General features: G+C 53.0%; 50 protein-coding genes, 1 tRNA gene, 1 other RNA gene and 1 riboswitch (2 of these 53 running past the window's edge). Of the genes, 28 read left to right on the plus strand and 24 right to left on the minus strand.

Annotation, left to right across the window (positions count from 1 at the left end; genetic code table 11):
• The 4 genes from MT343_RS00470 to MT343_RS00485 all read right to left on the minus strand — a co-directional run.
• Positions 1–1,529 carry the 5' portion of a PAS domain-containing hybrid sensor histidine kinase/response regulator gene (locus MT343_RS00470; protein WP_186435806.1) on the minus strand. 916 nt of this gene lie to the left of the window's left edge, so 1,529 of the gene's 2,445 nt are visible here — the first part of the coding sequence; the start codon lies at positions 1,527–1,529; its stop codon lies beyond the left edge, outside the window.
• Positions 1,530–1,572: 43 nt separating this feature from the next.
• Positions 1,573–2,256 (minus strand): LrgB family protein, encoded by a 684-nt coding sequence (locus tag MT343_RS00475; protein WP_145467153.1) that lies wholly within the window; start codon positions 2,254–2,256, stop codon positions 1,573–1,575.
• Positions 2,253–2,591: a CidA/LrgA family protein gene (locus tag MT343_RS00480; RefSeq protein WP_145467151.1), complete on the minus strand. Its 339-nt coding sequence runs from the start codon at positions 2,589–2,591 to the stop codon at positions 2,253–2,255. Before MT343_RS00480 ends, MT343_RS00475 begins: the two co-directional genes overlap by 4 nt.
• Positions 2,592–2,610: 19 nt before the next feature.
• Positions 2,611–2,695: transfer RNA gene (locus MT343_RS00485), tRNA-Leu, on the minus strand.
• Between the two features lie 115 nt (positions 2,696–2,810).
• On the opposite strand from MT343_RS00485, the gene MT343_RS00490 reads away from it, so the two are divergent.
• The 4 genes from MT343_RS00490 (at position 2,811) to MT343_RS00505 (ending at position 7,387) form a co-directional block, all read left to right on the plus strand.
• Entirely contained in the window at positions 2,811–3,827 is a 1,017-nt protein-coding gene (locus MT343_RS00490; RefSeq protein ID WP_145467149.1) for an AI-2E family transporter, read from the plus strand.
• Positions 3,828–3,918: 91 nt separating this feature from the next.
• Positions 3,919–4,617 (plus strand): response regulator, encoded by a 699-nt coding sequence (locus tag MT343_RS00495; RefSeq protein ID WP_145467147.1) that lies wholly within the window; start codon positions 3,919–3,921, stop codon positions 4,615–4,617.
• Positions 4,618–4,644: 27 nt separating this feature from the next.
• Positions 4,645–5,976, plus strand: coding sequence for a HAMP domain-containing sensor histidine kinase (locus MT343_RS00500; protein WP_145467145.1), 1,332 nt, complete (start codon positions 4,645–4,647; stop codon positions 5,974–5,976).
• A 148-nt stretch (positions 5,977–6,124) separates the two neighbouring features.
• Entirely contained in the window at positions 6,125–7,387 is a 1,263-nt protein-coding gene (locus tag MT343_RS00505; protein ID WP_145467143.1) for a malic enzyme-like NAD(P)-binding protein, read from the plus strand.
• Positions 7,388–7,461: 74 nt separating this feature from the next.
• On the opposite strand, the gene MT343_RS00510 is transcribed toward MT343_RS00505, so the two are convergent.
• Both MT343_RS00510 and typA read right to left on the minus strand, forming a co-directional pair.
• Positions 7,462–8,292, minus strand: a complete 831-nt coding sequence (locus MT343_RS00510) for a substrate-binding periplasmic protein (protein ID WP_145467140.1) — start codon at positions 8,290–8,292, stop codon at positions 7,462–7,464.
• A gap of 90 nt (positions 8,293–8,382) precedes the next feature.
• The gene (typA, locus tag MT343_RS00515; RefSeq protein ID WP_145467138.1) at positions 8,383–10,194 is read right to left on the minus strand and encodes a translational GTPase TypA; all 1,812 of its coding nucleotides are present in this window, start codon (positions 10,192–10,194) and stop codon (positions 8,383–8,385) included.
• A 428-nt stretch (positions 10,195–10,622) separates the two neighbouring features.
• Here typA and glnA point away from each other — a divergent pair, with 428 nt between their 5' ends.
• The 3 genes from glnA to MT343_RS00530 all read left to right on the plus strand — a co-directional run bounded on the left by glnA (position 10,623) and on the right by MT343_RS00530 (position 13,741).
• A complete protein-coding gene (glnA, locus tag MT343_RS00520; protein WP_145467136.1) occupies positions 10,623–12,029 on the plus strand; it encodes a glutamate--ammonia ligase in 1,407 nt (468 codons plus the stop codon).
• 168 nt (positions 12,030–12,197) lie between these two features.
• The gene (locus MT343_RS00525) at positions 12,198–13,169 is read left to right on the plus strand and encodes an alpha/beta hydrolase (protein WP_186435805.1); all 972 of its coding nucleotides are present in this window, start codon (positions 12,198–12,200) and stop codon (positions 13,167–13,169) included.
• 101 nt (positions 13,170–13,270) lie between these two features.
• Complete coding sequence (locus MT343_RS00530; protein WP_186435804.1) at positions 13,271–13,741, plus strand: ester cyclase; 471 nt, start codon at positions 13,271–13,273, stop codon at positions 13,739–13,741.
• 1 nt (position 13,742) lies between these two features.
• Here MT343_RS00530 and MT343_RS00535 read toward each other — a convergent pair whose 3' ends face one another.
• A complete protein-coding gene (locus tag MT343_RS00535) occupies positions 13,743–14,021 on the minus strand; it encodes a CDGSH iron-sulfur domain-containing protein (protein ID WP_145467130.1) in 279 nt (92 codons plus the stop codon).
• On the minus strand, positions 14,014–14,493 hold the full coding sequence (locus MT343_RS00540) for an EVE domain-containing protein (RefSeq protein WP_145467128.1): 480 nt from the start codon (positions 14,491–14,493) through the stop codon (positions 14,014–14,016). The genes MT343_RS00535 and MT343_RS00540 overlap by 8 nt, the downstream gene beginning before the upstream one ends.
• Positions 14,494–14,637: 144 nt before the next feature.
• Between MT343_RS00540 and MT343_RS19510 the strand changes: the two genes are divergently transcribed.
• On the plus strand, positions 14,638–14,763 hold the full coding sequence (locus MT343_RS19510) for a hypothetical protein (RefSeq protein ID WP_255449004.1): 126 nt from the start codon (positions 14,638–14,640) through the stop codon (positions 14,761–14,763).
• A 16-nt stretch (positions 14,764–14,779) separates the two neighbouring features.
• On the opposite strand, the gene MT343_RS00545 is transcribed toward MT343_RS19510, so the two are convergent.
• The 4 genes from MT343_RS00545 to MT343_RS00560 all read right to left on the minus strand — a co-directional run bounded on the left by MT343_RS00545 (position 14,780) and on the right by MT343_RS00560 (position 16,162).
• Positions 14,780–15,373 carry a 5-formyltetrahydrofolate cyclo-ligase gene (locus MT343_RS00545; RefSeq protein ID WP_145467126.1) on the minus strand — a complete coding sequence of 198 codons (594 nt, stop codon included), beginning with the start codon at positions 15,371–15,373 and terminating at the stop codon, positions 14,780–14,782.
• Positions 15,374–15,397: 24 nt separating this feature from the next.
• Positions 15,398–15,577: non-coding RNA, 6S RNA (gene ssrS / locus MT343_RS00550), on the minus strand.
• A gap of 65 nt (positions 15,578–15,642) precedes the next feature.
• On the minus strand, positions 15,643–15,957 hold the full coding sequence (locus MT343_RS00555) for a cell division protein ZapA (RefSeq protein WP_145467124.1): 315 nt from the start codon (positions 15,955–15,957) through the stop codon (positions 15,643–15,645).
• On the minus strand, positions 15,950–16,162 hold the full coding sequence (locus MT343_RS00560) for a TIGR02449 family protein (protein WP_186435802.1): 213 nt from the start codon (positions 16,160–16,162) through the stop codon (positions 15,950–15,952). The genes MT343_RS00555 and MT343_RS00560 overlap by 8 nt, the downstream gene beginning before the upstream one ends.
• A gap of 169 nt (positions 16,163–16,331) precedes the next feature.
• Between MT343_RS00560 and MT343_RS00565 the strand changes: the two genes are divergently transcribed.
• Genes MT343_RS00565 through MT343_RS00580 form a run of 4 tightly spaced genes read left to right on the plus strand, consistent with a single transcriptional unit; the run spans position 16,332 to position 20,688 of the window.
• On the plus strand, positions 16,332–16,883 hold the full coding sequence (locus MT343_RS00565) for a UPF0149 family protein (RefSeq protein WP_186435801.1): 552 nt from the start codon (positions 16,332–16,334) through the stop codon (positions 16,881–16,883).
• A 24-nt stretch (positions 16,884–16,907) separates the two neighbouring features.
• Complete coding sequence (gene pepP / locus MT343_RS00570) at positions 16,908–18,221, plus strand: Xaa-Pro aminopeptidase (RefSeq protein WP_222428495.1); 1,314 nt, start codon at positions 16,908–16,910, stop codon at positions 18,219–18,221.
• An 8-nt stretch (positions 18,222–18,229) separates the two neighbouring features.
• On the plus strand, positions 18,230–19,483 hold the full coding sequence (gene ubiH / locus MT343_RS00575) for a 2-octaprenyl-6-methoxyphenyl hydroxylase (RefSeq protein ID WP_145467116.1): 1,254 nt from the start codon (positions 18,230–18,232) through the stop codon (positions 19,481–19,483).
• On the plus strand, positions 19,480–20,688 hold the full coding sequence (locus MT343_RS00580) for a UbiH/UbiF/VisC/COQ6 family ubiquinone biosynthesis hydroxylase (RefSeq protein ID WP_145467114.1): 1,209 nt from the start codon (positions 19,480–19,482) through the stop codon (positions 20,686–20,688). Before ubiH ends, MT343_RS00580 begins: the two co-directional genes overlap by 4 nt.
• Before the next feature lie 68 nt (positions 20,689–20,756).
• Here the strand turns inward: MT343_RS00580 and htpX are convergent, their stop codons facing one another.
• Positions 20,757–21,644 carry a protease HtpX gene (gene htpX / locus MT343_RS00585; RefSeq protein ID WP_145467112.1) on the minus strand — a complete coding sequence of 296 codons (888 nt, stop codon included), beginning with the start codon at positions 21,642–21,644 and terminating at the stop codon, positions 20,757–20,759.
• A 261-nt stretch (positions 21,645–21,905) separates the two neighbouring features.
• Between htpX and MT343_RS00590 the strand changes: the two genes are divergently transcribed.
• The 5 genes from MT343_RS00590 to MT343_RS00610 all read left to right on the plus strand — a co-directional run bounded on the left by MT343_RS00590 (position 21,906) and on the right by MT343_RS00610 (position 27,922).
• Positions 21,906–23,552, plus strand: coding sequence for a hypothetical protein (locus MT343_RS00590; RefSeq protein WP_145467110.1), 1,647 nt, complete (start codon positions 21,906–21,908; stop codon positions 23,550–23,552).
• Between the two features lie 77 nt (positions 23,553–23,629).
• Positions 23,630–23,757: riboswitch (TPP riboswitch) on the plus strand.
• Between the two features lie 101 nt (positions 23,758–23,858).
• A complete protein-coding gene (locus tag MT343_RS00595; protein WP_145467108.1) occupies positions 23,859–25,946 on the plus strand; it encodes a TonB-dependent receptor in 2,088 nt (695 codons plus the stop codon).
• 104 nt (positions 25,947–26,050) lie between these two features.
• Positions 26,051–26,317 (plus strand): YkoF family thiamine/hydroxymethylpyrimidine-binding protein, encoded by a 267-nt coding sequence (locus tag MT343_RS00600; RefSeq protein ID WP_145467106.1) that lies wholly within the window; start codon positions 26,051–26,053, stop codon positions 26,315–26,317.
• 26 nt (positions 26,318–26,343) lie between these two features.
• Positions 26,344–27,045 carry a nicotinamide riboside transporter PnuC gene (gene pnuC / locus MT343_RS00605; protein ID WP_145467104.1) on the plus strand — a complete coding sequence of 234 codons (702 nt, stop codon included), beginning with the start codon at positions 26,344–26,346 and terminating at the stop codon, positions 27,043–27,045.
• Positions 27,046–27,064: 19 nt separating this feature from the next.
• On the plus strand, positions 27,065–27,922 hold the full coding sequence (locus MT343_RS00610; RefSeq protein WP_145467102.1) for a choline/ethanolamine kinase family protein: 858 nt from the start codon (positions 27,065–27,067) through the stop codon (positions 27,920–27,922).
• Positions 27,923–27,966: 44 nt separating this feature from the next.
• Here MT343_RS00610 and MT343_RS00615 read toward each other — a convergent pair whose 3' ends face one another.
• Positions 27,967–29,625 (minus strand): acetolactate synthase large subunit, encoded by a 1,659-nt coding sequence (locus tag MT343_RS00615; protein ID WP_145467100.1) that lies wholly within the window; start codon positions 29,623–29,625, stop codon positions 27,967–27,969.
• Between the two features lie 28 nt (positions 29,626–29,653).
• A complete protein-coding gene (locus MT343_RS00620) occupies positions 29,654–31,270 on the minus strand; it encodes an FAD-dependent oxidoreductase (RefSeq protein ID WP_145467099.1) in 1,617 nt (538 codons plus the stop codon).
• Positions 31,271–31,847: 577 nt separating this feature from the next.
• On the opposite strand from MT343_RS00620, the gene MT343_RS00625 reads away from it, so the two are divergent.
• Positions 31,848–33,698 (plus strand): hypothetical protein, encoded by a 1,851-nt coding sequence (locus tag MT343_RS00625; protein WP_145467097.1) that lies wholly within the window; start codon positions 31,848–31,850, stop codon positions 33,696–33,698.
• A 5-nt stretch (positions 33,699–33,703) separates the two neighbouring features.
• Here MT343_RS00625 and MT343_RS00630 read toward each other — a convergent pair whose 3' ends face one another.
• The gene (locus MT343_RS00630) at positions 33,704–34,648 is read right to left on the minus strand and encodes a homoserine kinase (RefSeq protein ID WP_145467095.1); all 945 of its coding nucleotides are present in this window, start codon (positions 34,646–34,648) and stop codon (positions 33,704–33,706) included.
• Between the two features lie 139 nt (positions 34,649–34,787).
• Complete coding sequence (locus MT343_RS00635; protein WP_145467093.1) at positions 34,788–35,072, minus strand: DUF2782 domain-containing protein; 285 nt, start codon at positions 35,070–35,072, stop codon at positions 34,788–34,790.
• 86 nt (positions 35,073–35,158) lie between these two features.
• Here MT343_RS00635 and polA point away from each other — a divergent pair, with 86 nt between their 5' ends.
• A complete protein-coding gene (gene polA, locus MT343_RS00640) occupies positions 35,159–37,948 on the plus strand; it encodes a DNA polymerase I (RefSeq protein ID WP_222428494.1) in 2,790 nt (929 codons plus the stop codon).
• 76 nt (positions 37,949–38,024) lie between these two features.
• Here polA and MT343_RS00645 read toward each other — a convergent pair whose 3' ends face one another.
• Positions 38,025–39,086, minus strand: coding sequence for an SMP-30/gluconolactonase/LRE family protein (locus tag MT343_RS00645; protein ID WP_145467091.1), 1,062 nt, complete (start codon positions 39,084–39,086; stop codon positions 38,025–38,027).
• A 288-nt stretch (positions 39,087–39,374) separates the two neighbouring features.
• On the opposite strand from MT343_RS00645, the gene MT343_RS00650 reads away from it, so the two are divergent.
• The 4 genes from MT343_RS00650 to MT343_RS00665 all read left to right on the plus strand — a co-directional run bounded on the left by MT343_RS00650 (position 39,375) and on the right by MT343_RS00665 (position 44,298).
• Positions 39,375–40,301 (plus strand): DUF2608 domain-containing protein, encoded by a 927-nt coding sequence (locus MT343_RS00650; RefSeq protein WP_145467089.1) that lies wholly within the window; start codon positions 39,375–39,377, stop codon positions 40,299–40,301.
• A 167-nt stretch (positions 40,302–40,468) separates the two neighbouring features.
• The gene (locus MT343_RS00655) at positions 40,469–41,785 is read left to right on the plus strand and encodes a hypothetical protein (protein ID WP_222428492.1); all 1,317 of its coding nucleotides are present in this window, start codon (positions 40,469–40,471) and stop codon (positions 41,783–41,785) included.
• A gap of 11 nt (positions 41,786–41,796) precedes the next feature.
• On the plus strand, positions 41,797–42,291 hold the full coding sequence (locus tag MT343_RS00660; protein ID WP_145467087.1) for a hypothetical protein: 495 nt from the start codon (positions 41,797–41,799) through the stop codon (positions 42,289–42,291).
• A 12-nt stretch (positions 42,292–42,303) separates the two neighbouring features.
• The gene (locus tag MT343_RS00665) at positions 42,304–44,298 is read left to right on the plus strand and encodes a GMC family oxidoreductase (protein ID WP_145467085.1); all 1,995 of its coding nucleotides are present in this window, start codon (positions 42,304–42,306) and stop codon (positions 44,296–44,298) included.
• Positions 44,299–44,368: 70 nt separating this feature from the next.
• Here MT343_RS00665 and MT343_RS00670 read toward each other — a convergent pair whose 3' ends face one another.
• From MT343_RS00670 to MT343_RS00695, 6 genes are all read right to left on the minus strand, one after another.
• Positions 44,369–45,139, minus strand: a complete 771-nt coding sequence (locus MT343_RS00670) for an SDR family oxidoreductase (protein ID WP_145467083.1) — start codon at positions 45,137–45,139, stop codon at positions 44,369–44,371.
• A 23-nt stretch (positions 45,140–45,162) separates the two neighbouring features.
• Positions 45,163–45,855 (minus strand): histidine phosphatase family protein, encoded by a 693-nt coding sequence (locus MT343_RS00675; protein WP_145467081.1) that lies wholly within the window; start codon positions 45,853–45,855, stop codon positions 45,163–45,165.
• On the minus strand, positions 45,855–46,952 hold the full coding sequence (locus tag MT343_RS00680; RefSeq protein ID WP_145467079.1) for a phosphotransferase family protein: 1,098 nt from the start codon (positions 46,950–46,952) through the stop codon (positions 45,855–45,857). Before MT343_RS00680 ends, MT343_RS00675 begins: the two co-directional genes overlap by 1 nt.
• 1 nt (position 46,953) lies before the next feature.
• Positions 46,954–47,790 (minus strand): SDR family oxidoreductase, encoded by an 837-nt coding sequence (locus MT343_RS00685; RefSeq protein ID WP_145467077.1) that lies wholly within the window; start codon positions 47,788–47,790, stop codon positions 46,954–46,956.
• 139 nt (positions 47,791–47,929) lie between these two features.
• Entirely contained in the window at positions 47,930–49,153 is a 1,224-nt protein-coding gene (locus MT343_RS00690) for an acyl-CoA dehydrogenase family protein (RefSeq protein WP_145467075.1), read from the minus strand.
• A gap of 126 nt (positions 49,154–49,279) precedes the next feature.
• Entirely contained in the window at positions 49,280–50,977 is a 1,698-nt protein-coding gene (locus MT343_RS00695) for a GGDEF domain-containing protein (RefSeq protein WP_145467073.1), read from the minus strand.
• A 108-nt stretch (positions 50,978–51,085) separates the two neighbouring features.
• Here MT343_RS00695 and MT343_RS00700 point away from each other — a divergent pair, with 108 nt between their 5' ends.
• The 5 genes from MT343_RS00700 to urtA form a co-directional block, all read left to right on the plus strand.
• Positions 51,086–53,041 (plus strand): putative bifunctional diguanylate cyclase/phosphodiesterase, encoded by a 1,956-nt coding sequence (locus MT343_RS00700; protein WP_145467071.1) that lies wholly within the window; start codon positions 51,086–51,088, stop codon positions 53,039–53,041.
• 37 nt (positions 53,042–53,078) lie between these two features.
• Positions 53,079–53,606 (plus strand): DUF1569 domain-containing protein, encoded by a 528-nt coding sequence (locus MT343_RS00705; RefSeq protein ID WP_222428491.1) that lies wholly within the window; start codon positions 53,079–53,081, stop codon positions 53,604–53,606.
• Between the two features lie 236 nt (positions 53,607–53,842).
• Positions 53,843–55,705 carry an allophanate hydrolase gene (atzF, locus tag MT343_RS00710; protein WP_145467069.1) on the plus strand — a complete coding sequence of 621 codons (1,863 nt, stop codon included), beginning with the start codon at positions 53,843–53,845 and terminating at the stop codon, positions 55,703–55,705.
• Positions 55,706–55,707: 2 nt separating this feature from the next.
• Positions 55,708–56,424 carry a GntR family transcriptional regulator gene (locus MT343_RS00715; protein ID WP_145467067.1) on the plus strand — a complete coding sequence of 239 codons (717 nt, stop codon included), beginning with the start codon at positions 55,708–55,710 and terminating at the stop codon, positions 56,422–56,424.
• Between the two features lie 297 nt (positions 56,425–56,721).
• Positions 56,722–57,671, plus strand: the 5' portion of a protein-coding gene (urtA, locus tag MT343_RS00720) for an urea ABC transporter substrate-binding protein (protein ID WP_230331379.1). It continues 307 nt past the right edge of the window; 950 of the gene's 1,257 nt are visible here — the first part of the coding sequence; the start codon lies at positions 56,722–56,724; its stop codon lies off the right edge, out of view.

Here is a 57,671-nt window from a genome sequence, read left to right on the forward strand (position 1 = left end):
TCCAGATTGCCGGACTCAATTTTCGACAGGTCGAGAATATCGTTAATGATGTCGAGCAGGGCGTGGGATGAGTTATGAATAATATCCAGATAGTGGCGCTGGTCTTCTGACAGCGACGAGTCGAGCAGCAGCTCGCTGGCACCAAGAATACCGTTCATTGGGGTACGGATTTCATGGCTCATATTGGCCAGGAAAATCGATTTACTGCGGTTGGCACTTTCTGCCTGCTCCAGCGCCTCGCGGATGCGTACGTTGGCGGTTTCCAGTGCCCGCTGGTTGGCCACCGCCTCGGTAATATCGAGGCCGGCCAGCAGTACTTCCTGATGTTCACCACTGTTGATGCGGGTCAGGCGCCAGCTGATGGTTGATTCCTTGCCGCTGGCAGAAACCAGCGGAAATTCCGAGGCCCGGCTGCTGGCGTGACTGCCCAGCAACTGTTGCCAGTCATGACTCAGGCGTGCGGCATGGGTTTTGGGCAGCAGATAACTCAGCGGCTGTTTGTACAGCTGCTTTTTGTCCATCTGCAGCAGATCCTGTACCGGCTGGTTGATGCGCTGAATATTGCCCTGCTGGTCGCACACCAGCAGCAGCGTCTGCATTGAATCAAAATAAGCCCGTACCCGCTGTTGCTCGGCACGCAGCTTTTCTTCCATATGATGGCGTTTACTGATGTCGTCGCCGGTCAGCAATATGTAGTCGCGCCCGTTGAGGTGCCATGGCTGGGCATGCAGTGCCCAGCGTCCATGGTCGCCATGGCGGTCAATCAGGGTGCACTCAAAGTCGACCAGCGTCCGGCTTTCCAGCGCCTGCTGCAGGTAACGGGCAATCTGTGGCTGTTCTTCCTCGGGCTGAATTGCCGATAAGCGCTGATCGTGATCATCGGCAAACAACTCAATAAAACGCGGGTTGGCATCAAGAATCAGCTGTTGGGCACTGAGACGCACCGCAATGCCACTCATATGTTCCCAGCTGAGGCTGTGCTGCAGACTCTGGCGGTCGAGCTGGTCACGCAATGGCCGGACCAGATGATGGAAACCAGCAAACAGAATAATGATAACGGCCAGATCGGTCAGTGCCGCACCAACCCAGCCCTGCAGATAATGCTGGCGCAGCTGAGACAGTGACTTGCTGACAACCAGACCCTGACCGGGCTGTAGCGGCTGGAGGTACTGCAGATAGGTGTACTGCTCGTCATGCATCCGTTGCAGGCCACTGATGCCTTGCGCGGCTTTGGTTACGGCGTCGTTGCTGATTCCGGGTTGTGGTGGCAGGCGGATGCTGAGTTTATTGTCATGCAATACGCCGGTCTGCACCGCCAGCCCCTGGCTGCGCAGGTAACCCAGTTCGGCTGCGCCTGGCAGGCTGTCGGAGTTGAGTTTCCATTGTTGCAGGAACCTGCCGGCCAGACGCTCTAACTCATCCTGCTGGTGTTTTACTTCGTGCAGATACAGCAGGAGGCTGGTAACAACTGTGATCATCAGCGTTGACGCCAGCGCGAGCATCCAGAGGTATTTTATGTGGCGGCCCATAGTGCGTCCTTTGCCGAAGTCCCTTAACAATAGATGCTTGTGGTCAGACAATCCAAGGCAATACCAGTGCATGCAGGGTGGCGGTCAGGGTCATGGCCATTGCCGCATAGGCCGATTGCTGTGGTCCTAATTCCAATGCACGACTGGTGCCAATGGCATGGGCGCAGATGCCCAGTGTCAGTCCAACGGCCTGCGGGTCATCCATGCGCAGCAGTTTTAACAGGGACGGAATCATCAGAGCCCCGAGAATTCCGGTGATGATGACAAAGGCTGAGGCCAGAGCGTTGATGCCGCCGACCTGTTCGCTGATGGCCAGTGCCACCGGAGTGGTAATGGATTTTGTGTAGATCGTGCGGGTGATGGCGTCATCACCAATCCAGAAGTGCGCCAGCAACACTGCACAGGCTACGGTTGTGCCGCTGCCCAGAGTTACCGCCAGAACAATGCGCAGCCATTGTTTACGCATGGTATGAATAAACTGATACAGCGGCACCGCCAGCATGACCACCACAGGCCCCAGCATCTGGTTCAGGTAATCACCGCCCCGCATATAGGTCTGATAAGAAACACCGCTTAACTCCAGACAGGTCACGACCAGTACAACGCCGGTCAGAATCGGTGGAATAAAGGCGTTGTTACCCAGGCGGCGGTAGAGTTGCTGGCCGGCAAGAAAAGACGCAATGGTAAGCGCGGCCCAGAATAACGGCAGACTGAACAGATGTGTCATGAGCCTGATTTACCTCCCTTGCGCATAATCAGCGCACTGACCAGGGCGCCGGGAATCAGGCTGAGCGCAAGAATAACCAGCAGGGCGGGACCATGTTCGGCGAGCAGTTGCTTTTGGGTAATGATGCCAACACTGACCGGAATCAGGAATAAAGGCAGCAGGGGCGACAGCGTCTGGGTGATGCGCTGCAGATTATCCGGCGTTTTGCCGCGCAATATCAGCGCCAGCAGTAACAGCAGCATACCAACAATGGATGCCGGAACAGGAAGATGCAGCAGTGTTTGTAACAGAGAACCCAGCAGCAGAAAGATCAGCAGGGTAAGGAGGCCGGACATACGTCTGCTCCTGAAAAGTTGGTGCGGAAGGAGAGACTCGAACTCTCACGCCGTGAAGCGCTGGAACCTAAATCCAGTGTGTCTACCAATTTCACCACTTCCGCGATTCAGGGCGCGGATATTATACAACTCGGATGCACTTGCCAAGAGGCCGGAGCCGCTGGCCCTGAAGGGGGGCGCTCGTGTATGGTGCCTTTTTTTGCATAACAGGGAATGGCTATGCCTTCAGATAATCGTTTGGCCAGTAATATTCTGCTGAGTGCGGCCGCGGTCGTGATCGTGATTGCAGGTATTAAAAGTGCCGCTGCCATGCTGGTACCTTTTTTACTGGCGGTATTTATTGCCATCCTCAGTGCGCCACTGCTGCGCTGGCTGACTAATCACCGAGTCCCCGGGGTTGTGGCGGTGTTGTTGCTGGTTATAGGTTTCCTGTTGCTTGGCACCGTACTGGCTTCTTTTGTCGGCGGTACACTGACGGCATTTTATAAAGATATGCCGCTGTACGAGCAGAAACTGCAGGCGCTGACCAGTCATGGCGTGACCTGGTTGCGCAGCCTTGGCGTGGAAGTGGCTGATAATGTGATCCGCGAATATGTAAATCCCGGCGTAGTGATGAGAACCGTTGCCTCTGTGTTTAATGGCCTGGGCGGCGTGCTGACCAACACTTTCCTGATTCTGTTCACGGTGATCTTTATTCTGCTGGAGGCCTCCAGCTTTCCGGCCAAGGTCAAACGCGCCTTCGGGGAAGAAACCCAGGCCTTTGCCCACTTTGAGCGTTTCTCTGAATCGGTGCAGCAATACCTGATGATTAAAACCGTGGTCAGTTTTGGTACCGGCCTGACTGTTGGTCTGCTGCTGGCGCTGATCGGTGTTGATTACTGGGCACTGTGGGCGCTGGTTGCTTTCCTGCTCAACTACATACCTAACATCGGTTCTATTATTGCGGCCGTTCCGGCGGTGCTGATTGCCTTAATTCAGATTGGCCCAGGAGCCGCGTTGCTCACCGCCGGGGTTTATGTGCTGGTCAATACGTTGTTCGGTAATGTGGTTGAACCACGCCTGATGGGACGCTCGCTGGGGCTGTCGACGCTGGTGGTTTTTCTGTCGTTGGTGTTCTGGGGCTGGATTCTCGGGCCGGTGGGAATGCTGCTGTCGATCCCTCTGACCATGGTGGTTAAGATCGCGCTGGAAACCCGGCCGCAGTCGCGCTGGATCGCCACCTTGCTTGATCACTGATCTGTTCAGGGCGCGGTATGAGCAAAGAAGGGTAAAAACACTGCCGGCCACGGGGCTGGCAGCGCTAGACTGGGCGCAACGGAGGATGGTGATGAAATCGATTCTGCTGGTTGATGATGATTACGAACTGGGCGAACTGTTGCAGGAATACCTGTCGATGGAAGGTTTCGCCCTGACCGCTGTGCAGGACGGTGAAACCGGTCTGCAGCGGGCACTGAGCGGCGATTATGATCTGGTGCTGCTGGATGTGATGCTGCCGAAAATGAACGGCTTTGAAGTGCTGAAAAAACTGCGTACCGAGTCTTCCCTGCCGGTAATTATGCTGACCGCCCGTGGCGAAAGCGTGGACCGGGTACTGGGTCTTGAGCATGGCGCCGATGATTATATTCCCAAGCCTTATCACCACCATGAACTGGTGGCGCGGATTAAGGCTCTTTTCCGCCGTATTGATCTGTCGGCTGAGCAGCCTGGCAAAGGCGCGGTCACCACGCTGAATGTGGGTGAGCTGCAGCTCAATACCACGCGCCGGGTAGTGACTCTGGATGGTGTCGAACTGGCCCTGACCGGTGCCGAATTCGGCGTACTGCATTGCATGATGGAGCACGTTGGTGAGCTGGTGGATAAAGATACGCTGTCGCTGGCGGCGCTGGGTCGTCCGCTGATGGCCTACGATCGCTCTATCGATATGCACGTCAGCAACCTGCGCAAGAAACTGGGCCGCCGCAGCGATGATTCTGACTGGATCAAAACGGTGCGTTCGCGCGGCTATATGCTGGTCAGCCCGGAATAAACTCTCCCCTTTACCACAGGCCTGTGCATGCGCTGGTATCGCTCGCTGTTTTTCAAAATTTTCCTCTGGTTCTGGGGGGTGATCTTCCTTTCCATGTGGGCAGCGGTGCTGACCAACGAATGGATTGAAGACGATTATTTCCGCCCGGCTACTCAGCCTGAAGCCATGCACTTGGTGCATCTGATGGACCGTGAACGGCCGATTGTGGCTGAAGGCCGCAAGCTGTGGCGCAAAATGCGCCCGGGCTGGAATCTGGTGGCGGTGCCGGTGGATATGATCAGTCAGTTGCCCCACGATCTGGAAGAATTTGCCGATGAGGCGGATGAAACTGACCAGATTCTGTGGGGGCAGAATGACGGCTGGCTGATGATCGGGCCGTTGCAGCGTCAGGGTTATCTCTATATCGCCGTTGCCCGTAAAGAATGGCAGAGCGTGCTGAATAACGAAGACCGCTGGCTGGTACCGCTGGCGATTGTGGTGGTGGTTACGCTGCTGTGCTTTGTGCTGGTGTGGAGCCTGACGCGGCCAATCCGTCGGCTGCAGCGCACCGTACGCCAGCTGGCACAGGGTAATTTTGATGTCTCCGGTCTGCGCCGTGATCTGCACCGGCATGATGAAATCGGCATGCTGGCCAGCGAAGTGGTGGATATGGCCGATGCACTGCAGCGTTTATTGCACAGTCATCAGCAGTTACTGCGTGATGTGTCGCACGAGTTACGTTCGCCATTAACCCGCCTGCAGATTGCCCTTGGTATTGCCCGCAAAAAAGATCAGCACCAGATTCTGGCAGCGGAGCATGACCGGATAGAACGCGCCGTCGGACAGGTCGATGGACTGGTCGGACAGATTCTTGATCTGGCCCGGCTGCAGCAGACCGACAGCCAGCAGTTGCAGACCGGCCGCCTGGATCTGGGCAGTCAGCTGCAGATCTGGCTGCAGAATGCAGACGTTGAGATCGAAGAAAAACACCTGCAACTGATGGTCAAAGGGCCGGCCGCTTCCCTGACATGTGACTGGGACTGGATGCTGGTCGAGCGGGCTTTTGACAACCTGTTGCGTAATGCCATCCGTTTTGCGCCGCAGGGCTCAGAGCTGTCTGTCGGTGTAACAATCCGTGCTGAGTATGCGGAATTGTGGGTGCAGGATCAGGGGCCGGGCGTACCTGAAGAAGAACTTCTGCGGATTTTCGATCCTTTTACCCAGGTCGATTCGGCCCGCGATCATGCAGCCGGTGGTTATGGCATCGGGCTGGCGCTGGTGAAGCGCATTGTTGAACTGCATGATGGCAGCGTTCGCGCCGAAAATTGTTCCCCCGGTTTGCGTGTGATCATGCAGCTGCCTGTGCAGCCACAAACCTGATCTGGCTCAGTTAAAAAAGAGGGAAGCGCCGGATTAGCTGGAAAAAGCAATAGGTTTTTGGTAGAAAGTACGACCCTTATGCCCCCTGTGTTCTGGACGATGTGGCACAGCTGGCTTTTAAATACAGTGAAGAGACTGGACAAGTACTATGTCACAAGATTTCAAGCAAGCAGCTCTGGATTACCATCAGTTCCCTAAGCCAGGCAAAATCAGTGTCGAACTGACCAAGCCTGCGCAGACTTCACAGGATCTGTCTCTGGCCTACAGCCCTGGTGTGGCAGAGCCGGTCAAGGAGATCGCTGCTGATCCTGAAAACGCCTATAAGTACACCGGTAAAGGTAACCTGGTTGCGGTTATCACTGATGGTACTGCGATTCTGGGTCTGGGTGATCTGGGCCCTCTGGCTTCCAAGCCGGTTATGGAAGGTAAGAGCCTGCTGTTCAAGCGCTTTGCCGGCGTAGACTCCATCGACATCGAAGTTGAGTCTGAAAGCCCGCAGGCCTTTATTGACACCGTTCGCCGTATTGCTATTACTTTCGGTGGTATCAACCTGGAAGACATCAAAGCACCTGAGTGTTTTGAGATCGAACGCACCCTGATCGAACAGTGCGACATCCCGGTATTCCACGATGACCAGCATGGTACTGCGATCGTAACCGTTGCCGGTGCTCTGAACGCTCTGGAAATCGTTGGCAAGAAAGTCGAAGACGCCAAAATGTGCGTACTGGGTGCCGGCGCAGCTGCAATCTCCTGCACCAAGCTGCTGATCCTGGCAGGCATGAAGCCAGAAAACATCTTTATGTGTGACCGTAATGGTGTGATCCACTCCGGTCGTACCGATCTGAATCAGTACAAGCAGGCATTCGCTGTTGAGACTGACAAGCGCACCGTTGATGATGCCCTGAATGGCGCTGATATCTTCCTGGGTCTGTCAGGTCCTAACATGGTGACCGGCGAACAGATCAAAGCAATGGCAGAAAACCCAATCATCTTCGCCTGTGCTAACCCGGTTCCGGAAATCATGCCGGAAATCGTTAAGGAAGTTCGTCCTGATGCCATCATGGCAACCGGTCGTTCCGACTACCCTAACCAGGTAAACAACGTACTGGGCTTCCCATTCATCTTCCGTGGTGCTCTGGACGTACGCGCCAAGCGCATCAACGAAGAGATGAAGCTGGCTGCAGCCAAAGCTCTGGCTGGTCTGGCGAAAGAACCTGTAACTCAGGAAGTTCTGGATGCTTACGGTCTGGAGTCTCTGGAGTTTGGTCGTGAGTACATCATTCCTAAAGCCGTTGATACCCGTCTGCTGGGTGCTGTATCGGCTGCGGTTGCTCAGGCTGCGGTTGATACCGGTGTGGCACGTAAGCCATTCCCGGCTAACTACCCGCTGAAAACTCTGGCTGATATCTGATTGATCAGACCATAGTAAAAAACCCGGCTATGCCGGGTTTTTTTATGCCTGTCGTTTACGCCAATGCCGCAGTGTCAGCGAATCAGGTAGTCAGCCAGCAGGCGCTCGTAGCTCTGCAGGATTTTATCCTGCTCGCCGCTGTCGATCAGAATATCCATGCCGATATCAAAGGCATCACGCAGTTGTTTGCTGTGGAAGGCGGCGTAGTAGTAGGTCGGGGTAAATAGATCGTGGTACTGGTACGGTTGCTGGTAGACCGGGTTGTTCGGATAGTTGCGACGTAACTGACTGAGGTAATAACGGAAGATCGTCTGCTCGAGAATGATCACATCAGTCTCGCCATTAAACAGTGCCTCAACCTGTTTCTGCTGTTCGGCCAGTTCCCTATAAGCCGGACTGCGTGCAGCTTCTGCGGCAAAATTATCGGGCAGCAGCTGACTGGCCAGGTTAAAAGCGGTGATGCTGTAATTGCCCAGACTGCTGACATCGGTCAGGGATACCTTACGACTGCTCAGGCTGATGGCAATGTTATGGAATACGATCAGTGGCTGGCGGGAAAATAACGCGTTCGGCGACGCGGTTACGCTGGTGATGCAGGCAATATCCAGTTCGCCTTTATTAAAAGCGATAACGTTATTGGTGTTGTTGTCATAGCGTACGTCGATGGTTTTATTCTGCGTTTGCAGTGCCCGGCGCAGGATATCGAGCACAATGCCGCGGTCATTCTGACGGATCACATAAGGTGGGATCGAATTACCACAACCAACGCGTACCGAATCGGCACTCTGTGCACTGGCACTGAGCGGTGTCAGCAAACCGAGGGTAAGTACAGGCAGGCAGTGGGCAAATAAACGCAGAAATAACGGCATACAACGGTGAATCCAGTCCGGCAACAGACTCAGCATAACCGGATTTATACGATTTGCACGTGGTGCCTGAGGATAAAACTGAAGGGAGGGGATGCCGGCTCTGGAGCAGAGCCGGCGGAACGGGCATCAGCCTTTTTTGGCGCGCTTACGTTCGTTTTCGGTCAGGAACTTCTTACGCAGACGGATGCTGGTTGGAGTTACTTCCACCAGTTCGTCGTCTTCGATAAATTCCAGAGCCTGTTCCAGCGTGTGTTTAACCGGCGGTGTCAGGTTGATGGCTTCATCGGTACCTGATGCACGCACGTTGGTCAGCTGCTTGGCTTTGGTAGGGTTAACCACCAGGTCGTTATCGCGGCTGTGCAGACCAACGATCATGCCTTCGTACACTTCCAGACCCGGAGCAACGAACAGACGACCACGTTCCTGCAGGGTAAACAGGGCATAGCCCAGAATCTTACCCGGAACCATGGACACCAGTACGCCGTTGTGACGGGTAGAGGTCAGGCCGGTCTGCACCGGACCGTAATGGTCGAAGATGTTGGTCAGGATGCCGGAACCGGAAGTCATGGTCATAAACAGACCACGGAAACCGATCAGGCCACGGGCTGGCATGATGAACTCAAGACGCACACGGCCTTTGCCATCCGGCACCATGTTGGTCATCTCGGCGCGACGGTTGCCCATCTCTTCCATGATGGAACCTTGGTGCTCTTCCTCGATGTCGATCACAACCTGCTCGTAAGGCTCCTGGATCTCACCGTCGATTTCTTTCTGCACAACTTCCGGCTTGGAGATACCCATCTCGAAGCCTTCGCGGCGCATGGTTTCAATCAGAACGGACAGGTGCAGTTCACCACGGCCGGATACTTTGAATTTTTCCGGAGTGTCGCCTGGCTCAACACGCAGAGCCACGTTGTGAATCAGTTCTTTTTCCAGACGGTCTTTGATATTACGGCTGGTTACGAACTTACCTTCACGGCCGGCAAACGGAGAATCGTTTACCTGGAAGGTCATGGATACGGTTGGCTCATCAACAGACAGCTGAGGTAAGGCTTCTACTTTAGAAGGATCACACAGAGTGTCGGAAATGCTCAGACCGTCGATACCGGAAATACAAACGATGTCACCGGCATTGGCTTCAGGGACAGCAACACGCTGCAGACCATGGAAACCTTTAACTTCCAGCACACGACCCTTACGGGTTTTGCCTTCGGCAGACACGATCTGTACATCGGTACCTGGCTTCAGTTTACCGCGGGCGATACGGCCAACACCGATAACGCCAACATAGCTGTCGTAATCCAGAGCGGAGATCTGCATCTGGAACGGGCCGTCAAGATCAACCGGTGGCGGGGTTACGTGGTCAACGATCATCTGGAACAGGGGTGACATGTCGTCAGCCATGTTGTCAGGATCCAGACCGGCGATACCGTTCAGGGCAGAGGCATATACAACAGGGAAGTCGAGCTGTTCTTCGGTTGCACCGAGACGGTCGAACAGGTCGAACATTTCGTCCATGACCCAGTCCGGACGCGCACCCGGGCGGTCGATTTTGTTGATCACCACGATCGGGCGCAGGCCACGTTCGAAGGCTTTCTGGGTAACGAAGCGGGTCTGTGGCATCGGACCGTCAACGGCGTCTACCAGCAGGCAGACGGAGTCAACCATCGACATAACCCGTTCCACTTCACCACCGAAGTCGGCGTGTCCTGGGGTGTCAACGATGTTGATGCGGTAGTCGTTCCATTTAATAGCGGTATTCTTCGCCAGAATGGTAATACCACGCTCTTTTTCCTGGTCGTTGGAGTCCATGACCCGCTCGCCGCCCTGATCTTTGCGGTCCAGGGTGCCGGACTGCTCGAGCAGTTTGTCGACCAGGGTAGTTTTGCCATGGTCAACGTGCGCGATGATGGCGATGTTTCTGAGGTTGTCGATCACAAGAATGGCCTTGGTGAAAGTTTGTACAAAAAATGAGGCGCGATTATACCTGAAACGGGTCGTCAGCGTGACATCAATTTCGCCACTGCAAGCATATTCTGCGGACATTTCTGCCGGCATTAATCAGGGGATAAATGAAAGCGCTGTTTTTGTGCCGAATCCCATGTACTGCGGTGTTCAAGTGAACCTATAATGTGCAGGCTTGTACTGGCTAGCGTATTCACCTCACGCCATCGCGCTAAAATGGTGCATTTGGTTCAGGTTGTGATTTATTTTGGTGCAGTGAGTGCCTGTTTGTTGTTTTGCAGCCCTGATTTCATGCGGGCTACGCCATAAGATAAAATGGCACACTACTTGCTCCAATACTGAGCATGGCAAGCCGGGGCTAAACCCCGTATCAAGTTGAACCAGCATCTGGAGACAGTGAGATGTCAGAGAACACTCTGAATTTAATCAAAGAAAACGATGTAAAGTGGGTTGATCTGCGCTTTACCGATTTCAAAGGCAAAGAACAGCACGTTACTATTCCTGCGCGTTATGTAGACGAAGATTTCTTCGAAACCGGACAGATGTTCGACGGTTCTTCTATTGCTGGCTGGAAAGGCATTAACGAATCCGACATGATCCTGCGTCCGGATGACAGCACCAGCTTCCTGGACCCATTCACCGAAGACGCCACTCTGGTTCTGCGTTGCGACATCATCGAGCCTGCCACTATGCAGGGCTACGACCGCGACCCACGTTCTGTTGCACTGCGCGCTGAAGAGTACCTGAAGTCTACTGGTCTGGGTGATACTGCATTCTTCGGTCCAGAGCCAGAATTCTTCATGTTTGACGATGTTCGCTGGGGCTCTGACATGTCCGGCAGCTTCTGCAAAATCAACTCTTCCGAAGCAGCCTGGAACACTGAGACTGTGATGGAAGGCGGCAACCTGGGTCACCGTCCACGCGTTAAAGGCGGTTACTTCCCGGTTCCTCCGGTAGACAGCCACCACGATATCCGTGCGGCCATGTGTAACACTCTGGAAGCTATCGGTCTGGACGTTGAAGTTCACCACCACGAAGTGGCGAACGCCGGTCAGAACGAAATCGGTGTTAAGTTCAACACTCTGGTTAAGAAAGCTGACGAAGTGCAGATGCTGAAATACGTTATCCATAACGTTGCAGCAGCTTACGGCAAAACCGCTACTTTCATGCCTAAGCCAATCTGTGGTGATAACGGTTCCGGTATGCACGTTCACATGTCTTACTGGAAAGACGGCGTAAACCAGTTCGCTGGTGATGGCTATGCCGGCCTGTCTGAAACTGCCCTGTTCTACATCGGCGGTATCATCAAGCACGCTAAGTCCCTGAACGCGTTCACCAACCCAGGTACTAACTCTTACAAGCGTCTGATCCCAGGCTTCGAAGCTCCGGTAATGCTGGCTTACTCTGCCCGTAACCGTTCTGCTTCTATCCGTATTCCTTACGTTGCGTCTCCAAAAGGCAAGCGTATCGAAGCGCGTTTCCCGGATCCGATTGCTAACCCATACTTGGCTTTCGCAGCTCTGCTGATGGCTGGTCTGGACGGCGTTAAGAACAAGATCCACCCTGGCGATGCAGCTGACAAAGATCTGTACGATCTGCCAGCTGAAGAAGCAGCCAAGATTCCACAGGTTTGTGGCTCTCTGCGTGAAGCTCTGGACAGCCTGAAAGCTGACCACGAGTACCTGACTGCAGGCGGCGTATTCAGCAAGGATATGATCGAAGCTTACATCGACCTGAAGATGGAAGAAGTTTACCGCGTCGAGCACACCACTCACCCGGTTGAATACGATATGTACTACAGCGTGTAATACGCTTTAGCCAGATCGTAAAAAGGGCTCTTCGGAGCCCTTTTTTATTGCTGTTTTTCTGCTGGTTAAGCTGTTGCTGCGGCTTATTTAGTCTTTAACGGCAAGGGTGGCTAGGCATCGTTGCTGTCAGCGCCTAGTATGTCGGTGTTATTTTCCGGAGTGCTGAATGTGAGTCTGAGCTGGAGTAAGAACGGTCTGGTTTCTGCCCTTAAACCGATGGACTGGCAGTTTCGTGAGCCGGCCTCTGGTGCGCAAATGGATGCTTATCTGCAGATGTACCGGCTGGACTTTCCAGAGCTGAGTGGCGTGCGTCACTTTGCCGGGCTGATACAGGCGGCTGATTACCAGATAGCTGTGCAGGTATGGCGTCCACAGAACCCGCGCGGTACTGCCATCGTTGTTCATGGGTACTACGACCATGTTGGCCTGTACGGTTCGCTGATTGGCTTTTGCCTGCAGCAGGGGCTGAATGTGGTGACGTTCGATCTGCCCGGGCACGGACTTTCCAGCGGCGAGAGCGCATCCATCGGCAGTTTCCAGGAATACGACGAAGTGTTTAGCCTGATTCTGCAGCGTACCCGTGGCGGCCTTGGCGGCCCGTTGTATGTCTTCGGTCAGAGTACCGGTGGCGCCATCATTATTAATTATCTGCTCAAGCGCCAGCTGACCAAAGCGCAATCCCCCTTTGCCGGCATTACCCTGATGGCTCCTCTGGTACGCCCGAAAGGCTGGTACAGAGGACGTTTGGTGCATACCTTTGTCAGCCTGTTTCTGCGTCAGGTACGGCGCAAGTTTAATCCCAATTCGGCAGATACCGATTTTCTGCGCTTTATCGCTGAGGAGGACCCGTTGCAGCCACATCACCTCAGTGTGCGTTGGGTCGGAGCCCTGAAGCAATGGATACCCTATATTGAAGCATTACCCGCTTCTGAACTGGCGGTAACCATCGTGCAGGGTGATAACGATAATACCGTCGCCTGGCGTCATAATCTGAAACTGCTGGCGCAGAAGTTTCCCCGTCAGCGTCTGATGATGTTGCCCGGTGGTCAGCACCATCTGGTGAATGAGTCACCGCAGCACAGAGAGCAGATCTATCGTCAGCTGGCGGAATGGTTACTGTCCGATTCCAACCCGGTCTGATTTCCAACTTTTGCCATATTGACCCGAATTGTCCTAAGAGTATAACTATCCGCTGCGTAGTATCGCGCAAAAGGCCAATGGCTGTGATTCAGCAGGCAAGGATGTCTGCACTGCAGGAGAATGACATGGACGCGCGTCTGGATAGTAATAAAAAGCTGGTACACAATTTTGTTGAGCTGACCTGGAATCAGGGGCGCTTTAATCTGGCGCGTTCGCTGGTTGCCCGCGACTTCACCTACTATGCGAGCATGGTGAATATGCCGCTGGGTCTGGATGGTATGGAGACCCTGATTCAGACTATCCGCAACTCGATGGAAGACTTTTCCATCGGGGTTGAAGAGGTGGTGTGTGAAGGCAATCTGGTGGTTACCCAATCGACCTTCAGTGGCACGCTTGTGCGCCCGCTGATGGGCTTTGAGCCTGTGGATAAGGTCATTGCCCTGCATGCGGCCACCTTCTGGCAGGTGCGCCACGGTATGATTCAGTCGGGCAACTCTTTGCTCGACACCGCAGACCTGTTTCATCAGGTGCGTAAAATCATGGCACCCAATGCCGCGGCTGCGGCGTTCTGAGCTATTTACGGAAGTGGCTGAGTAAGTCCTGAGCCATTTCCCTGATTGCCTCCCGGATACTCATTTTATTGCGCGGATTATGACTGCCATCGCAGTAGGGCATGGCCTCACTGCGTCCGCAGCTGCACAACCACACCAGTTGCTTCTGATCGCTGTGCAGGTTCAGCGACCGGGGGCAATTGTCGGCGGCAAAGGGTGCGCTGCTGCAGCGTCCGCACTGGCAAATCTGATAGCTCTGGTCTGCATTCAGGGTGACCACATGGGGCGTTATTTCATTCATGGAAATGTCCGTTGTCGGCGGCCAGATGCAGAATATGCGACCATTCTTCAGCGCTTACCGGCTGAACGGAAAGGCGAGAACGGTTGAGCAGAGCCATTTCCTGCAGCGCACTGTCTTTGCGCATATCTTTCAGCGTAATGGGGTGTTTGAGTGCGCGCAGGGCTTCGACTTCGATGGTGATCCAGCGCGGATTGGCCGCATCGGATTTTGCATCAAAATAATCGGAGGCCGGATCAAACTGTGACGGATCGGCAAGTCCGGTGCGGGTAACGCGGCACACGCCGATAATTGCAGGCTCTTTACAGCTGGAATGGTAAAAAAACGCCAGATCTGAGACCTGGATCTCATCCCGCAGTATGTTCCGCGCTTGATAATTGCGCACGCCGTCCCATACTGTGCGCCTGCCTGGTGCAGCCTCAAGATGATAATAACTAAAAACGTCCGGCTCAGATTTCAGTAACCAGTGATTCATATTTTCTGACTATAAAGTGGTCCGAGTATTGCTCTCGCGAGAGGTGCCATTAACAAGCATCAGGCTGAGCGTGCAAGGGCAGCGTAGCATTCAATGATCACAGGTTCTAATCCGTAATACGGAATGCAGTAGGAACAAACAGTAATGAAAAAACCCGATATTCTGATTCTTCTCAGCGTGATTGTACTGTTAGGTGCAGCGGTGACTGGTATGACCAGCGAGGTTAAGCGTCCGGCGTCACTGATGACGATGGAAAACAGCATTCGCTGAACAGAGCACGTCGGAATTATTCAGCGTGAGCCTGAAAACGATGCAGCCCTGCATCGGTGGCAATGGCTGTCAGCGGGATATCCCAGTCTTCAGCGGGTAGTGCCGCTGTCTTTTGTAATTCATAGGCACAGCCAATCAGCCGGGGTTTGTTTCCGGGCTGGCGGCTGAAGGCCAGTGTGCGGTCGTAAAAGCCGCCACCCATTCCCAACCGGTTGCCACTCTCATCGAAGGCGACCAATGGCATACAGATCAGATTGATAAAACGTGCCGGCATCGCCCGGTGGCTGGCAAAGTCTGGCTCGCTGATACCAAAACGGTTTTTGATCATGCGGCTCTGGCGGTTAAAGGGCAGAAAGCTCAGGTGTCCTTTACGCAGCGGGTGCAGCACCGGCAGGTAGAGAGTTTTGCCGCGGCGCTGTAAGTCGCGGATAAAGACCGAGGTATCAATCTCGCCATCATTGGTTAAATACACGGCAACATGACGCGAATGCTGAAAGTGCGTCGACTGACGCAGAGAGTGCAGTAGCTGCTGTGCGGCCTGCTGACGTTGGCGGTGGTTAAGCGCGCGGCGTTGGCGGCGCATATGCCGGCGGAGTTCGGTTTTATTCATCGGAATTAAACGCAGAAATCGGAAGGGCTCCCCACTGTGCCGCTGTCGTAAATAAAGGCCTTGAACCCTGTGGTCCAAGGTGGCAGGCCAGACACTGAATCAGGCTTTCCGTCGGGCGGACATGCGCACATCAGCGAGTGAAACCTTCCATAAAAAAGTGCATCGGCTCAGGACTTTATCGACTGGCAAACACCCCAGGGAGCAGGCGCAGTATATCAGAGATCATTATGAAAAAATGAGGATTTTGTAATGAAAACTGCGTTACAGAATCACAGCTCCAGCTGCAGATCCTGCTCCAGAGCTTCATCAATGGCGGCGTTCATCTTGTTCAGATCGCGCTTCATCTGCAGGTTTTCGGCTTCCAGCTCACGCAACTGATGAGCGATGTTCAGTGCCGCAATAACCGCCACACGATCGGTGCCCAGCACTTTGCCGGCGGAGGAGCCGGCGTTCTTTATTTCGGACATTTTCTCGTTGAGATAACGCGCCGCATCGCGCAGTTTTTCTTCTGCGCCATCGGGACAGTTGATGCGGTACTCACGGTCGAGAATCAGTAATTCCAGGGTTTTGGATGGGTTAGCCACTATTGCGCTCCAGCGTTTGCAGACGGGTAATCATTTCATTGACCTTGCGACGGGCAATTTCGTTCTGCTGCATCAGTTTTGCACGCTCGGCCTGCCAGCTCGCTTCCGCAGCGCGCATGGCTTTATTCTGCTCGCGCAGTTCCTGGTGCACGGTCAGCAGTTTTTCGATCTTACGCTGCAGGCTCTGGAGTTCAGGATTTTGCATTGCCATCATAGTGGTTAGTGAGAACAGGCTAACTATAAGAGGCCGCTGGCGGCGGGGTCAATCGACGGAAGGCGGCTTTGCTGCTTTATTCCCTTCCGCTTCCGGCATTTGCGGATTCTTTCGCGGCAGCAATGATAGAATGACCGCTTTCCCTCCCGTTGAGGACGTTATGACGATCGAATTTTCCGCAGCCGCTGATCTGTGGCTGGAATCACGCTGCTACCAGACTCCATCCGCCCTGCATGGCTGGCTGACCGGCTATCTTGCTTCCGGTGCGCGGCTGAAAGCGGCCGACTGGTTACTGGAAGCGCAGGAATATCTGGAGCTGGAAGAAACTCCGGAAGCACCGCTGCAGGCGTTTCTGCAGACTTTTTACGATGACGTGCTGCTTGGCCTGAGCGGCGAGTCGATGGAATTCAGTGTGCTGCTGCCAGCCGATGAAGATGCCGATATCGACGAGCAGGTTGAATGCCTGGCACAGTGGAGCAAAGGCTTCCTCGATGGCTTTGGTGCTTCGGGCCAGATTCAGGGCAAAGTGCCGGAAGACGTGCTGGAAGTACTGCAGGATCTGGATGCCTTCTCGCAGGCCTCACTGGATGATCCGCAGGACCCGCAGAACGAAATGCTGTATCTGGAACTGGCTGAGCATGCCCGTGTTGCCGCGCTGACCGTCTTTTACGGCATGAACAAAACCGCTCCTGCCCCTAAAACCCTGCACTGATCTCTACGCATTGACGAGGTGATGATGAAACTCGATGTCCGCGAATACGCCAAACGCCGCCGTCAGCTGATGGAGCTGATGAGCCCGAACAGTATTGCCATTCTGCCATCAGCGCCGGTCACGGTGCGTAACCGCGATGTGGAGCATCCCTTCCGTCAGGACAGTGACTTCTATTACCTGTCCGGCTTTGCCGAAGAGCATGCCGTATTGGTGCTGATTCCCGGCCGGGAACACGGTGAGTACGTGTTGTTCTGTCAGGAAAAAATCAAAGAGCAGGAAATCTGGACCGGCCGCCGTGTCGGCCCGGAAGCAGCACCTGAAGTGCTGGGCTGTGATGATGCTTTCCCGATCAGCGATATCGACGACATCCTGCCCGGCCTGATCGAAGGTAAAGACCGCATCTACGCCAGTCTGGGTGTCAGCCCGAACTTTGATAACCAGCTGATGCAGTGGGTTAACCATATCAAAACTCAGGTGCGTAACGGTGCCACGCCGCCGCACGAGTTCAGTGCGCTGGATCATTTATTACACGATCAGCGTCTGATTAAATCCCCTGCAGAAATTAAGGTTATGCAGAAGGCCGCCGACATCAGCGCCGAAGCGCACACCCGTGCCATGCAGATGGTCAAGCCGGGCATGTTCGAGTTTGAGCTGGAAGCCGAGATTATGCGCACCTTTATGGCCGCGGGCAGCCGCTGGCCGGCGTATCCGTCGATTGTGGGTGCCGGTGATAATGCCTGCATTCTGCATTACACCCACAACAATATGGCGATTAAAGACGGCGACCTGATTCTGATCGATGCCGGTTGTGAGCTGGACTACTACGCCGCCGATATTACCCGCACCTTCCCGGCTAACGGTAAATTCAGCGCCGAGCAGAAGGCGATGTATCAGCTGGTGCTGGATGCGCAGTATGCCGCGATTGAGCAGATCAAAGCCGGTAATCACTGGAATCAGCCGCACGAAGCGGCGGTGCGGGTGCTGGTCGAAGGACTGGTACAGCATGGCCTGCTCAGCGGCGATGTCGACGAGCTGATTGAGAATCAGGAATACCGCCAGTTCTACATGCATAAAACCGGTCACTGGCTGGGCATGGATGTACACGATGTCGGCGAATACCGCATCGGTGGTGAGTGGCGCATTCTCGAAGAAGGCATGGTGATGACCGTTGAGCCGGGGCTGTATATCTCGCCGGACGATGAAACGGTGGACGCCAAATGGCGCGGCATCGGCATCCGCATCGAAGACGATGTGGTGGTGACCAAAAGCGGCTGCAAAGTCCTGACCGCTGCCGTTGTTAAAGAGATTGATGATATTGAAGCCCTGATGGCGGGCTGAGGAACAGCATGAGCAAGCACATCCCGCAGTCTGACATTGTGGTACTGGGCGCCGGCATGGTCGGCGCCAGTCTGGTGCATCTGTTAAAACCGGCGCTGGCGCGCGGGATGAGCCTGACCTTAATCGACCGTCAGGCGCTGAACTGGGATGGTGATATTGCCAGCCGTCCGCCCAGCTTTGATGGCCGGGCAACGGCGTTGTCCTACGGAACACAACAGATTCTCAGTCAGCTGGGTGTGTGGGATCTGATGGCTGGGCGCGCCTGTGCTATCGAGCATATTCAGGTCTCCGATCAGGGCCGCTTTGGCCAGACCCAGCTGCACGCCAGTGAACAGAATACTGAGGCTCTGGGTTATATCGTTGAAAACGCCGTGATTGGTCAGGGCCTTTTAAGTGGACTGGAACAGCCGGGCGTCAGTATTAAAGCCCCGGCCCAGGTGCAGGGCGTACAGATGAACGCTGACGGCGCGCTGCTGACCTTCGATAACGGCGAACAACTGCAGACCAGTCTGCTGGTGCTGGCCGATGGTGCGCGTTCGGCGCTGGCGCAGCAGCTGGGTATTCAGCATGAGCGTCGTTCTTATGGCACCCATGCGCTGGTGACTCAGGTTGAAGTCGACCGTGAGCATAGTCACTGGGCGTATGAGCGCTTCAGTGAAGACGGCCCGATTGCCTTTCTGCCGCTGAATAAAAAAGACTTCGCGGTGGTGTGGACGCTGGCCGACGACCAGATCGAACAGGTCAAAGCCTTACCCGAAGCCGAATTCCTTGCCCGTCTGCAGCAACAGATCGGATATCGTCTGGGACGTTTAATGCGTGTCGGCGAACGCGCCAGCTACCCGCTGGCACTGGTGCAGAGTAAAGAACAGGTGCGGCGCTCGCTGGTATTGCTCGGCAACGCGGCGCACAGTCTGCATCCGGTGGCCGGACAGGGCTTTAACCTCGCACTGCGTGATGCCGCCGTACTGGCCGAATACCTCAACCGCGCCTGGCAGCAGAATCAGCCGCTGGGCGATCTGGCGTTATTACAGGCTTACGAGCAACAGCAGCAGGCTGACCAGCGCAACACCATCATGGCCAGCGATCTGCTGCCACGCCTGTTTGGTTCAAAACTGCCGGGTATGGCGCTGCTGCGCGATGCTGGCCTGCTCGGCATGTCGGCCCTGCCAACTGCGCGCAAACTCTTTACCCGTCATGCCATGGGTTTAGGGCAACGGGCAGCGAAGCTTCCGGCCACGCCGCTTTCAGGAGAATCTGCATGAACTATGACGTAGTGATTGTCGGCGCCGGACTGGTGGGTCAGGCGATTGCCAGCGCGCTGGTGCAGGGTGCACAGCAAAAGCCTTTGCGTATTGCCCTGATTGATCCGGCGTTCCGCACACAGGCTCCGGCCAGTGGCAGCGAACTGGCTGATTATGATCTGCGCGTATCAGCGTTAACCGCCAAAACCCAGGCTTTCTTAACCCGTCTGGGCGCCTGGCAGAAGATTCCGCCGCAGCGTCTCAGTCCTTACACCGGCATGCACGTCTGGGATGCTGAAGGCACAGGTTCTGTGACCTTCGATGCCGCCGATCTGCATGCTCCCTGTCTGGGTCATATTGTCGAAAACCGGCAAACGCTGTGGGCGATCCAGCAGTGCCTGCAGGAAACGCAGGGTGTCGATGTGCTGACGCAGAAAGTTCGCTACCTCGATAATCGTGACGCCGAAGGTTACACCCCGGTGGTTTTGGAAAACGATGACAGGCTGCTGGCCAGACTGGTGATTGGTGCCGATGGTGCGCTGTCACGGGTGCGTCAGTGGGCTGGTCTGCCGACCACCGAGTGGGATTATGGCCATCACGCCATTGTTGCCACAGTACGGCTTGAACACCCGCTGCAGGCGACCGCCTGGCAGCGCTTCCGTCCTGAAGGGCCACTGGCATTGCTGCCGCTGCCGGGTGATGAGCATCTGGCGTCCATCGTCTGGTCAACTTCTCCGGCGGAAGCCGATGCGGTACTGGCGATGGATGAAGCCGGTTTTAACGCTGCGCTGACCCAGGCGTTTGAAGGGCGTTTGGGGCAGGTGCTGGCCAGCTCGGCCAAGGCCCGCTTCCCGCTGCGTCAGCGCCATGCCCGGGATTACTGGTGTGAAGGCGTGGTGCTGGCCGGTGATGCCGCGCATACCATTCACCCGCTGGCCGGACAGGGTGTGAACCTGGGCTTTAAAGATGCTGAAACCCTGGCGGAAGAAATTCTGCGCGCGCACAGCAAAGGGTTGGATCTTGGTGGTGAGCTGGTGCTCAGCCGTTATCAGCGCCGCCGTCAGGCCGACAACCTCAGCACCATGGCGGCGATGGAAGGCTTTAAGCAGCTGTTCGCCGCCGATCAGCCATTGCTGCGTTTATTACGTAACGAAGGGATGCGTCTGTTCGACAAACTGTTGCCGGTTAAACAGCACGTGATGATGAAAGCGATGGGGCTGGATTGATCGAGTTAGCCGGATAAAAAACGAGCCCCAATTGAGGCTCGTTTTCGTTGGTACGTCAGCAGGCAGAATTAACGACCGTACTGCTCACGCAGCGCCTGGATACGACGTTCCAGCGGCGGGTGAGTGGAGAACAGGGCAGACATCTTACCTTCACCACCGATACCAAAGGCCACCAGTTCACCGTTCAGTTCACTTGGCTGATCGTAGGTTTGCTGCAGGGCAGCCAGCGCGCTGATCATCGCGGCCGGGCTGACCAGCTCGGCACCGGCCTGGTCGGCACGGAATTCACGGCGACGGCTGAACCAGGCAACAATGGTCGAAGCCAGAATGCCCAGTACGATCTCGGCGATAAAGGTCGTTACATAGAACGCGATGCCCGGACCGTCTTCATTCTTGAATACCGCACGGTCGACGAAGTTACCGATAATACGGGCGAAGAACATCACAAAGGCGTTCACCACGCCCTGAATCAGGGTCAGGGTAATCATATCGCCGTTGGCAACGTGACCGATTTCGTGGCCCAGTACGGCTTTGATCTGCTCTTTATCCATACGCTGCAGCAGGCCGGTCGATACCGCGACCAGGGCATTGTTACGGTTCCAGCCGGTGGCGAAGGCGTTAGGCGCTGCCGAACCGAAGATACCCACTTCCGGCATACCGATACCGGCTTTGTCAGCCAGTTCTTTAACGGTGCTCAGCAGCCACTGTTCACCGGCATTCTGTGGCTGATCGATGATCTGCACACCCATGCTGCGTTTTGCCATCCACTTGGACAGCAGCAGCGAGATCACCGAGCCGACCATACCGAACACCAGACAGAACACCAGCAGGTTGCCGAGGTTCAGGCCATTGCCGCTGCGTTCCAGATAACTGCCCACGCCGAGCAGTGACAGGGTAACGCTCGCCACCAGTACAACGGCTAAGTTGGTGGCCAGAAACAGAATTATGCGCAACATGTGCGACTCCTTTAAGGGTTGTTCTCAGTTGTCCGCAGGCGCTCAACAGAACAGATTTGAGCACGGATTTATGACAGCAAGAATGGTGATTTTTCCGCAGTTTTCAAGCGGGATTATTGTCAGGAAGGGTAATTATGGCGGCTATTCCTTTGCACTGTTATTAAAAGCACTGCGCTTAAGTGATAGTTGTCTTAATTAATGCTGTGGCTGGCCGATAAATGATCAATCTATTACTCATCATCACGGGTCAGGGATCAGACCATGGCAATTACACCACGCATCAGCGAAGTTGGCAGTTTCCAGTTTATCAGGCCGGGCCGGAACAGCGATGAGCCGCTGACGGATCAGCTGGCGCGTACCCCAGATAGCAGCCTGAAAGCGGCGACAAACAGCCCGTTACAACACTCGTCGTCAGCCGATGATGGAACCTACCGTGAACCGGTCAACCGTACTCTGTGGCAAAGCGATCAGTCCTGGACCCGTTTTGCCGGCTCACTGAACGATACCGAAGTAATTAATGGCGTGAGCCCTGAGGGGCGGGAGCAGCTGGTATCTGCCTCCGACTCTCTGAACATCCCCAAGAATTTTCGTCCCGGAGCTGTGCTGACCGATCTGCTGGAGCGCGGCGTATCACAGTTCAGCAGTACCAGTGGACGTTACGCTTATGCCGACGATGGCGTGCGGTCAGCGCTGACGGAAGTCGGTAGTGTCCGTCTGAAATACGGTTATCAGGAGGAAACATTCAGCCTGAAACTGACCACTCATTCGGGGAAGCAATTAACGCTGAATCTGACTCATCAGAGCGGCTGGGGTCAGAACGACGATGGTCGGGCACTGGAAGTGGATCAGTGGCTGGTGGACTTCAGCCTGGATGAATCGCTGAGCAAGGAAGAGCAGGAAGAAGCGTTGCAGCTGGCCTCATCACTGGATAAGCTGGCGCGGCGTTATCTGGCCAATGGCATGCTGGATCTGGAGAATCTGGGGCTGGATAAACTGCAGCAATTCTCGGCGGTATCACTCGACCTTAAAGGCGCTGGTAGTGAGAGCAGCGATCTGCTGCGCATTGAATACCGCAACGATGATGAGCAGCGCAGCCTGAATGTGCTGCTGCATAAAGACAAACTGAAGCTGGATCTGAGCAAAGCCGGTTGGGCACAGTTGGGCACGGAAGCACAGCGGCAGGACAGCCTGAAAGAATATCTGACGCTGATCGAACAGAGCGGTGAACGCGGCAATGCCGATAAACAGCAGCTGGACTTAATGCTCGATGCCTTCGCCCTGCTGCATAAACCGGAGCAGCATCCGCAGGATCTGGCGCGCGCAGAACAGGAGCAGCCAGCGCAAACGCCAACCGGAATCGACGTGGGTTTTGCCCGCAGCGGACTTACGGCGCTGAGTGGCCTGGCAGATTTCAGCTTTTCATTTCAGGCGCAGGTCAGCAAACCCAACCCTGATGCACAGCGCAATAATGAAAAGATCAGCTTTGGGCTTAATTTCGCGCAGGATACCAGAGGCGAAACCGGTGATGCCGGCAGCCTCGCCGTAGAGCAAACCCAGGCGTATCAGTTTAAGGCCAGCTTTTATGAGCCTTTGCCCTGGCTGGAGCTGGTGGATTTCAGCAAGCAGAACTATCAGTACATTGAGACCGAAGCCCGTGCCACCGAGGTAACCAGCCTGCGCTACGAAGATTTCACCCTGCAGCATGCTTCGCAGCAAAGTCAGAATGAATGGCACGAGCGGCGACGAACCTACGTGCTGGGCAGCCTCGACAGTGATGTCAGTGAAGGCGATAAAAATCAGGACATAACCGACTTTACCGAAGCCGCGATTCTGGCTGAGCGCGAACAGCAACAGCAGTTGCTGGATGATCTGCTCGGCAGCCGCATACCGCAGCCGTGGCAGCGCTGACATCTTCGCGCAGAAGTGGTTACTCCGTATTAGCCCAAAGCCGCCATTGGTTCCCTGGCGTGAATCCCTTATGATGCCCCTGTCCCAGGGGGTGGCCCGATTGTCTGAATCCGGCCTGAGATGCCATAGGTTTACCTGTGTAAACGGCAAACCCCTAGAACCTGATCCGGTTAGTACCGGCGTAGGAATGGGGGTGAGTACGCACTGTTCAGCGCGGCTCGCATCACAACCGGGAGGTTGGCGTTAAACGCAACCGGCCCCTACGCACTACCCGGGTCTTTCTTGTATTTTGAGGAATGACCCTGAATGAAAAAAACACCGCTTTCCCTGTTGGTTTTACTGGCACCACTGACCCCGCTGTCGGCCTTGGAGGCACTGGCGACTGATGACGTTACCCTCAGCACGCAAACCGTGCAGGCCGATTTCCGTAAAACCGATGTGCAGCAGATTCCCGAAGCCGTCACCTTAGTTGGCAGCGAACAGATTGAAGCCCGTTCGGCGCAGCATCTGGAACAGATTTTAAGTTTTGCTCCCAACGTTAATTTCGCCTCGGGAGCATCTCGTGGCCGCTATTACCAGATCCGTGGTATTGGCGAGCGCAGCCAGTTTGTCGATCCGGTGAATCCGTCTGTGGGCCTGGTTATCGACGGTATTGATATGACCGGTTTAGGTGCTGCCGCAACCCTGTTTGATGTGCAGCAGGTGGAAATTCTGCGCGGCCCGCAGGGCACCCGTTTTGGTGCTAACGCACTGGCCGGCATGATCAATATCCGCAGTAATGACCCGACGCAAAACAGCGAAGGTTATATCAGTGCCAAAGCCGGCAATTATGACAGCTACGGATTGGGTGGTGCTGTTTCCGGTAGTCTGACGGATGATCTACAAGGTCGCCTTGCAGTGCATACCTACCAGTCCGATGGCTACATGGATAACACTTATCTTAAGCGCGATGATACGAATAATGTCGATGAAGTTATTGCCCGGGGTAAGCTGGCATTCGAACTGAGTGATGATACTACGTTGGGAATGACCTATCTCTATGCGGATATCGATAACGGGTATGACGCTTTCAGTCTTGATAATACCCGCACAACTTATTCTGATGATCCGGGTGTTGATACTCAGGATACCAATGCTCTGGCGTTGTCTCTCGACAGTCGAATCAGCAGTGCCTTAACACTGCAATCTGAGCTGACCTATAGCCAATCTGATGTTGAATATTCGTATGATGAAGACTGGTCCTATGTGGGTATTGCTCCCGGCTGGGAATACAGTGGATTTGATCAGTACCTGCGTGATTATAATCGTAGCTCAGCAGACGTTCGTTTGCTGTCCGGGCCCGAAGGGCGGATTTTTTCAGGTACCACCGACTGGGTTGCAGGTATCTATGCTATGCAGCGTGGGGAGGACCTGATCCGCAACTACACCAGTGATGCTCAATTTACCAGCGAGCTGACGTCGGCTTCCGTTGCTGGATACGGTGAATTGTCTGCCGATCTGAATACGAATCTGCGTTTGATTTCCGGTATGCGTATTGAAAATTGGAAAAACGATTTTAAAGACAATCGCGGCATTAAAGAAAATACCGATGAAACGCTGGTAGGTGGTCGCATTACACTGGAAGCAATGGTCAGCAATGATCATCTCGTCTATGCCACTTTGGCACGTGGATACAAAGCAGGCGGTGTGAACAGTGAGCCGGTTTTGGATGATTCTTTACGTGTATTTAAAGCCGAGATCAATAACAGCATTGAACTCGGGGTGAAGTCTTCACTCCTTGATAACAGTCTTCAAACCCGTGTGGCTGCATTTTATATTGATCGTAAAAACCAGCAGATTAAAAACTCCTTCAGCTACATGGATGGGGGTGTTCCCAAGTTCAAAGACTATATTGGTAACACCAACGAAGGTAAAAATTACGGCATCGAAATTGAATCTGACTGGAATATCACTGAACGCCTGAACTGGGCTCTGAGCTGGGGCTATTTGATTACTGAAATTGGTGAGTACACGTATGAGTCGAAATATTACGGCATTTATGTGCAGGACGGTCGCCAGCAGGCTCATGCCCCACAATACAATGTTGCTTCTGCGCTGACGTATGCACTGACAGATGTGCTGTCGGTTCGAGTTGAAAGCGAAGCGAAAGATTCTTTCTATTTCTCAGACAGTCATAACCTTCATTCACAAGCCTATGTGCTCTGGCATGCCCGTGTTGCCTACGTGAAACCAGTCTATGAAATTTCTGTATATGGAAGAAACCTGACAGGCGTCAATTATGAAACCCGTGGTTTTGGTTTTGCCAATGATCCGCGTGATGAATACACAGCATTCGGTCACGTCCAGTATGGCGATCCAATGACGTATGGTATTGAGGCTAAGTACTCATTCTGATTTAAGTGTTGTGCGATGCGTCCCCTGCAATAAAGCGTAGGGGGCGCCTTATACGTTTGAGCGGCATAAAGTGCCTGATGCACTTATCACGTAGGAGAATAACGATGGAAATATCAGTAGAAATCAGCAAATACCCTCTGGCCGATGATTATATTCCGGCGATTAAATCGTTTATCGACCGTCTGAATCAGGTTGAAGGGTTAACCATCGTGACCAATACCATGAGCACTCAAGTATTCGGTGACTATGATCTGGTGATGGATACCTTAAAAGAAGAAATGCGCCTGAGCTGGGAGCAGTTCGGCAAGAGTATTTTTGTCTGCAAATTTATCGGTACCAATCTCGATCCGGCACTTAATCCACACGGCTGAACACCGACTGTAAGCAGGAATACATAATGGCGGATATCTGGAGCAATATCGAACAGGCGGCGCAGGCCATGAGCGGCTGGGAACTGGTTGCTGTTATTCTGGGTATTGCCTATTTAGTGCTGGCCATGAAGCAGAGCATCTGGTGCTGGTACGCGGCCTTTGGCAGTACGGCAATTTTTATCGGGTTGTTCTGGAATGTCAGCCTGCTGATGGAATCGGCGCTGAATGTGTATTACCTGATTATGGCGGTCTATGGCTGGTGGCTGTGGCGCACGAATAAGAGGGCAGATAATAAAAGTGAGAATTCACAGGCTCCGGCTGCTGAGTTACCAATACAGTCCTGGGGGCTAAAACAGCATCTGCTGGCGATTGGCAGTGTGATTGTTCTGAGTTGTATCAGCGGTTATCTGCTCAGCGAAAATACCTCGGCGGTATTGCCTTATCTTGATTCATTCACCACCTGGGGTGCGGTGATTACCACCTGGATGGTGGCGAAGAAAGTACTGGAAAACTGGCTCTACTGGATCGTTGTCGACAGTGTTGCCATCTTTCTATATATCGACCGTGAGCTGTATTTAACGGCGCTGCTGATGGCGGTGTACGTGGTGCTGGTAATTATTGGCTGGTTTAACTGGTTGCCACAATTTAAGGCACAACTTAAAGCACAACAGAATCGCGATGATAATACTGTGCTGACCACGCCGTCGGCGTGGAAAGTAGCCGAATAACAACAATAAGGCGATACCTATGCTGCAGCAGATTTTAGACGACTGGCCACACTGGCAATTGTGCAGCGAAGCGCCAACGCTGGATAATATCAGTCCATTACCCGGTGGACTGACCAATCATTGTTATCTGCTGCGTTTGCCGGAAGGTGATTATGTGTTGCGGGTAGAAGGGCGGAATTCCAGAGCGCTGGATATTAACCGCGCAGCCGAGCTGCAGATACATCATCTGGTGGCGGCACAGGGGCTGACGCCGACCATTCGCTTCCGTTCACCAGGCGGCCATTACTGGATTCGCGATTATGTGCCGGGCACGCCATTAACCAATCCGCAGTTGGATCTGCCACTGTTGTTAATCATGGCGCAGCAATTACAACAACTGCATCAGTTGTACCCGCCTGCCGAAATACCAAAGCTCAGCATCAGTGAAAAAGCCGGCCATTACTGGGACACTATTACTGCACATTTTGCCGTTATGGATCGTATGACTGCGGCAGCCGAAGAATTACTGGCGCTGCGTGGCCCGCTGCAAAGCCTGTTGAGCGGCGCCCCCGATAATCAACGCTGTCTGTGCCATATGGACCCGACCGCCCCCAACTGGATACAGACAGCTGAGAACAAACTGGTATTACTTGACTGGGAATACGCCGCTATCGGTCATCCGTTATGGGATCTGGCTGCTTTATTACAGGGCGTGGATTTATCGGCCGATGATGAACAGACCCTGCTGCAGGCCTATGGTTTAAAACATTATCGTGGCTGGGAATTTGCCAAAACACAGATGAGCTATCTGGCCGCACTCTGGTACCGGGCGCAGGGACTGTGGAGTGATCGGGAATTAATTGCTTATTTAAATGGCCTTAAGGCGCTGGCTGAGTAATTAACGAATTAAACCCGGCAAAGGCCGGGTTTAATTTTGGCTGCTTACGGTGCAATTTTACGCTTCAGTGCGCGGGTAACCGACAGCGGCAGATTCGGCAATGAGCGTAACACCCAGGGTAAAATCTTACGCTTCACACCGTTCAGGGCCTCCGGCACCATCGCTTCAATCAGGTGCGGGCCGGGATGAGCCTGTGCATATTCCAGCGCCTTGAGCAGATCTTCGGTTGTACTCACCTGTACCGCATGTACCCCCATTCCCTGAGCCAGCTGAGCGAAGTTCAGTACCGGGCCGGTAAGGTCAAGTTGCGCTTTCGCTTTAGGGCCGATTTCTTCCGCGCCAACTCGTTCCAGTTCGATATTCAGTACCGAATAGGAAGCGTTGTTGAAAATAATAGAGGTCACGTTCAGTTGCTCGCGCGCCATGGTCCACAACGATTGAATGGTGTACATGGCGGTACCGTCACCGATCAGGGCAATGACCGGGCGGTCGGGGCAGGCAATCGCAGCGCCAATGGCGTTCGGCAGCCCCTGGCCGATAGCACCGCCGGTTAGGGTGATCATATCGTGGCGCGGGCAGCCGCTGGTCATGGCGTTGAGCATCAGCCCGGAGGTGTTGGATTCATCGACGATGATGGCGTTTTCCGGCAACAAATGACCAACGGCTTTACATACTTTCTCAGCAGTCAGACGACCACGTGGGCGAGCGGGGCGCTGCGCTGCCTGTAATGCAGGAGCGTTGTTTCCGGCCCCCAGCGCAGTGGCCAGTTTTTCCAGACTGGCGACGGCATCCTGTTCCGGACTGGCCAGTGTGTGTACCTGACAGCCCTCGGGAGCCAGATAACTTTGCTTGCCCGGATAGGCAAAGAATGAAACCGGCGCTTTGGAATCGACCACAATCAGATGCTCAATATCCGCCAGCTGCACTCCAGCCAGTTCAGCCAGATAGGCGATGCGCTCCACAGCCGGCAGGCCGGCGCCGCGTTCGATGCGGGTTGGGAAGGTTTCGGCCAGCAGACGTACACCGCTGTGGGCGGCAATTTTAGCCGCAGCGAGCAGTGCCGGTTCGCGTAGAGCCTGACCGCCAAGCAGGAACGCCGTTTTACCACCGGAGCGGATGGCGTTGCTGATAGCGCCGACGGTGGCATCGTCGGCGCAGGGGGCAACGGTTGGTGGCAGTGGTGCTGCTGGTATACCACCGTCGCCCCAGGATACATCGGCCGGCAGAATCAGGGTTGCAACCTGACGCGGAACGTTTCTGGCGGCGGCGACGGCCTCTGCTGCGTCATTGCACAGTTCTGCTGTGCTTTGTGAGGTGCGGACAAACCCCGGCGATACGTTGCGCGCCACGGTTTCGATATCCGACTGCAGCTGGGCATCGTATTTCACATGATAAGTCGCGTGGTCGCCGACGATATTTACCACCGGTACTTTGCCTTTACGGGCGTTATGCAGGTTGGCCAGACCATTACCCAGGCCGCAACCCAGGTGCAGCAGAGTGGCGGCTGGTTTGTCGGCCATGCGGGCGTAGCCATCGGCAGCGCCGGTGGCGACGCCTTCAAACAGCGCCAGTACGGCTTTCATTTTGGGTTCGCTGTCGAGCGCTGCAACAAAGTGCATTTCACTGGTACCCGGGTTGGTGAAGCAGACTTCGACACCGGCATCGACCAGCGTTTTCATCAGAGCTTGTGCGCCATTGGTCATAGTTATTCTCCTGGGGCGTTTCTGCCGACTATGCGTTGGCAATAATGGATTTTGCGGCTGCCCGTGCCGTCATAATGCAGCCGGGCAGAAAAGTACCTTCGAGCGAGCGTTTGCCGTTACTGCCGCCACCGCCGAAACCGGCGGCTTCTCCCACGCAATAAAGGCCGGTTACCGGTTGATTATTCTCACCCAGAACGCGGCTGGCTAAATCGGTGCGTAAACCGCCGAGGCTTTTACGTGTAACCAGTTGCATGCGGATGGCAATAAAAGGCCCGGAACCGGGTTTCTGTAAGGGGGCAGGCTTACAGGTGCGCAAACGATCGGGCCCCCATTGGCGGGCATGCAGAATGCGGCGGATCTGGTCATCATTTTCCAGTTTTTTGCCGCCAATAAAGTTTGCATCAAATTCATCAGCGGTGGCCTGCAGAATGGCGGCATCAATATCCAGTGACTGGGTCAGCGCATTCATTTTTTCCGCCAGTCCGGCGAGCGTATCGGCGACGATAAAATCGGGGCTTTCATTCGCCATTTGCTTCACCAGGCGATGATTGCCGAGCAATGTTTCGAATAAAAACCGGAGAAATTGTTTATCGCGGATGCGCTGGTTATGTTCAGCGCCGGAAATGGCAAATTCTCTGGCGGCGATACGCCAGTTAAGTAAATGCCAGGTCCAGGGTTTTTCCTGTTCTGCAACCCGCTGACATAACCAGTGGGTATCGAAACCGGTGACCAGTGGCTCTGGTCCGATACGCTTACCTTTATGGTCCAGCCAGAGCGCTGATTTACAGGGAATCGTCGATAAGCCGTGGCCGTTAAAATGCGGATAAGGATGTGCAAAACCCGCCGCGTAATTCCACATCTCACCGGCATTAACGATATGGCCGCCGAATTTAGCAGAGGCTTCCTGATGCATTTTTCCATCGGCAAAAGGATGGGCACCATTCAGCATTGTTGCCGGTATTGGCCGCTCTTTTGGCCAGTTAGCGCGGGTTTGTTCGTGACTGCCGTTTAGTCCGCCACTGGCCAGCACGACGGTATGAGCTGAAAAGGTAACGGTCTCACCGGATTCTTCATCAATGCCGGTTGCGCCACAGATGCTGTTATTACTGTCGTTGTTCAGTGCCGTGATTCTGTGGCGGTGCAGCAGTGTCAGAAGATTATTCTTATTGGCCCGCTGCAATGCTGCGCTAAGAATGCGGACCAGCTCGCGCGATGTACCATAAACAATGTGATAGCGGGGAACGCTGTTACCATCGCCATACATACCGCGCTCAACCCAATTGACCGCCGGCATGAATTTAACGCCTTCGTTTTTCAGCCAGTCGTATACTTCTGTGCAGGAATTTTCGACGTAATAATTTGCCCAGGCCAGCGAATGCTGGTCGTGCGTATTCAGTTCACCGAAGCGTATCCAGTCCCGCAGAGCGCGTTGCGGCGTATCAGGTATTCTCATCGCCGCCTGTAAGGATGTGCCTACCAGCGCCATGCCGCCAAATGCCCATAATGCCAGTCCGCCAAAACGCTCTGCTGAATCCCGGTCAACCAGAGTGACACGTTTGCCGGCGCGCAGTAATTCAAGCGCAGTAACGATACCGGCAATACCACCACCGACCACCAGTACTTCGGACGAAATATGCCTGGCCATATAACACACCTGTTCTGACGCTGAATTGATTACGTAACGATAAACCCCTGAAACTGTATTGGTATTGACCCGGGAGGACGGTGAAGTTGACTCTGGAAGCCGATCACCGGCAGACAATGACATATGGCGGATATTTAAGGCACCTCTGAATAATTCAGTGCCCGCTTCGGCTTACTGAAAACGTTCAGATCAAGGCGCCACGTTGAAGGCATAGCGGGTTACGTCAAAACGTGGCAACACCGAGCTGGATTTTTTCAGCAAGCCCCGAAGGGCGTGGGCTGCAGAGCGTTTTGACGGTGTTGTCGATTTTATAAAGGACTAGCCATTCACTGCAATCGACGCCTTGTCAAAAGCACTCTGCAGCACTCACGCGAAGCTGTGCAGAATTATTCAGAGGTGCCTTAAGCGTTAAAGTACGCCGTAATGGGTATGTTTCAGATATGCCTTAAGGGGGATGAGGTGTTGCTGTTTCCGGTCTGCCGCAGGAGTTGGGTGATGAAAAATGGGCTACTGATCTTTATGGGTATTTGCTACACTTCTGGCAACTAATAATAGTATAAATTAGTCAGGGACGATCATGAATAATCCGCTTGGGCGCAGCGTAATGCTGGTTGCCATTCTGTTTTTGTCTGCGTGTAACCTTAACGAATCAAGTCTTAAACGGACATCTGTTGGCTTCAAAATTGAAGGGCTGCATTACAGTTCGCAGTCCTACAGCGGCGAAACGGATAAAAAGGGACGCTTCTTTTATAAGCCGGGCGAAATCGTAACATTTTCGGTCGGGGCAACGGTTCTGACATCGGTGAAACCCCATGGGGGCATGACATTTTCTGATTTGTTTGGTGTGTCACTTCCTGATACACAAATGACAGTGACGGAAGCCCTTACGTCTGAAAATACCAATGGCTTCCATCGTATGGCCAATGCGATGGCATTACTGATGCTGTTGGATAATGACCAGAATACCGCCAGTGGCATCGATGTGACGGCATGGCAGGAGCCAGGGAAACTGCCTGCAATCAACCTTAATCAGGATCTGTATCCCTTCTTTTATAAAACACTAGCCAGTCTGGCGGAGCAAAAAAATCTGGTAAGAGAGCGGGTGATTGTCTCTGAGCCACTGATGTTTATTTATAAAAAAGCCAGAATTAAGGTTCCTGCTGGTATTGTTGTTTCAGACAATTATGCATACGAAAAAAGATATGAATACGATGAATTTGGACGGCTGATAAAAGTTTTTGGTAAGGATAAAAACTTCACCAATTTTGAGATGGAGTTTGATAAGCATGGAAGAATGTCAGAGTTCCTCTTCTCAAATAATTGGGAATGGCAAGAGGTGCTTTTCAGAATTACTTATGATGAGGAAGGGCTGGAAAAAAATCGGTATGAAAAACTTTCTGCTGTGATAGATAAGAATGATCCGTTGTGGGAGTCTTCGGATAAGCGTTTGGAAGCATTTTATGGCCCTTTTCAGTTAGGCACTACGATTTATACCAATCATGATAATGAACGCATTGCATACTATGATAAAAATATGGATGGTAGCCCTGAGTCGATAACATACAGGCGTCGGGGCTATGACTCAGAGGGTAATCTGACGTTAATCCGCAATAAAATTGACAGTTATGCTTATGGTATCATCGGCGGTGTGGTCGAAGATGTCCGGACTTATGATGAAAATGGTAATATCCATACACGGGTTACACCTGAAAAAATGGAGATTTACAGCCATGAATTCTATAAAAATGGAGCCATCCATTATTACTCAACATTCACTCAGGAGAACGAAAGCGATTGGCATGAAAGGATTCTGAATTACAATCCTGATGGTACTGTCCGGGGGGCGGCTTTCAGGGCAGGTAATGGCGATGCAGTAGAAAGTATTTCTTTTTCTCAATATGAATACGATGAGTCAGGGCGGACGATATTATACAGCACTGACTCTAATGGTGATGGCATTCCGGGTGCTGTCGTACACTATACATATACTGATACCCCATCGGGATTGTTAGCCGATTATGAAGCTCGTACCTATAGCGGAAGTAAGCTGAGTCTGGCATCGGTCATTACTCGTCATCATAGCTACGATGCTGCTGGTCATCCGGTATCGGTTGAGACCATAAATGATTATGACGCAGATGGCACTCCAAATTCTGTTTATAAAGTATTACGGGAGTTCGCTGCTGATGGTGCAGTTCTTAGCGAGGTGACGTTGCGCGATTATGATGGCGACGGCGTATTTAATGGGTCCCCTTACGATGATTACGAGCGCCAGCACACTACTGATGCTTTAGCTTATTTGATCGAATTCAACACGCCCCGGGAAATATTGTCACGTATACCGGGAGATAATGAACCGAATGACTATTGGTTAGCTCAGTTGCCTTATAGGTTCGGGTGGATGGTAATTCTGGGAGAATTCCCATAAGTTTATCACTGACGTCTTAGCAGTTTGTTTCTGAACTCCGCCGGATCTTTCTGCAGCGCCATTTCCCCGGCCTGTTGCTGTTGAATGCGGCGGGTTAATAAGCGGCTCAGCCAGAAGCGCAGGGCTGCGCCTCTTAACACTAAATTCCAGTTGTTTTTTTCTGCATCGTTTAATGGCCGTACGCTTTCGTAGCCGTTTAATAAGGCTTCCGTACAACCGGCTTTCCAGTCGCCGTTAATATCGCAGCACCAATCGTTGGCGATGATCGCCAGATCGTAGAGCAGCGCGCCATCGCAGGCGTTGTATAAATCGAGAATGGCGCCAACCTGGCCATCAGCGGTGAAGAGGGCGTTATCATGAAACAGGTCGCCATGAATCCAGCCCTGCGGCAGGTTCAGCCACTGGCTGCGCTGTTGTGTCTGAAAGCGCAGTTCGTCTTCAAGCAGCGTCTGTTCTTCGCGGGTTAAATCGCTGCTCAGCTCCGGGCTGATCGCAAGCCACCAGTCAAAACCACGGCTGTCACTGCGGCGGTTATGCAGCGGCAGGGCAGCCAGATGCAGTTCCGCCAGTGCGCGGCCAATGGCTGCGCAGTGTTGCGGTTGCGGATCATGGATATGTTCGCCGGGCAGACGCGGACAGATAATCGCCGGTTTGTCTTTCAGGCTGTGCAGCCATTCGCCATCACGTGCGGCCAGTGGTGCCGGAACCTGCAGTCCCTGTTGCCCCAGATGATGCGCCAGACGCACAAACTCACGCACTTCGCTGCTGTTATGGTGCTCAAACAGGGTGAGTACATACTCACTCTGCCGGCCCTGTTGCTGGCAGGTAACGAAGTAGTTGGTGTTCTCGATACCGGCGGCGATGCCTTTATATGAAACTAACGTACCCAATTCAAATCGGGCAAGAAAGGCTTCGGTGTCGCTCTGGCTCAGCGAGGTATAAACAGACATGGGAAGTATCCGGAGGTCAGCAGGCTGGTTGATTTTGGTCGTGTTGCGGGCCTGATTGCCGCTGGCGCCACAGGCGGGGCCATACTGGCATTCATGCCCGTCAGGGGTAATCGCCCGACAGGCTTAAAATATGGGCTTATTACCAGCGGAAGATAACCCATTTCGGTACGCGCATCTGCGGGTTATCTTTGCGTACAAACTCGTTGGTTTCCTGCTCGGAAGGAATCAGGTAGTAGGCCGGGCCGACTTTTGGCACAACTTTGATCTCGCTGATTTCGCCGTTAATACGGAATTCGTAATAGGTATTATCGCCATCGTTGCGGATGGTGACGGTCTCGCCGACAGGCTCGGCCGCAAGGGCGCTGCCGCTGGCCAGCAGAGCCGGAACAAACAGGATTGTCGCCAGAAGTTGCTGAATCTTCATGGTAAACTGCGCCTCAATAATGATTCTTCTGGTGGCATTGTACGCCGCCCGCCACCGAAACCCCAGCCAAGGATTTGACCAATATCATGTCTAAGCCAGTGATTCTCGTCGATGGTTCGTCCTATCTGTTCCGCGCCTTCCATGCGATTCCGCTTTTGACCAACTCCAAAGGTCTGCACACCAATGCCATCAAGGGCGTGATCAGCATGATCAAACGTCTGCAGAAAGATTACACCGGCTCACAGTTGGTGGTGGTGTTTGATGCCAAAGGCAAGACTTTCCGTAACGATATTTATGCCGACTACAAAGCCCATCGTCCGCCGATGCCTGATGAGCTGCGTGAACAGATTGAGCCTATTCATAACATTATCCGCGCGATGGGTTTACCGCTGCTGATTATCGAAGGGGTAGAGGCAGATGACGTGATCGGCACGCTGGCATCCCAGGCCATTGAGCATAATCAGGATGTGGTGATTTCCACCGGCGATAAAGATATGGCGCAGCTGGTCAACAGCCATGTGTCATTGATTAATACCATGACTGATACCTTCCTCGATGTGGATGGCGTTAAAGAAAAATTCGGCGTACCGCCCGAGCATATCATCGACTACCTCGCCTTAATGGGCGACAAAGTTGATAACATTCCCGGCGTGCCTAAAGTCGGTGAAAAAACGGCTGTCGGATTAGTCGCTGGCTTAGGCAGTCTGGAAACGATTTACGATAATCTCGATAAGGTTGCAACGCTGGAATTCCGCGGTGCAAAAACCATGGCCGCCCGTCTGGAAGAACATAAAGAGCAGGCGCTGTTATCGAAAGTACTGGCCACCATTAAATGTGATGTCGATCTGGAATTCAGCCTGCCTGAAATTAAAAGCAGCGAGGCCGATAATGCTCAGCTGCTGGATTTATTCCGCGAGATGGAATTTAAAGCCTGGATTGCCGAACTGAGTAATTCGGCCGATGCTGTTCCGGCGTTTGAATTAACCGCCTCGGCCGGTTCTGTTTCCGGTCAGCAGCAGGCCGCCGAACAGGCCATGGCCGCAGCATTCAGTGGTGACACTCAGTACGATATTATTTTTACCCAGACAGAACTGGATACCTGGCTGGAGAAGCTTAAAAAAGCAGAACTCTTTGCCTTCGATACTGAAACCACCTCGCTTAATTATAAAGAAGCCCGCATTGTCGGTGTTTCCTTTGCGGTGGAGGCCGGCAAGGCCGCCTATGTGCCGCTGGCACACGACGCGGAATGTATTCCGGAAGGCAAAACCCAGCTTAATCGCGAAGAAGTTTTAGCGCAGCTGCAGCCAATTCTGGAAAGCGAGACACATAAAAAAGTCGGCCAGCATATGAAATACGATATGCACGTACTGGCTAACCACGGTATTCAGCTGCGCGGTGTGCAGTTCGATACCATGCTGGAATCCTATATTCTCGATTCGGTTGCTACCCGTCACGATATGGACAGCCTGGCGCTGAAATATCTTGGCCATAAGAATATCAGCTTTGAAGAGATTGCCGGTAAGGGCACCAAGCAGCTGACCTTTAATCAGATTCATACCGATAAGGCCGGGCCTTATGCCGCCGAAGACGCCGATATTACCCTGCGTCTGCACCAGCGCTTATGGCCGGAATTACAGGCCGTACCAAGCCTGCAAAAAGTTTTTGAAGAGATTGAAATGCCGGTTATGCCGGTGCTGTGTGGTATGGAAGAAACCGGTGCATTAATTGATGCCGATTTACTGCACGAACAAAGCCAGCAGATAGAGCAGCGCCTGCAACAGCTGGAGCAGGAAGCCCATAATGCTGCCGGTCAGGTATTTAATTTGAGCTCGCCAAAACAGCTGGGCGAAATCCTGTTTGAGAAACAACAGCTGCCGGTTAAAAAGAAAACACCCAAAGGTGCGCCATCCACCGCCGAAGAAGTGCTGCAGGAACTGGCTGACGACGGTTACGAGCTGCCAAAGCTGCTGATGGAGCATCGCGGTCTGGCGAAATTAAAAAGCACTTATACCGATAAGCTGCCATTAATGATTGCGCCGGAATCCGGCCGAGTGCATACCTCTTACCATCAGGCGGTGGCGGCGACCGGACGTTTATCTTCTACCGACCCTAACCTGCAGAATATTCCGATCCGCTCGGAAGAAGGCCGTAAAATCCGTCAGGCTTTTATTGCGCCAGCCGGTTATAAACTGGTGGCAGCGGATTACAGTCAGATTGAACTGCGCATTATGGCGCATCTTTCTGATGACCCGAGCCTGCTTAAAGCCTTCGCCGATGGCCGCGATATTCACCGCGCAACCGCAGCGGAAGTATTTGGTGAAACAGAAGAAAACGTCAGCGATAACCAGCGCCGTGCCGCCAAAGCCATTAACTTTGGTTTGATTTATGGCATGTCGGCTTTTGGTCTGGCGAAACAGATTGGCGTTGGCCGTGGCGAAGCACAGGATTACGTGAACCTGTATTTCCAGCGTTATCCGGGCGTGCGCGATTATATGGATAACACCCGTGAACACGCGAAAGAACAGGGCTTTGTCGAAACCATTTTCGGTCGCCGTTTATACCTGCCGGAAATCCGCGCGAAAAATGCACCACGTCGCCAGCATGCCGAGCGTACCGCGATTAACGCGCCGATGCAGGGTTCCGCTGCCGATATTATCAAACGCGCAATGATCCGCGTTGCCGGCTGGTTACCTGACAGCGGTTTTGATGCACGTATGCTGATGCAGGTGCACGATGAACTGATTCTGGAGGTGAAGGAAGATCAGGCGGAAGCCTTTGCGGCAGAACTTAAAAAGCAAATGGAACAGGCGGCAGAATTAAAAGTGCCGTTAGTGGTAGAAGCCGGAATAGGTGATAACTGGGAGCAGGCGCACTGATTTTTTGGGTGGGTGACCACCCTGCGGAACTGGCTGGTATATCTGGTGGGTATTTCCCCACCAGATACAGCAATCTTCAGAAAGCCCACTTACCAATCCGGTCCATATGCAATGTACCCAGATACAGCCCGTCATCTTCCGGCTGAACTGAGGTCACTTCTCCAATAGCAACCGCTGCCTGGTCGTGCAGGCTCTGCAATATTTCACCCTGGGCATTAATCTGCAGAATCAGACCATAAGGCTTGGGTACCGGTGCTAATGATTTTGGCAATTTAGCCAGCTGATTTTTTACCCATGGGTTAGCGTGGAATTTATCCACCAGTTGCGGCCGCAGGCCGTACATCGCAACCCAGTAAGTGCCATCGGCGGCGCGGGCAATACCATCCGGCAGGCCGGGCAATTTATCCAGCAGGATTTCTTTCTGCCCGGCTTTTTCTCCGCTCAACCAGACCTTGCTGATCTGATAGGTAAAGGTTTCGTTAATCAGCACATAACTCTGATCGGCCGATACCGCCACGCCATTGGCAAAGGCAAAACCATCGGCCAGTAAGGTCAGCTGGTTATTCTCCGGATTAAGGGCAAATAAGCGTCCGGACGGGCGGCCATCAAGAATGTCGAGCACGATATCTTTCAGTGCATAACGGTTACTGGCATCGGAGAAATAAATGGTACCGTCGGCGCCGATATCCACATCATCGACAACGCCCAGTTTTTCATTGTTATAGCGGTCGGCCAGTACGCTGATTTTGGCTGTCGGGCTCATGCTCAGCAGGCCTTTTTCTGCGTCGGCAATAATCAGGTTTTGCTCGCTGTCAAAATGCAGCCCCAGTGGCCGGCCGCCGGTATTGGTCAGCGTTTCCCAGTTGTTGTACGGGCATTTGCGCAGAATGCTGCCGTCGAGTGTGCCTGTGTATAAGCAGCCGAGTTTATCTTTGGCAATATCTTCGCCGCCGGCTTTGCCGGCCGGAAGTTTGGTTATCTGCGTGCTTTGCAGCATATCGTTAGGCGCGAGTATGCCGGCAAAATCCAGCGGACGGGATGCGTTAACCGCAACAGAGTCTATGGGGGACGGAAGACTGACAACGCCGGCTGCGGCGACGGCCAGAATAATGGCTGGCAGGATGATTAACTTTTTCATAGCCACTTACTTATATTTGTGAGTTGGGTCTGTGCAGTGTACCGCTTCGGCAGCAATCTATCAGGGCTTGCTGTGCCGTTTGCAAAGCCTTTTTGGCGGAAGGCGCAGCTTCGCTGGTCAATTCCGGACAGCTCATGCATTTTTATTAGTTGATAGTTGCTTTCATCATGATGTTTTCCGGTATCGACAGGATTCATCGGATTGCAATTGAAATCCCCGGTTCTTTATTGAAGACTGCTTTATGCCCTTAGCCGGGACAGATGCAGGTTTATCCATGGAGGACGGATTATGAATAAACGGATTTTTACACTGGTACTGTGTCTGGCTTTGTTGCCGGCACAGGCATGGTGTGCAGCCGAAATGCTGAGTGCAGACAAATTCCGCCTGGTTGCTGCGGTTATCAGCGATCTTGGTAAGCCACAGGAAACGCTGCTGGTGATGGATGATGATGACACACTGACGATGATGCCCTGCAGCGACAGCAAAGATACGGATAAGTGTCAGTATCTGGGAGGCCCAGCCTGGAGTAGTTGGCAGCAGACACTGATTGGCACTCCCTCTCCATACCGCGTTGCTTCCAGTGACGATGAGCTGTTTGCCATTGGCTCGGCTCTGTTTGCGGTGAATTTTATGGATTATACCGAAGCCGATTTACCGCTTGTGCTTCAGCAGCTGACCAATACGGGTGTGCGTCTGCTGGTAGAAACTGCGCGTGGTGGTGGCGATATCTCGGCAACAGAAAACCAGCTCACATATCTGCAGGTTAATCCTGCTGACCCGCAACCGTTACTGGCATTGATTGCTGCTAATTCATTAATAATGCCTGAAGGGCAGCCATCACTGGCCAGCCCTTTTATGCCCTGTGCTGACAGTAATGTAAGACCTGTAAGTTATCGGCAGGGCGTTATGTATGTTGCCGGACAAAATAAAGGCGCGATGCTTCAATGCTTACTGAGTAAGGCAAATACGGAACGCCCCATTCGCAATATCCTGTTTATCGATGACACTCTGGAAAATGTTAAAGACGTTTATGTCGCGTTTAAAAACAGTACGCAATACAACGTAAAAGCCATTCACTATATCCATCTGCAAAAGCATAAAGAGGCCCTTACTGCCGGGCCTATGAGTGCGGCCTATCAGAAAAAAGCAAATGAACGCTGGCAGGCGCTGAAAACAGTGCTTGGCAAAACCATGCAGAAACCATCGGTTCAATAAGCATTCGGCCAGCAGGTGAACACCCGCTGGCCGGGAAAAATAATAATAAATACATCTTCTTTCCGGTGCTCTTCACCGGACATCACTGATCTGATTTTTTCTGTGTTGTTGCAGAGTCATCTGCAGGCAGAGAACAGACCACCGACACTTCAGCAAAGGACTTAGCTATGAAGAAATCAACGTTGTTGTTCTATACACTGCCTGCAGCTCTGCTGCTCAGTGCCTGCAACACCGCGGCAACCGAAAATAAACAGGCCGCTGCCGGTCAGGCTGCCGTAACGCCACTTCCGGTGATCAGCCCGGTATTACCAGCAGACGCTCAGTTTCATGAGCCTTTTTCTCTGGAATCCCTGCAGCACGATTTTGATGTGTTTTCGTGGGAATCTTTTATCGCACTTAACTGGCCGGCAGCTGCGGTTGGTGTCGCCGATACCAGTGTCAACATTGGTCAGAAGCCGGGAGCTGCGACTGTCTGGCAAACGTATAAAGAAAGCCGCGATATATTTTTGCCTGGCGGCGCTACCCCACCGCCCTGGGGGAAAGATGTTCCGCCACCACCGGTATGTGGCGATCAGGGTTTTCCGGTACTGAATCAGATTGCCAAGGTGCCGAATAACGTTCTGGATGAAAGTGCAGAACCGTTTCAGACTGGTCCGCTGGTTGATCAGAATGGCCAGTACACACGCTTTGAAATTCTGACTAATGACGTGATGTTTAACTACATTGCAGAAAAAAATCTGTATTCGAAAGCTGGTCAGGAAGCGTTCGCCAGCGGTGCCGATTTCCCCTTTGGTACCGATACAGAAGTTGGCTCTATTATGCTTAAAGCCTCGTGGAAGGTGTTGGGTAACAATGACGACCCCCAAAAATTCCACACAACCAAAGCCTATGTTTACGATAATCCGGACGAACATGCCGGGGTTAAAGCGGCCTGTAAATTACAGACGGTAGGTCTGGTTGGCTTTCATATCGGCACCAAGCTGAAGGGTAATCCGCAGTGGATATGGTCTACGTTTGAGCATGTCGATAACGCTCCGACACAGGGCGAAGCAATCAATAAAAAGCACTACAACTATTACAAACCTGATTGCAAAGATTGTGCGGCGGTAAATACGCCACCGCCACGGCCATGGAACCCTGGTAATGCTTATACTCAGCCAAGTCAGGTGATGCGGGTTATTGCTCTGGATAAACCAACCAAAGAGCTGAATGCCAGTTATCAGGCAGCGCTGGAAAAACTGGTACCCGGTTCTGTGTGGGTTAATTATGAGCTTATCAGCACTCAGTGGCCAACGAATGCTGGCAGCAAAACCGATCCTACCGGTGCACCGGCCCCGGCCTTCCTCGCGAACACAACACTGGAAACCTATATTCAGGGAACTGTACGGCAGACCTCTTCCAGCTGCATTCAGTGTCACAACAATGCCACCATGACCAGTGGCAAATTTTCAGACTTTACCTACCTGCTGCAGCGCGCCCAATAAGGAGAAAGCATATGGATATTATGAGCACATTTGTTGGCTTAAGCTCGGTTCTTACCGGCTTTGCACAAGATATTCTGGCTCCCCGGCTGGATACCACCAATATTAAAACCCTGTACCTGCAAAGCTGGACAGAAAATATTGCTCAGGAAACAGGCGATGCCAATCTGGTCAATACCATTCTTCAGCAATATGCCGAACTTCAGGCCGCTGGAAAAAGCGATGAAGAAATTGGTGAGCAATTAATGAATGGCAATAATTCACCGGCCTTTGTTCTCGCCTGTCAGAAACTGATATTCCTCTGGTACATGGGGGCCTGGCCGGATGTGAATGCCCAGCCAGGGACTGAAACCGGAGGCTTTACAACGTCTTCTCTTTTATCTGCCGAGTCTTACACATCAGGTCTGGTATGGCAGGTTATGCAGGCTCATCCGATGGGGGATTCCAATTACCGTTACGGTTATTGGGCAGAGCAACCACCTGCACTCAGCGACTATACCGGTAATTAAGGAGAAGAAATCATGACTAATACAAGCAAATACGATGTGGTGATTGTCGGCTCCGGAATTTCCGGTGCAATAGTGGCGTATCAGCTCGGTCTGGCCGGTAAAAAAGTACTGATACTGGAAAGCGGCCCGACAGTCCCGGCCGACCGTTCCGGTTATATGAAAACCTTTTATGAAGCTAATGCCAAAACACCGGAATCACCGTACCCGCCGGCAACACAGGGGGCTGTGCCTTCAAGCGCGAGTAATCCGCTTGGTCTGCCCAATCCGGCCGGAGAAAATATCCCGCGTTATACCGTTTTGCAGGTCGGCGCATGGCAGAAAAAAGACCAGTGCTATTTTGATTACCCTACTCAGGTTGAAGGTATCGACGGCACCAGTCTGAATGCTAATTTTGCTTTTGCCAGCTCGTATGAGCGTTTGGGTGGCGGAACAACCTGGCACTGGCTCGGCACCTGTCTGCGCCTTTTCCCGGAAGATTTTAAAATGAAAACCCTGTACGGGCAGGGCGAAGACTGGCCGGGTGGTGATGCCTTTTATCAGTCTCTGGTGCCGTTTTATGAAACGGCCGCAAAAGAGATCGGCGTTTCCGGTGACAAAGCCGCGATGGAAAAACTGTATCGCCAGTTTTATGTGAATCCGGAAGGCATTTATGGCAGTGATTATAATTTTCCTATGCCGGGAATTGATCAGACACTGCAGGATGAACTGTACGCTGGCATAACCGATATGACCTACGAGGGTAATCCGGTTTACGTTACGCCAACACCGCAGGGCCGGAATTCACGTCCGGACGAGCGGCGTCAGTGTGCCGGTAACACTAACTGTATTCCTATCTGTCCGATTCAGGCGAAGTACGATGCTACGGTAACCCTGGCACGGGCCGAACAAACCGGTAATGTCGAAATCCGGTATCAGCATGTGGCCTGTAATATCCGTCTCGATGATAAACAACAGGTCTGTGGCATTGATTATCTAACGTATGACCAGCCAAATGGCATTGCTACTGGTTCAGGTACCGCTGTTGCCGAACGCTATGTTCTGGCAGCTCATGCGATTGAAACGCCCAAACTGCTATTAATGTCGAATAAAAATCTGGGTTTTGAAAACGGCGTGGCCAACAGTAGTGATCAGGTTGGACGCAATCTGATGGATCACGTTATGTACCTCGGCTGGGGATTGGCGAAAGACCCGATTTTTCCCTACCGCGGACCGCTGTCGACATCCGGTATCGAATCCTTGCGTGATGGCGCATTCCGTAAGGATCGTTCAGCGTATCGTATTGAAATTGGCAACGAAGGCTGGCAATGGGCGGCTGATGATCCGGGTACAACGCTGGCTGATTTTGTTTTCGGTCAGAATAATTCCCAGCTGAATGGTAATTCGAAAAATCAGCAGGGTGAGGAGCTGCGTTTTAATCCGCAGTTACCGGCTTTCAGCAAACTGTTTGGTAAGCAACTGGTGAATACCCTTAACGGTGTTTATACCCGGCAGTTACGTCTGGGTTATCTGATCGAGCAGCTTCCCGATCCGGAAAACCGCGTGCAGTTATCAGCAACGCTGAAAGATAATCTGGGCTTGCCGCGTCCGCATGTTACCTATCGTCTGGCTTCTGACTACGAGCGCAAAGCGTTTGTCTCGGCCAAAGAACTGACGACGGAGCTGTTTGCCAAAGTAGGCGCGACCGAATACACCAAAGATCCTGGTGTGCCGGTATTCAGTGGTAAGCCTGAGGAGCTGACAGCGACTAATTTCCAGTATAAAGACGATAAAGGTGTGACCCATAACTTCAGATTTTATGGTGCAGGTCATATCGTTGGTACTTACCGGATGGGGGATAACAAAGCGACATCTGTGCTGAATTCCCGTCAGCAATCCTGGGATCACGATAACCTGTATATGGTGGGCAGTGGTGTCTTTCCGACCATTGCCACAGGTAATCCGACCCTGACCATTGCTGCACTGGCATTTCAGGCGGCCGGACATATTCTGGAGGATCTGAATAGATGACCGGTTAAATGTAAAAAGAAAAAAAGCGGGCTTTAAGCCCGCTTTTTTTCTTTATGCTGAAGACTGCGGTTTACACCAGCAGATAACCACCATCAACGTTAATGGCAGCACCGGTGGTGTAGCTGGAAGCATCAGAGGCCAGATACAGAACGGTGCCTGCCATCTCTTCCGGCATCGCAACACGCTTCATCGGAATATGCATCATCGCCATTTTCAGGATGGCGTCGTTGCTGGTCAGGGTGCTGGCGAATTTGGTATCGGTCAGACCTGGCAGCAGGGCATTTACACGGATGCCCAGTTGCGCACATTCTTTGGCGAAGGTTTTGGTCATGGCAATAACGGATGCTTTGGTAATGGAGTAAATACCCTGCATATCACCCGGAATCACACCGTTAACAGAAGCAACGTTAACGATGGAGCCACCGCCGTTTTTCTTCATTAATTTTGCGCCCATCGACGACATAAAGAAGTAACCACGGATATTCACATCAACGGTTTTCTGGAAAGCGTCCAGACCGGTATCCAGCACGTGGCCGAAGTATGGGTTGGCGGCCGCGTTATTAATCAGAATATTCAGCTTGCCGTGACGCTCTTCAATAGCTTTGAAGCAGGCTTCAATCTGATCCATTTCACCGATATGGCAAGCCAGTGCTTCAGCGCTGCCGCCGGCTTCTTTAATTTCGTCAGCAACACGCTGGCAACCGTCGATTTTACGGCTGGAAACAATAACGTGTGCGCCGCTTGCGGCCAGCAGTTTGGCAATGCTTTCGCCGATACCACGGCTGGCGCCGGTAACCAGAGCAACACGGCCAGACAGGTTAAACAGTTCTTGTGGGTTCATTATGGACTCCCTTTTTATGCTTCTCAGCGATACGTCAGAAAATGTTTTCCGGCCTGAGCCAGATGTTGTTGTTCGTTAAACGATGCCAGGCTGACTTTACCCTTACTGTTATACAGCAATTGGGTAATGCCACCATTCAGCAGCGTCCAGTTCATATCAAAAGCTTTATCGTGGGTTAAACCAAGGCACTGCTGGGCAATGGCGGTAATAGGGCCGCCGGAGGTAAATACCACCACATGCTTGCCCTCAGCCCGGGTCAGTAATTCCTCTAAGGCGGCTGTTACCCGTCCGGTAAATGCCGTCCAGGATTCCAGATAATCGCTGTCGTGATTGCCGCTGGTCCAGCGCTCAACCGCGTTAGCAAATAATTCCTGAAAGGCTTTACGTTTGTTGGGCTGAGCCAGAATCCAGGCGCCCAGCACCGCTTTATTTTTAAATTGCGGGTAAGCACAGGCGATCACATCGTCGGAATCAAATTCATTGAATCCGGCCATCTCGCTGACCGGGCCAAAGGTATGCCAGTGCTTCTGCGCACCCTGCATGGTTTCGCGATGGCGCTGCATTGCGCCATGCACAACCATGCCGGCCTCAATACCGCGCAGCGCCAGCGATTTACCGACTAATTCGCCCTGCAGGTGACCGGTGTCAGAAAGCTGATCGTAATTCAGCTTACCGAAGCCGGCCTGACCGTGACGTACCAGATAAATACCGGCCATTATTTAAAACCAGCCTTACGGGCTTTTTTCATAATGCGGTTACAGCGCCAGTTCAGGTAATGAACAAATAACCAGAAATTTTTAAAGGCCGGGTTATCGGTTTGCTTATGGTGATAGCGGTAATAAATCTGCTGCACGATGACGGCAAGACGGAATAATCCGAACACTTCGTAAAATGGCCAGAGCTTCGCATCCAGTTCCATTTTTTCGCAGTAATAATCGACAATTTCCTGCCGTGTCAGCATGCCGGGTAAATGGCTTGGCTGACGGCGGATCGCACGCATTAAAAAGTCGTCGTCGGCCTGAACCCAATAAGCCAGAGCGCCGCCGAGATCCATTAACGGATCACCAAGGGTGGCCATTTCCCAGTCCAGCACGCCGATAATTTCGCCGGGGTTATCCGGATTAAGCACGACGTTATCCATACGGTAATCGTTATGAATAATGCAGGTTTTTACATCCGCCGGCATATTGGCCTTCAGCCATTGCATGGTTTTGTAAAAGCTGGGGACATTCCAGGTTTTGGATTTAACAAAACGGCTGCTCCAGCCTTCAACCTGGCGCTGCACATAACCTGCGCCTTTGCCCAGATCGTCCAGGCCATTGGCCTGATAATCGACCTGATGCAGGTCGATCAGTTTGTCGAATACCGAAATACAGAGTGCGCGCGCCTGTTCTTTGCTGAGGTTCATACCGCGTGGCAGATTGCCGCGCGGAATAATGCCGCGCATGCGTTCCATCACGTAGAAGTCGCTGCCCAGTACGCTGTCGTCTTCGCAGATGGCGATCATTTTCGGTACGAAGGGGTACACAGGTTTAAGACGATCCATCACGCTGTATTCGCGTTTCATATCGTGCGCCCCGGCGGCTTTGTGGCCAGCCGGTGGGCGACGCAGAATAAGATCATTATTACTGTACTGGTCGGCGTATTTGAGGTGATAGGTCAGGTTCGATGCGCCACCGGAAAACTGCTTAACGGCAGGTAGTTCGTCACCATAGTCATGGCCCTGCGCTTTCAGCCAGTTGTGCACGGCCTGAATATCAAAGGCATCGCTGTCACGCAGTGCCCTGGCTTCATCGATAAACTGTTCACTCATATCAGGCGTCCTTTCCCTCTTTAAAGGCTTTGCGCTGATCTTCGCGCTTCTTCAGGCCCAGCGCCATTTTGTCCATCTCGCGACGGTAGAGGAATGGCAGGTATTGCTTGATGAAATAGGCGCGACGGCCAACCGGATGCGGATTGCAGATCATCTGCTTTTTCACCATTGCCTGGTAAGCCGCGTCGGCAATGTCTTCGGCATCCAGTGCGGAAGCGGCGAACACTTTATCGACAAACTTCAGCATATCCGGGTCAGAGGTTTTCATGCCGTGATTGAGATTGGTGCGGAAGAAGCCCGGACACAGGGCGGTAGTTCCGATGCCGTATGGCTTAAGCTCGAAGTGCATGGTTTCGGAGATAGCGACCACGGCTGCTTTGGTGGCGTTGTAAGAGGCCATCGACGGCGCTTTCATCAGGCCGGCCAGTGAGGCGACGTTAATAAAATAACCGCTGCCCTGTTCTTTCATCATTGGCGTGAAGGTACGGCAGCCAAGGGCGACGCCTTTCAGGTTGATGTCGATAACCCAATCCCACCAGGCCCATTCACCGGCTTCAATACGGTCACCGGTGGCTACCCCGGCGTTGTTAATCACAACGTCGATTCCACCCCAGCGTTTTTTCACTTCCTGTTCGAGCAGGGCCCACTGTTCCGGGACGGTGACGTTCAGTTCGTAGATCCAGCCTTTACCGCCGGCCTGTTCGACCATGTTCAGGGTTTCGGCTGCACCGCCCATATTGATATCTGCAATGCAGATGTCTGCGCCTGTTTTAGCAAACCGCAGAGCCAGTGCCCGGCCCAGTCCGCTGGCGGCGCCGGTGATCAGTACCTTTTTCATCCCGTATCCTCAAATGCAACAGCGGCTGAAGACGCCGCTGGAATGATTCTGATTGTGTTGTGTGCTTAATGGCCTGTTAAGGGGCGTTTGTGACATAAGTCTGGGAGTGCCGGCTGCTTACCGGCACTCCGGCAACGCCTCAGGCTTCTTTCATATATTTTTTGTATTTCATCATTTCGATCTTGGCGATCAGACCGCGGTGCACTTCGTCCGGACCATCGGCCAGACGCAGGGCGCGGGCGGCGGTATACAGGCCAGCCAGCGGCAGATCTTCAGACAGACCGCCACCACCATGCATCTGCATGGCCGCATCGATGATCTGCTGCGCCATATTCGGAGCGATCACTTTGATCTGAGAGATTTCACTCATCGCCCCCATGGCACCGACTTTGTCGATCATCCAGGCGGCTTTCATGACCAGCAGACGGGCCTGCTCGATGTTCATTCGGGCGTTGGCGATGATGTCGCGGTTACCACCCAGGTTCATCAGCGGCTTGTGGAAAGCGGTACGGCTGGCGGCGCGGATACACATCAGTTCCAGCGCTTTTTCCGCCATGCCGATCAGACGCATGCAGTGGTGGATACGGCCAGGTCCAAGGCGGCCCTGAGCAATTTCGAAACCACGGCCGGGGCCGGCGATCATATTGCTCAGTGGTACGCGCACGTTATCGAAGCTGACTTCGCCGTGGCCGTAGGGCTCATCGTAGAAACCGAATACCGGCAGCATACGCTCGATTTTTACGCCCGGCGCATCGAACGGAAACAGCACCATGGAGTGTTGCTGATGGCGCGGTGCATCGGGGTTGGTCAGGCCCATAAAAATACCGACTTTACAGTTTGGGTGGCCAATACCGGTGCTCCACCATTTGCGGCCGTTGAGCACAACTTCGTCACCTTCCACGGTGGCCGTGGCTTCCATATTGGTGGCATCAGAGGAGGCGACCCCAGGCTCTGTCATACAGAATGCGGAGCGGATTTCACCGGCCAGCAGCGGCTTCAGCCATTGTTCCTGCTGTTCCGGGCTGCCGTATTTTTCCAGCACTTCCATATTGCCGGTGTCGGGCGCGTTGCAGTTAAAAATTTCCGGAGCGATAAAAGAACGGCCGGTCAGCTCGGCCACAGCGGCGTATTCCTGAGTGCTCAGACCGGCACCATAGTGTTCGTCCGGCAGGAACATATTCCACAGGCCGGCTGCTTTAGCTTTGGCTTTCAGTTCTTCGATGATGGGCAGTACCACCCACTTGTTATCCAGGCTGTGCAGCTCGCGCAGGTAGTCTTCTTCAACCGGTTCGATTTCATTTTTTATGAAAGCTTTAACGCGTTTAATGTAGTCCTGTGCTTTGGCTGAATGTTCAAAATCCATAGGAATGCTCCGTAGAGTGGATGGTTAATACAGCCAGTCTACGGAGGCTTTTGATATGTATGAACTGAATAATCTGAATTGCTTGGTATTTATGGTGCTTATGTATTAGCCAGGCGGAATGCCCTGTTATGTCGCGCTGCGATGATGGTTACGGCCATTCTGTTTGGCCTGATACAGCGCCTGATCGGCAGCTGAAAGGATGCTTTCCAGGCTGTTGTGATTGCGTGCCAGATAACTGCCGGCGCTGAGGGTAAGGGCGATGGGCTGCTGCTGGTCGTCGAGTACCTCCTGCTGTGCAGCAACAGCCTGGCACAGCCGCTCTCCCAGCTGATCAAGCAGTTGCTGGTCATCGGTGCGGATCAGGATCAGGAATTCATCGCCCCCCCAGCGCGCGGCATTGTCATAAGGGCGCAGCAGATCGGTAATGATACTGGCGGTGGTCATCAGCGCCTGGTCACCACAGGCATGACCGTAACGATCATTAATGCTTTTGAAATGATCGAGATCCAGCCAGATCAGGCCAAAGGGTTCTCCTTCCCGTTGCAGGCGCTGGTATTCAAGGCTGAGTTGCTGGGTCATGCCACGACGGTTAAGCAGGCCGGTAAGGGTATCGGTCTGGGTCAGGCGCTCCAGCGCTTCGGTTCTTTCCCGTACTTTCTGCTCCAGTTCACTGCGCGCCAGCAGAGTACTGGCTGCCATTTCCTGAAAATGACGCAGCAGCCGGCCGACTTCACCGGCGCGGTGGCGTGGCAGCAGCGGCACGGTGTGCTGCCCGGAGCGCAGCTGGCCGATGGCATCTTCGAGCAGGGAAAGTGGCTTGAGGACGTAACGGTTAAGAGCAATATGAAACAGCAGCAGCGCCAGCAGCAGGCTCAGGCCGGCGGCAATAAATATGCTGTTAAAGGTGCTGAGTGGCAGCAGGGTATTGAGATCAAGCAGGGTGATTTCATACCAGTCGATCTCGGGCAGATAGATCACTCCGGCCAGATAACGCTGCTGCTCTATGGTGAGATACATGCTGCCGACCTGCCCGGGGTTGTGCATAACCTGCGGCAGTAATGCCTGCAGCTGCGCGCGTTCCCGCGGATCACTCAGCAGCTGCTGGATGGTTTTCTTGTCGCTTGCCTGTTTGGTGATGCTGGCAAAATCAATCTGGCTGGGGTCACGGGATACCTGTATCGCGCCTTCATGGTCAAAAAACAGATTACTGATACCGGGCTCGGTCTGGCTCACAACCTGCTCGATAAAGGTGGTGAGATCGAGACCAGTGCCGACCACGCCCAGCACGTGTTCGCCATCGCGCAGCAATACATCGATCCACAGCTTGGTGACGCCCAGCGGAATATCCGGATTCACATTCAGATGAATATCGCGGTTTTGCCCGATGATGCTGTAAAACCAGCGGTCGTTGGGATTATCGGCGCGCAGGGTGTAGCGGTATTCGGCCCCGGCAAACTCGTTGGCGGCGTTGTTATGGTAATAATCGCCGGATTCGCGCAGAGCGACAAAATAGCTCTGGTCAGCAAAGTTATGACGGAAGGTCTCCATCTCTGCCAGAGCCTGGGCTTTTAACTGTGCGTCGTCAGGCTGGCGGGCCCAGGCACGTAATATCTGGGAATCGGCCAACTGCCGGGCAAGGGTAACTTCGCGGATGATTGGCTGCAGGGTGCGGGTTTTCTCCAGTTTTACCTGGGTTTCAAAGTGACGCAGCGCCCATTCCTGCATAATCCCCAAAGCAATCTGCTGGGTGAGCAGCCACAGGCCTGCACCGCTCAGCGCGATCAGAACGGTGGTCAGCAGCAAAAACCGGGGGCGAAGATTCATGTTATATCCTGATTCATTAATGCATAAAGGATAGGCGTTTACGGCCACATCGTGCGGTTAAGGATATAACTGGTTACAAATTTCCGGCAGACGGAAACAGCGTAACCCATGCCAGCGGCTAAAGTGATAGACAGACAACATTATGGGGATGCCGCTATTTCTCCGGATCAGAACAAGGTCCCGCTGCTGGGCCATGATGCCAGTGTTCTGCGCTCAAAGCGTTTGTTGCAGATCACCAGTCTGACGCTGATGGGGCTGCTGCTGGCGGCATTTGTGGCTACAGGGCATACGCAGCTGACAGTACTGGCTGGCTGTGCCGTGTTGGTGTTGGCCGGTTGGTTTGCTCATCAGCAGCAGCCTGGTATTGCCGCCAATATTCTTCTTTGGGCGCTGACGGCTATGCTGTCGGTGCTGGCCTGGCACTCCGGAGGCGTGCGCGATATGGCGGTGCTGGGTTATCCCGGCGTACTGATCTTTGCCGCCATTCTGGGCAATGTGCGGCTGTTTTCGGGGTTGTTGTTTTTTATTGTCAGCTATTGCTCGCTGATGGCCGGGCTGACGATTACTGGTTACTTTCATCCTTTTCTGCCGGAAGTCGAATTCAAACATCTGATTTTTACCGATGTGATCCTGCTTATTACCGGTTTCAGCGCTTACCTGTTATTACGTGATCAGCGCCGTCTGATGGATGGACTCAGGGAGGAAAATCAGCGGGTACGGAACAGCCAGAAGACCATTGCCCGGCTGGCCAGCCAGGATCAGCTGACCGGTTTATCTAACCGCCGCTTTGCTGAAGAATCTTATACCCGGTTATATCAGCAATGTTTGCGTGACGAGCATCCACTGGCGGTGCTTTTTCTGGATCTGGATAGTTTTAAACCGGTGAATGATTCACTTGGGCATGCCGCCGGCGATTTACTGCTGCAGCAGCTCGCCGGACGTTTGCAGGCACTCAGTCGTCCTGATGATGTGCTGTGCCGTTTTGGCGGTGATGAATTTCTGCTGATGGCGGCACTGGATGGCGATGACGATCAGCTGACCCGGCTGGCGCAAAGTATGACTGCAGCAGCAACAACCCCCTTTTTTATTATGCAGACCCAGATCGAAATCTCCGGATCGGTTGGGGTTGCTCTGGCTCCGGAGCACGGCACGGAATTCAATACCCTGTGTAAGTATGCGGATCTGGCGATGTATCAGGCCAAGCATGAAGGGCGCAATGTTTTCCGCATATACAATGATGATATGGGCCGCGCTAATATCGATAAATTCAATCTGATGACGCAAATCCGTCAGGCATTAAAAGACAAACAATTCCGCCTGTTTTATCAGCCCAAAATTGATATCAGCAATGGCCGGGTCTGTGGTGTTGAGGCGTTGATCCGTTGGCCGCAGGCGGATGGTTCTTACATTACACCGGATGAATTTATTCCGCTGGCCGAGAGCAGTGGTGTTATTGCGGATATCGGCCACTGGGTATTACAGGAAGCCTGCGCGGCCTGTACGCGCTGGCGCCGGGAGGGACATTACGGGGTGGGGGTTGCGGTTAATTTATCTTATGTGCAATTCCGTGATGGCTCACTGGAGCGCAATGTACAGCAAGTATTGCAGCAGTCCGGCTTGCCATCGTCGGCGCTGGAGCTGGAGTTAACCGAATCGATGTTAATCGGTGAAGGCGATGATATCAGCCGTCAGCTAAGTACGATTCATAGTATGGGAGTGTCTTTTGCCATCGATGATTTTGGCACCGGTTACTCCAACCTGGGTTACCTGCGCCGCTTTAATGCCTCGCGGCTGAAAATTGATAAATCCTTTATTACAGCTCTGAGTGTCTCACAACGGGATGAGCCTCTGGTGCGTGCCATTATCCAGATGGCCGCCAGTCTGGGGTTACAGTCGGTTGCCGAAGGGGTGGAAGACGAAGCAACGCTGAACCTGTTAAAACAACTGGGGTGTGATGAAGCTCAGGGTTATCTCTGGTCGCAGGCACTGCCCGAGCATGAACTAATAGAATGGCTGAACGCTCATAACAGCCATCAGGAGTTACCGCATTCATCGGAATTGTGACAGACTCAAAGCCTTTCAATAATCAGCGGGAGTCTGTGTGAAACGACGTACTTTGCTTAAAACAGCAGTTGCTGTTCCTCTGGTTCTGGCAGGTGGTGCCGCAGGCGTTAGTGCTGTTGCCCGGAGTAAGGAATATGATCTGTCAGGGTTACTGCAGGAATTGCAGGCACTTAATGGTCAGCGTTTACGCAGTGGTACGGCCTGGTCGGTGAGTGAGGTTTTTCAGCACTGCGCGCAAAGTATCCGCGGTTCAATGGATGGCTATCCTCAGCATTATTCTTCCCTGTTTAAACACACCGCCGGCAGTGCGGCGCTGGCGGTATTCCGTGCTGCGGGTTCCATGCGTCACAATCTGACCGAAGGTCTGCCGGGTATGGTGGCAGCCGATCCGGCGCTGGAACAGGAGGTGGCATTGCAGATGTTGCTGGTGGCTCTGCAGGATTTTATGGCTTACAGCGCAGAGCTGGCGCCCCATTTTGCGTATGGTGAACTGGATAAAACAGCCTATGCGGCTGCGCATGAACTGCATATCCGCAATCACCTGCAGCAGATATTTCCCGCCTGATTTTCTGCACCAGAATGTACGGGGCTTAATAATATGCCCCGTTCTGATGCACGATATTTTCTTTTTTGCGCTTAAACCGCGCGCATATTTTCTGAATTATTTCTGATTTTTTCAGCGGCTGATTACAGGAAGCCCGCCAATACCGTGGTTTTGACTCACATTACGCCGACATAGTAAAAACTGGCACGACTGTCGCTCTGTAGCTTGTATACAAGGTTGAACACACTGGTAGTGCTATGAGCGACATCACATCAGAAAAATCGGGAAAATCATTACTGGGCTGGAGTCTTGGTGACTGGAATCAGGCCTATCGTAACGGCGCTAATGCCAGCGAATTGCTCAATGCATTACGGGCAGAAGTGCATCAGCAGGAAAGCTGCAACGGCGTGTTAAAAGAAGGCAGCGTCTGGATTGAACTGGCCAGCGAGCAGCAACTGGGAGCGCAGTTAATTCAGTTGCAGCAATTACTGGATGCCGCCGATGGCGATATGCAGGCGCTGCCGTTATACGGCGTTCCTTTTGCGGTAAAAGACAATATCGACGTTGCCGGTTTTGCGACAACCGCAGCCTGTCCGGAGTTTGCTTATGAGCCACCGGCGGATGCCACGGTGGTGCGTTTGCTGCGTAATGCCGGTGCCATTGTATTGGGCAAAACCAACCTCGATCAGTTTGCCACCGGGCTGGTGGGCAGCCGTTCGCCCTATGGTGCGGTGGCTAATCCATTTAATGAAGACTACATCAGTGGTGGTTCCAGCTCAGGTTCTGCGGTTGCGGTTGCGCGCGGTTATGTGCCTTTTTCATTGGGTACCGACACGGCGGGCTCTGGTCGTATTCCGGCAGGCTTTAATCATATCGTCGGGTTGAAAGCCAGTAAGGGGGCGCTCAGTACTCAGGGTGTTGTACCGGCATGCCGCAGCCTGGATTGTGTTTCTGTTTTTGCGTTAAACACCCTCGATGCCGAGCGCATTTTTGCATTGGCCGCGCAATTTGATGCGCAGGATGCGTATTCCCGCCCAGTGGGCAACCCGCCATTAAAAACCATCCGCCGGCTGGCGGTACCAGCCGATATGCCATGGTTTGGTGATGACGTACAGCAGGCTGCATTCACAGCGGCTTTGGCAAAAGCTGAAAGCCTTGGCTTTGAATTAGTCACCACCGATTTTTCGCCGTTATCTGAACTGGCTGCGCTGCTCTATCAGGGCCCCTGGGTGGCGGAACGTTATGCTGCCGTGGGTGAATTTATCCGGCAGGATTTACCCGGCATTAATCCGGTGGTGAAAAGTATTATTGCCGGTGGTAACAGCGGAACAGCGGTTCAGGCCTTTAATGCCGAGTACAGGCGTATGGAACTGCTGCGGGAAATTCAGCAGTTATTTCAGAGCTTCGATGCACTGCTTGTTCCTACCGCACCCTGCTTTCCAACTCTTGCAGAGGTCGAAGCCGAGCCGGTTAAGGTCAACAGCCAACTGGGTACTTATACCAATTTTGTTAATCTGGCCGATTTATGTGCCATCGCTTTACCGGCCAATTTACGCAGCGATGGGCTGCCTTTCGGTATCACGGTTATTGCACCAGCCTTCAGTGAAAATGCATTACTGACTTTTGCTGCGCACTGGCAGGCGGCGCTGCGTTTACCACAGGCGCCGGTATTACTTGGCGCACGTGATGACGAATCGGTGGTGGTGGCGGTGGTCGGCGCCCATTTAACCGGTATGCCGCTGAATCATCAGCTGACCAGCCGTGATGCAATATTGCTGGAGCAAACGCTGAGTGCAAAAAAATATCAGCTTTATGCCCTGGCCAATACAGTGCCGCCAAAGCCAGGCCTGGTGCGCATTAATGATGCATTACTGAATAGTGGCTCTGAAACAGGGCATGAAATCATTGTCGAATTGTGGCGAATGGACGTTGCCGCTTTCGGCAGTTTTGTTGCGGAAATTCCACAGCCCCTGGGAATCGGCACGCTGGAGTTAGCCGATGGCCGCCTGGTAAAAGGCTTTATCTGTGAACCGGAAGCGGTGGCCAGTGCAACCCATATCAGCGGGTTTGCTGGCTGGCGTGCGTATATCGCTCATCTGAAATCCCAGAGCGGAAATTAAGCATGTATCCAACGGATACTGAAGAAAAAAAGCGCCCGCTGAATCTGGCCGAGCGGATTTATCAGCAACTGAAAAACGATATCTTCGATTTCCAGTTGCTGCCCGGTGATCGCTTCAGTGAGAACGAAATTGCCAGGCGTATGCAGGCCAGTCGTACTCCGGTACGTGAAGCACTGTACCGGCTGGAGCGCGATGGGTTTGTGCAGGTGCATTTCCGCAGTGGCTGGCAGGTCCGGCCCTTTGATTTCCGTTATTTTGAAGACTTATACGACGTTCGCACCCTGCTCGAAGTGGCTGCGGTAAAACGCCTATGTGGGCGCGCCGGTCTTAAAGAACAGCTGGCCGGCTTGCTGACGCTTTGGTGCTGCCATGAAGGCCAACGGCTGAACGACAGTTCGCTGCTGGCAGAGATGGATGAAGACTTTCATTTTGCTCTGCTGGAGCTCAGCGGCAATCAGGAAATGGCGGCGATTCACCGTATGGTGTGTGAACGTCTGCGCATTATCCGCCGGCTGGATTTCACCCAGCAGGGGCGTATTACAGCGACCTATGATGAGCACTCTCATATTCTGAATTTAATGCTGAGTGGCAACGCAGAAGAAGCGGCCGGTTTTCTCAGCCAGCATATCGATGTCAGTAAAAATACCGTGCGCCATATTACCCTGCACCGCATTCAGGCAGCGAAGAGCCGCTACAACATTAATATCAGAGCAGATTAATGATTTATCCGGCCTGCACCAATGCAGTGAATATTTAAAAGCAGCTGAGCAATAACGGTGCGTGAATTTTCGGTAATGCGGGTTTATTCCTGTATATGGCACCTTGCTGGCTGAAAACTCTTAAAAAACAATTGGTTATAAGTTGGTACAGGCTTTGCTCTACAGGGAATGCTAACTCATAAATGGAGCTGATCAGCAGTAATCGGACTCCGGATAAAATCAAAGTACATTAAGGACGGACTCAAGATGAAAAAACTGGGATTAAACACGCTGTCAAAAGCGACCAAAGTTCTGGCGATGACCACTCTGGCTGCTGGTATCAGTCTTGCCAATGCCGCCGACACCATTAAGGTCGGTGTTCTGCATTCATTATCCGGCACCATGGCCATTTCTGAAACCACGCTGAAAGACACCGTGCTGATGATGGTGGAAGAGCAGAATAAAAAAGGCGGTTTGCTGGGCAAGCAACTGGAAGCTGTGGTGGTCGACCCTGCCTCTAACTGGCCTTTATTTGCGGAAAAAACCCGTGAGCTGCTGGAGAAAGATAAGGTCGATGTGATTTTCGGCTGCTGGACTTCCGTTTCCCGTAAGTCTGTTTTACCTGTTGTAGAAGAGCTGAACGGTCTGCTGTTCTACCCGGTTCAGTATGAAGGTGAAGAGTCTTCAAAAAATGTTTTCTATACCGGTGCGGCGCCTAACCAGCAGGCTATTCCGGCCGTTGATTATCTGATGAATGACGTTGGCGTTAAGCGCTGGGTTCTGGCCGGTACCGACTACGTTTATCCACGTACCACCAATAAAATTCTGGAAAGCTATCTGAAGTCGAAAGGTGTTGCTGCTAAAGACATCATGATTAATTACACACCGTTCGGTCATTCTGACTGGCAGACCATTGTCTCTGACATTAAAAAATTCGGCAGCGCCGGTGTTAAAACCGCAGTGGTTTCCACCATTAATGGTGATGCCAACGTTCCTTTCTATAAAGAACTGGCGAACCAGGGTGTAAGCGCGGAAGACATTCCGGTGGTTGCCTTCTCGGTAGGTGAAGAAGAACTGTCTGGTTTCGATACCAAGCCTCTGGTTGGTCACCTGGCCGCCTGGAACTACTTTATGAGCGCTGATGGTAAAGAGAACGATGCCTTTATCAAACAATGGCACAGCTTTACCAAAGACGATAAACGCGTAACCAACGATCCGATGGAAGCAACCTATATCGGTTTCAATATGTGGACCAAAGCGGTGGAAAA

The sequence above is a fragment of the Venatorbacter sp. C2-1 genome (assembly GCF_022832715.1).
In the GTDB taxonomy this organism is placed as follows: Bacteria; Pseudomonadota; Gammaproteobacteria; order Pseudomonadales; family Oceanobacteraceae; genus Venatoribacter; species Venatoribacter alkanivorans.

Bases quoted from the DNA above. Each gene is read 5' to 3' on its own strand.
- MT343_RS00475 (WP_145467153.1), bottom strand. From the start codon at position 2,256: ATGACACATCTGTTCAGTCTGCCGTTATTCTGGGCCGCGCTTACCATT.
- MT343_RS00480 (WP_145467151.1), bottom strand. From the start codon at position 2,591: ATGTCCGGCCTCCTTACCCTGCTGATCTTTCTGCTGCTGGGTTCTCTG.
- MT343_RS00490 (WP_145467149.1), top strand. From the start codon at position 2,811: ATGCCTTCAGATAATCGTTTGGCCAGTAATATTCTGCTGAGTGCGGCC.
- MT343_RS00495 (WP_145467147.1), top strand. From the start codon at position 3,919: ATGAAATCGATTCTGCTGGTTGATGATGATTACGAACTGGGCGAACTG.
- MT343_RS00500 (WP_145467145.1), top strand. From the start codon at position 4,645: ATGCGCTGGTATCGCTCGCTGTTTTTCAAAATTTTCCTCTGGTTCTGG.
- MT343_RS00505 (WP_145467143.1), top strand. From the start codon at position 6,125: ATGTCACAAGATTTCAAGCAAGCAGCTCTGGATTACCATCAGTTCCCT.
- MT343_RS00510 (WP_145467140.1), bottom strand. From the start codon at position 8,292: ATGCTGAGTCTGTTGCCGGACTGGATTCACCGTTGTATGCCGTTATTT.
- glnA (WP_145467136.1), top strand. From the start codon at position 10,623: ATGTCAGAGAACACTCTGAATTTAATCAAAGAAAACGATGTAAAGTGG.
- MT343_RS00530 (WP_186435804.1), top strand. From the start codon at position 13,271: ATGTCTGCACTGCAGGAGAATGACATGGACGCGCGTCTGGATAGTAAT.
- MT343_RS00535 (WP_145467130.1), bottom strand. From the start codon at position 14,021: ATGAATGAAATAACGCCCCATGTGGTCACCCTGAATGCAGACCAGAGC.
- MT343_RS00540 (WP_145467128.1), bottom strand. From the start codon at position 14,493: ATGAATCACTGGTTACTGAAATCTGAGCCGGACGTTTTTAGTTATTAT.
- MT343_RS19510 (WP_255449004.1), top strand. From the start codon at position 14,638: ATGAAAAAACCCGATATTCTGATTCTTCTCAGCGTGATTGTACTGTTA.
- MT343_RS00545 (WP_145467126.1), bottom strand. From the start codon at position 15,373: ATGAATAAAACCGAACTCCGCCGGCATATGCGCCGCCAACGCCGCGCG.
- MT343_RS00560 (WP_186435802.1), bottom strand. From the start codon at position 16,162: ATGCAAAATCCTGAACTCCAGAGCCTGCAGCGTAAGATCGAAAAACTG.
- MT343_RS00565 (WP_186435801.1), top strand. From the start codon at position 16,332: ATGACGATCGAATTTTCCGCAGCCGCTGATCTGTGGCTGGAATCACGC.
- pepP (WP_222428495.1), top strand. From the start codon at position 16,908: ATGAAACTCGATGTCCGCGAATACGCCAAACGCCGCCGTCAGCTGATG.
- ubiH (WP_145467116.1), top strand. From the start codon at position 18,230: ATGAGCAAGCACATCCCGCAGTCTGACATTGTGGTACTGGGCGCCGGC.
- MT343_RS00580 (WP_145467114.1), top strand. From the start codon at position 19,480: ATGAACTATGACGTAGTGATTGTCGGCGCCGGACTGGTGGGTCAGGCG.
- htpX (WP_145467112.1), bottom strand. From the start codon at position 21,644: ATGTTGCGCATAATTCTGTTTCTGGCCACCAACTTAGCCGTTGTACTG.
- MT343_RS00590 (WP_145467110.1), top strand. From the start codon at position 21,906: ATGGCAATTACACCACGCATCAGCGAAGTTGGCAGTTTCCAGTTTATC.
- MT343_RS00595 (WP_145467108.1), top strand. From the start codon at position 23,859: ATGAAAAAAACACCGCTTTCCCTGTTGGTTTTACTGGCACCACTGACC.
- MT343_RS00600 (WP_145467106.1), top strand. From the start codon at position 26,051: ATGGAAATATCAGTAGAAATCAGCAAATACCCTCTGGCCGATGATTAT.
- pnuC (WP_145467104.1), top strand. From the start codon at position 26,344: ATGGCGGATATCTGGAGCAATATCGAACAGGCGGCGCAGGCCATGAGC.
- MT343_RS00610 (WP_145467102.1), top strand. From the start codon at position 27,065: ATGCTGCAGCAGATTTTAGACGACTGGCCACACTGGCAATTGTGCAGC.
- MT343_RS00615 (WP_145467100.1), bottom strand. From the start codon at position 29,625: ATGACCAATGGCGCACAAGCTCTGATGAAAACGCTGGTCGATGCCGGT.
- MT343_RS00620 (WP_145467099.1), bottom strand. From the start codon at position 31,270: ATGGCCAGGCATATTTCGTCCGAAGTACTGGTGGTCGGTGGTGGTATT.
- MT343_RS00625 (WP_145467097.1), top strand. From the start codon at position 31,848: ATGAATAATCCGCTTGGGCGCAGCGTAATGCTGGTTGCCATTCTGTTT.
- MT343_RS00630 (WP_145467095.1), bottom strand. From the start codon at position 34,648: ATGTCTGTTTATACCTCGCTGAGCCAGAGCGACACCGAAGCCTTTCTT.
- MT343_RS00635 (WP_145467093.1), bottom strand. From the start codon at position 35,072: ATGAAGATTCAGCAACTTCTGGCGACAATCCTGTTTGTTCCGGCTCTG.
- polA (WP_222428494.1), top strand. From the start codon at position 35,159: ATGTCTAAGCCAGTGATTCTCGTCGATGGTTCGTCCTATCTGTTCCGC.
- MT343_RS00645 (WP_145467091.1), bottom strand. From the start codon at position 39,086: ATGAAAAAGTTAATCATCCTGCCAGCCATTATTCTGGCCGTCGCCGCA.
- MT343_RS00650 (WP_145467089.1), top strand. From the start codon at position 39,375: ATGAATAAACGGATTTTTACACTGGTACTGTGTCTGGCTTTGTTGCCG.
- MT343_RS00655 (WP_222428492.1), top strand. From the start codon at position 40,469: ATGAAGAAATCAACGTTGTTGTTCTATACACTGCCTGCAGCTCTGCTG.
- MT343_RS00660 (WP_145467087.1), top strand. From the start codon at position 41,797: ATGGATATTATGAGCACATTTGTTGGCTTAAGCTCGGTTCTTACCGGC.
- MT343_RS00665 (WP_145467085.1), top strand. From the start codon at position 42,304: ATGACTAATACAAGCAAATACGATGTGGTGATTGTCGGCTCCGGAATT.
- MT343_RS00670 (WP_145467083.1), bottom strand. From the start codon at position 45,139: ATGAACCCACAAGAACTGTTTAACCTGTCTGGCCGTGTTGCTCTGGTT.
- MT343_RS00675 (WP_145467081.1), bottom strand. From the start codon at position 45,855: ATGGCCGGTATTTATCTGGTACGTCACGGTCAGGCCGGCTTCGGTAAG.
- MT343_RS00680 (WP_145467079.1), bottom strand. From the start codon at position 46,952: ATGAGTGAACAGTTTATCGATGAAGCCAGGGCACTGCGTGACAGCGAT.
- MT343_RS00685 (WP_145467077.1), bottom strand. From the start codon at position 47,790: ATGAAAAAGGTACTGATCACCGGCGCCGCCAGCGGACTGGGCCGGGCA.
- MT343_RS00690 (WP_145467075.1), bottom strand. From the start codon at position 49,153: ATGGATTTTGAACATTCAGCCAAAGCACAGGACTACATTAAACGCGTT.
- MT343_RS00695 (WP_145467073.1), bottom strand. From the start codon at position 50,977: ATGAATCTTCGCCCCCGGTTTTTGCTGCTGACCACCGTTCTGATCGCG.
- MT343_RS00700 (WP_145467071.1), top strand. From the start codon at position 51,086: ATGCCAGCGGCTAAAGTGATAGACAGACAACATTATGGGGATGCCGCT.
- atzF (WP_145467069.1), top strand. From the start codon at position 53,843: ATGAGCGACATCACATCAGAAAAATCGGGAAAATCATTACTGGGCTGG.
- MT343_RS00715 (WP_145467067.1), top strand. From the start codon at position 55,708: ATGTATCCAACGGATACTGAAGAAAAAAAGCGCCCGCTGAATCTGGCC.